The sequence below is a fragment of the Pseudomonas sp. LBUM1663 genome (assembly GCF_059695905.1).
In genome coordinates, this window is the sequence record NZ_CP166792.1 from 1 (window position 1) to 57,057 (window position 57,057).

Annotated in this window: 54 protein-coding genes and 1 pseudogene (1 of these 55 only partly in view); 31 read left to right on the forward strand and 24 right to left on the reverse strand. The window is 59.1% G+C overall.

Translation table 11 applies throughout. The features are described from left to right. Genes dnaA through ACA075_RS00025 form a run of 5 tightly spaced genes read left to right on the forward strand, consistent with a single transcriptional unit; the run spans position 1 to position 6,395 of the window. The gene (gene dnaA, locus ACA075_RS00005; RefSeq protein ID WP_497296771.1) at positions 1–1,521 is read left to right on the forward strand and encodes a chromosomal replication initiator protein DnaA; all 1,521 of its coding nucleotides are present in this window, start codon (positions 1–3) and stop codon (positions 1,519–1,521) included. Positions 1,522–1,560: 39 nt separating this feature from the next. Beyond that, a complete protein-coding gene (dnaN, locus tag ACA075_RS00010) occupies positions 1,561–2,664 on the forward strand; it encodes a DNA polymerase III subunit beta (protein ID WP_008155702.1) in 1,104 nt (367 codons plus the stop codon). Positions 2,665–2,684: 20 nt separating this feature from the next. Then, a complete protein-coding gene (gene recF / locus ACA075_RS00015) occupies positions 2,685–3,788 on the forward strand; it encodes a DNA replication/repair protein RecF (protein WP_007969883.1) in 1,104 nt (367 codons plus the stop codon). 5 nt (positions 3,789–3,793) lie between these two features. Continuing rightward, positions 3,794–6,217 (forward strand): DNA topoisomerase (ATP-hydrolyzing) subunit B, encoded by a 2,424-nt coding sequence (gene gyrB / locus ACA075_RS00020; protein ID WP_497296772.1) that lies wholly within the window; start codon positions 3,794–3,796, stop codon positions 6,215–6,217. A 19-nt stretch (positions 6,218–6,236) separates the two neighbouring features. Continuing rightward, complete coding sequence (locus ACA075_RS00025; RefSeq protein ID WP_497296773.1) at positions 6,237–6,395, forward strand: hypothetical protein; 159 nt, start codon at positions 6,237–6,239, stop codon at positions 6,393–6,395. A gap of 87 nt (positions 6,396–6,482) precedes the next feature. Here ACA075_RS00025 and ACA075_RS00030 read toward each other — a convergent pair whose 3' ends face one another. The 4 genes from ACA075_RS00030 to glyQ all read right to left on the reverse strand — a co-directional run bounded on the left by ACA075_RS00030 (position 6,483) and on the right by glyQ (position 10,893). Then, positions 6,483–7,262, reverse strand: a complete 780-nt coding sequence (locus ACA075_RS00030) for a lysophospholipid acyltransferase family protein (RefSeq protein WP_497296774.1) — start codon at positions 7,260–7,262, stop codon at positions 6,483–6,485. An 82-nt stretch (positions 7,263–7,344) separates the two neighbouring features. Continuing rightward, complete coding sequence (gene gmhB, locus ACA075_RS00035; protein WP_497299355.1) at positions 7,345–7,884, reverse strand: D-glycero-beta-D-manno-heptose 1,7-bisphosphate 7-phosphatase; 540 nt, start codon at positions 7,882–7,884, stop codon at positions 7,345–7,347. Between the two features lie 4 nt (positions 7,885–7,888). Continuing rightward, entirely contained in the window at positions 7,889–9,943 is a 2,055-nt protein-coding gene (gene glyS, locus ACA075_RS00040; RefSeq protein WP_497296775.1) for a glycine--tRNA ligase subunit beta, read from the reverse strand. Next, positions 9,940–10,893, reverse strand: coding sequence for a glycine--tRNA ligase subunit alpha (gene glyQ, locus ACA075_RS00045; RefSeq protein ID WP_497296776.1), 954 nt, complete (start codon positions 10,891–10,893; stop codon positions 9,940–9,942). Before glyQ ends, glyS begins: the two co-directional genes overlap by 4 nt. A gap of 81 nt (positions 10,894–10,974) precedes the next feature. On the opposite strand from glyQ, the gene tag reads away from it, so the two are divergent. From tag to ACA075_RS00060, 3 genes are all read left to right on the forward strand, one after another. Further along, positions 10,975–11,532, forward strand: a complete 558-nt coding sequence (gene tag, locus ACA075_RS00050) for a DNA-3-methyladenine glycosylase I (protein ID WP_497296777.1) — start codon at positions 10,975–10,977, stop codon at positions 11,530–11,532. 40 nt (positions 11,533–11,572) lie between these two features. Further along, positions 11,573–12,460 (forward strand): lysophospholipid acyltransferase, encoded by an 888-nt coding sequence (locus ACA075_RS00055; protein WP_010465508.1) that lies wholly within the window; start codon positions 11,573–11,575, stop codon positions 12,458–12,460. A gap of 168 nt (positions 12,461–12,628) precedes the next feature. After that, positions 12,629–12,868: a PilZ domain-containing protein gene (locus tag ACA075_RS00060; RefSeq protein WP_497296778.1), complete on the forward strand. Its 240-nt coding sequence runs from the start codon at positions 12,629–12,631 to the stop codon at positions 12,866–12,868. Here the strand turns inward: ACA075_RS00060 and ACA075_RS00065 are convergent, their stop codons facing one another. The 5 genes from ACA075_RS00065 to def form a co-directional block, all read right to left on the reverse strand. Next, positions 12,869–13,183, reverse strand: a complete 315-nt coding sequence (locus ACA075_RS00065; protein ID WP_497296779.1) for a tetratricopeptide repeat protein — start codon at positions 13,181–13,183, stop codon at positions 12,869–12,871. It abuts the gene before it with no gap. 178 nt (positions 13,184–13,361) lie between these two features. Continuing rightward, on the reverse strand, positions 13,362–14,735 hold the full coding sequence (gene trkA, locus ACA075_RS00070; RefSeq protein WP_150582220.1) for a Trk system potassium transporter TrkA: 1,374 nt from the start codon (positions 14,733–14,735) through the stop codon (positions 13,362–13,364). A 22-nt stretch (positions 14,736–14,757) separates the two neighbouring features. Then, positions 14,758–16,068: a 16S rRNA (cytosine(967)-C(5))-methyltransferase RsmB gene (rsmB, locus tag ACA075_RS00075; RefSeq protein ID WP_497296780.1), complete on the reverse strand. Its 1,311-nt coding sequence runs from the start codon at positions 16,066–16,068 to the stop codon at positions 14,758–14,760. Next, a complete protein-coding gene (fmt, locus tag ACA075_RS00080; protein WP_497296781.1) occupies positions 16,065–17,024 on the reverse strand; it encodes a methionyl-tRNA formyltransferase in 960 nt (319 codons plus the stop codon). The genes rsmB and fmt overlap by 4 nt, the downstream gene beginning before the upstream one ends. Before the next feature lie 57 nt (positions 17,025–17,081). Next, positions 17,082–17,588, reverse strand: a complete 507-nt coding sequence (gene def, locus ACA075_RS00085) for a peptide deformylase (RefSeq protein WP_109627010.1) — start codon at positions 17,586–17,588, stop codon at positions 17,082–17,084. Between the two features lie 170 nt (positions 17,589–17,758). Here def and ACA075_RS00090 point away from each other — a divergent pair, with 170 nt between their 5' ends. From ACA075_RS00090 to tsaC, 3 genes are all read left to right on the forward strand, one after another. Further along, complete coding sequence (locus ACA075_RS00090; RefSeq protein ID WP_497296782.1) at positions 17,759–18,784, forward strand: LysM peptidoglycan-binding domain-containing protein; 1,026 nt, start codon at positions 17,759–17,761, stop codon at positions 18,782–18,784. An 80-nt stretch (positions 18,785–18,864) separates the two neighbouring features. Further along, positions 18,865–19,968, forward strand: a complete 1,104-nt coding sequence (dprA, locus tag ACA075_RS00095) for a DNA-processing protein DprA (RefSeq protein WP_497296783.1) — start codon at positions 18,865–18,867, stop codon at positions 19,966–19,968. Positions 19,969–20,022: 54 nt separating this feature from the next. Next, positions 20,023–20,580, forward strand: a complete 558-nt coding sequence (gene tsaC / locus ACA075_RS00100; protein ID WP_497296784.1) for an L-threonylcarbamoyladenylate synthase type 1 TsaC — start codon at positions 20,023–20,025, stop codon at positions 20,578–20,580. A gap of 127 nt (positions 20,581–20,707) precedes the next feature. Here the strand turns inward: tsaC and ACA075_RS00105 are convergent, their stop codons facing one another. Then, positions 20,708–21,685, reverse strand: coding sequence for an NADPH:quinone reductase (locus tag ACA075_RS00105; protein ID WP_497296785.1), 978 nt, complete (start codon positions 21,683–21,685; stop codon positions 20,708–20,710). Positions 21,686–21,848: 163 nt separating this feature from the next. Here ACA075_RS00105 and hemF point away from each other — a divergent pair, with 163 nt between their 5' ends. Both hemF and aroE read left to right on the forward strand, forming a co-directional pair. Beyond that, positions 21,849–22,763 (forward strand): oxygen-dependent coproporphyrinogen oxidase, encoded by a 915-nt coding sequence (gene hemF, locus ACA075_RS00110; protein ID WP_497296786.1) that lies wholly within the window; start codon positions 21,849–21,851, stop codon positions 22,761–22,763. Between the two features lie 13 nt (positions 22,764–22,776). Beyond that, complete coding sequence (gene aroE / locus ACA075_RS00115; protein ID WP_497296788.1) at positions 22,777–23,598, forward strand: shikimate dehydrogenase; 822 nt, start codon at positions 22,777–22,779, stop codon at positions 23,596–23,598. 144 nt (positions 23,599–23,742) lie between these two features. Here aroE and ACA075_RS00120 read toward each other — a convergent pair whose 3' ends face one another. From ACA075_RS00120 to betC, 3 genes are all read right to left on the reverse strand, one after another. Beyond that, on the reverse strand, positions 23,743–25,311 hold the full coding sequence (locus ACA075_RS00120; RefSeq protein ID WP_497296789.1) for a SulP family inorganic anion transporter: 1,569 nt from the start codon (positions 25,309–25,311) through the stop codon (positions 23,743–23,745). 148 nt (positions 25,312–25,459) lie between these two features. Next, positions 25,460–26,380: a choline ABC transporter substrate-binding protein gene (gene choX / locus ACA075_RS00125; RefSeq protein ID WP_497296790.1), complete on the reverse strand. Its 921-nt coding sequence runs from the start codon at positions 26,378–26,380 to the stop codon at positions 25,460–25,462. Between the two features lie 16 nt (positions 26,381–26,396). After that, positions 26,397–27,911, reverse strand: coding sequence for a choline-sulfatase (betC, locus tag ACA075_RS00130; protein ID WP_497296791.1), 1,515 nt, complete (start codon positions 27,909–27,911; stop codon positions 26,397–26,399). A 114-nt stretch (positions 27,912–28,025) separates the two neighbouring features. Here betC and ACA075_RS00135 point away from each other — a divergent pair, with 114 nt between their 5' ends. Continuing rightward, positions 28,026–28,976: a choline sulfate utilization transcriptional regulator gene (locus ACA075_RS00135; protein ID WP_497296792.1), complete on the forward strand. Its 951-nt coding sequence runs from the start codon at positions 28,026–28,028 to the stop codon at positions 28,974–28,976. On the opposite strand, the gene ACA075_RS00140 is transcribed toward ACA075_RS00135, so the two are convergent. Further along, the gene (locus tag ACA075_RS00140; protein ID WP_497296793.1) at positions 28,963–29,640 is read right to left on the reverse strand and encodes an NAD(P)-dependent oxidoreductase; all 678 of its coding nucleotides are present in this window, start codon (positions 29,638–29,640) and stop codon (positions 28,963–28,965) included. The genes ACA075_RS00135 and ACA075_RS00140 overlap by 14 nt on opposite strands. 79 nt (positions 29,641–29,719) lie before the next feature. On the opposite strand from ACA075_RS00140, the gene ACA075_RS00145 reads away from it, so the two are divergent. Beyond that, complete coding sequence (locus tag ACA075_RS00145; protein ID WP_497296794.1) at positions 29,720–30,046, forward strand: DOPA 4,5-dioxygenase family protein; 327 nt, start codon at positions 29,720–29,722, stop codon at positions 30,044–30,046. Here ACA075_RS00145 and ACA075_RS00150 read toward each other — a convergent pair whose 3' ends face one another. Beyond that, the gene (locus ACA075_RS00150) at positions 30,047–30,448 is read right to left on the reverse strand and encodes a GFA family protein (RefSeq protein WP_497296795.1); all 402 of its coding nucleotides are present in this window, start codon (positions 30,446–30,448) and stop codon (positions 30,047–30,049) included. 419 nt (positions 30,449–30,867) lie between these two features. On the opposite strand from ACA075_RS00150, the gene ACA075_RS00155 reads away from it, so the two are divergent. Beyond that, positions 30,868–32,175 (forward strand): CitMHS family transporter, encoded by a 1,308-nt coding sequence (locus tag ACA075_RS00155; RefSeq protein ID WP_219094735.1) that lies wholly within the window; start codon positions 30,868–30,870, stop codon positions 32,173–32,175. A gap of 85 nt (positions 32,176–32,260) precedes the next feature. After that, a complete protein-coding gene (locus tag ACA075_RS00160) occupies positions 32,261–33,028 on the forward strand; it encodes a TerC family protein (protein ID WP_497296796.1) in 768 nt (255 codons plus the stop codon). Between the two features lie 149 nt (positions 33,029–33,177). On the opposite strand, the gene ACA075_RS00165 is transcribed toward ACA075_RS00160, so the two are convergent. Beyond that, on the reverse strand, positions 33,178–33,459 hold the full coding sequence (locus ACA075_RS00165) for a DUF6124 family protein (protein ID WP_497296798.1): 282 nt from the start codon (positions 33,457–33,459) through the stop codon (positions 33,178–33,180). Positions 33,460–33,925: 466 nt separating this feature from the next. Here ACA075_RS00165 and ACA075_RS00170 point away from each other — a divergent pair. From ACA075_RS00170 to ACA075_RS00225, 12 genes and pseudogenes are all read left to right on the forward strand, one after another. Further along, positions 33,926–34,428, forward strand: a pseudogene (locus tag ACA075_RS00170) (PAAR domain-containing protein). Between the two features lie 19 nt (positions 34,429–34,447). After that, positions 34,448–35,608: a DUF2515 family protein gene (locus tag ACA075_RS00175; RefSeq protein WP_497296799.1), complete on the forward strand. Its 1,161-nt coding sequence runs from the start codon at positions 34,448–34,450 to the stop codon at positions 35,606–35,608. After that, entirely contained in the window at positions 35,605–36,255 is a 651-nt protein-coding gene (locus ACA075_RS00180; protein WP_497296800.1) for a hypothetical protein, read from the forward strand. Before ACA075_RS00175 ends, ACA075_RS00180 begins: the two co-directional genes overlap by 4 nt. Positions 36,256–36,350: 95 nt before the next feature. After that, positions 36,351–36,893 carry a hypothetical protein gene (locus ACA075_RS00185; protein ID WP_497296802.1) on the forward strand — a complete coding sequence of 181 codons (543 nt, stop codon included), beginning with the start codon at positions 36,351–36,353 and terminating at the stop codon, positions 36,891–36,893. After that, positions 36,890–37,549 carry a hypothetical protein gene (locus ACA075_RS00190; protein ID WP_497296803.1) on the forward strand — a complete coding sequence of 220 codons (660 nt, stop codon included), beginning with the start codon at positions 36,890–36,892 and terminating at the stop codon, positions 37,547–37,549. Before ACA075_RS00185 ends, ACA075_RS00190 begins: the two co-directional genes overlap by 4 nt. A 283-nt stretch (positions 37,550–37,832) precedes the next feature. After that, positions 37,833–39,491 (forward strand): Na/Pi cotransporter family protein, encoded by a 1,659-nt coding sequence (locus tag ACA075_RS00195; RefSeq protein ID WP_497296804.1) that lies wholly within the window; start codon positions 37,833–37,835, stop codon positions 39,489–39,491. 194 nt (positions 39,492–39,685) lie between these two features. Further along, a complete protein-coding gene (locus tag ACA075_RS00200) occupies positions 39,686–41,062 on the forward strand; it encodes a M16 family metallopeptidase (RefSeq protein ID WP_497296805.1) in 1,377 nt (458 codons plus the stop codon). Between the two features lie 255 nt (positions 41,063–41,317). After that, on the forward strand, positions 41,318–42,346 hold the full coding sequence (locus ACA075_RS00205) for a DUF5924 family protein (RefSeq protein ID WP_497296806.1): 1,029 nt from the start codon (positions 41,318–41,320) through the stop codon (positions 42,344–42,346). 55 nt (positions 42,347–42,401) lie between these two features. After that, positions 42,402–43,550 carry an ABC transporter permease gene (locus ACA075_RS00210; RefSeq protein WP_219094741.1) on the forward strand — a complete coding sequence of 383 codons (1,149 nt, stop codon included), beginning with the start codon at positions 42,402–42,404 and terminating at the stop codon, positions 43,548–43,550. After that, on the forward strand, positions 43,547–44,350 hold the full coding sequence (locus ACA075_RS00215; RefSeq protein WP_219094742.1) for an ABC transporter ATP-binding protein: 804 nt from the start codon (positions 43,547–43,549) through the stop codon (positions 44,348–44,350). Before ACA075_RS00210 ends, ACA075_RS00215 begins: the two co-directional genes overlap by 4 nt. A gap of 1 nt (position 44,351) precedes the next feature. Then, entirely contained in the window at positions 44,352–45,290 is a 939-nt protein-coding gene (locus tag ACA075_RS00220) for an MlaD family protein (protein ID WP_497296807.1), read from the forward strand. After that, entirely contained in the window at positions 45,287–45,913 is a 627-nt protein-coding gene (locus ACA075_RS00225) for an ABC-type transport auxiliary lipoprotein family protein (protein ID WP_497296808.1), read from the forward strand. The genes ACA075_RS00220 and ACA075_RS00225 overlap by 4 nt, the downstream gene beginning before the upstream one ends. A 193-nt stretch (positions 45,914–46,106) precedes the next feature. Here ACA075_RS00225 and ACA075_RS00230 read toward each other — a convergent pair whose 3' ends face one another. The 5 genes from ACA075_RS00230 to ACA075_RS00250 form a co-directional block, all read right to left on the reverse strand. Further along, on the reverse strand, positions 46,107–47,336 hold the full coding sequence (locus ACA075_RS00230; RefSeq protein ID WP_497296810.1) for a nucleoside recognition domain-containing protein: 1,230 nt from the start codon (positions 47,334–47,336) through the stop codon (positions 46,107–46,109). Positions 47,337–47,468: 132 nt separating this feature from the next. Then, on the reverse strand, positions 47,469–48,800 hold the full coding sequence (gene gltP / locus ACA075_RS00235; RefSeq protein ID WP_497296811.1) for a glutamate/aspartate:proton symporter GltP: 1,332 nt from the start codon (positions 48,798–48,800) through the stop codon (positions 47,469–47,471). Between the two features lie 699 nt (positions 48,801–49,499). Next, positions 49,500–49,964, reverse strand: a complete 465-nt coding sequence (locus tag ACA075_RS00240; RefSeq protein WP_497296812.1) for an inhibitor of vertebrate lysozyme family protein — start codon at positions 49,962–49,964, stop codon at positions 49,500–49,502. A 2-nt stretch (positions 49,965–49,966) separates the two neighbouring features. Further along, positions 49,967–50,131: a DUF1328 domain-containing protein gene (locus ACA075_RS00245; protein WP_003177151.1), complete on the reverse strand. Its 165-nt coding sequence runs from the start codon at positions 50,129–50,131 to the stop codon at positions 49,967–49,969. An 82-nt stretch (positions 50,132–50,213) separates the two neighbouring features. Further along, positions 50,214–50,501, reverse strand: a complete 288-nt coding sequence (locus ACA075_RS00250; protein WP_497296813.1) for a hypothetical protein — start codon at positions 50,499–50,501, stop codon at positions 50,214–50,216. Positions 50,502–50,941: 440 nt separating this feature from the next. Here ACA075_RS00250 and algB point away from each other — a divergent pair, with 440 nt between their 5' ends. Continuing rightward, entirely contained in the window at positions 50,942–52,288 is a 1,347-nt protein-coding gene (gene algB, locus ACA075_RS00255) for a sigma-54-dependent response regulator transcription factor AlgB (protein WP_497296814.1), read from the forward strand. Positions 52,289–52,295: 7 nt separating this feature from the next. Continuing rightward, positions 52,296–54,083, forward strand: coding sequence for a KinB sensor domain-containing domain (locus ACA075_RS00260; protein ID WP_497296815.1), 1,788 nt, complete (start codon positions 52,296–52,298; stop codon positions 54,081–54,083). A gap of 15 nt (positions 54,084–54,098) precedes the next feature. Here the strand turns inward: ACA075_RS00260 and ACA075_RS00265 are convergent, their stop codons facing one another. From ACA075_RS00265 to ACA075_RS00275, 3 genes are all read right to left on the reverse strand, one after another. Continuing rightward, positions 54,099–55,712, reverse strand: a complete 1,614-nt coding sequence (locus ACA075_RS00265; RefSeq protein WP_497296817.1) for an EAL domain-containing protein — start codon at positions 55,710–55,712, stop codon at positions 54,099–54,101. A 75-nt stretch (positions 55,713–55,787) separates the two neighbouring features. Next, positions 55,788–56,567, reverse strand: a complete 780-nt coding sequence (locus ACA075_RS00270) for an N-acetylmuramoyl-L-alanine amidase (RefSeq protein WP_497296818.1) — start codon at positions 56,565–56,567, stop codon at positions 55,788–55,790. A 103-nt stretch (positions 56,568–56,670) separates the two neighbouring features. Next, positions 56,671–57,057: the end of a GGDEF domain-containing protein gene (locus tag ACA075_RS00275; RefSeq protein WP_497296819.1), read on the reverse strand. 1,632 nt of this gene lie beyond the right edge of the window; the window shows 387 of its 2,019 coding nt (coding positions 1,633–2,019); its start codon lies off the right edge, out of view; it ends in the stop codon at positions 56,671–56,673.

Below are 57,057 nucleotides of genomic sequence, written 5' to 3' on the forward strand. Positions count from 1 at the left end.
GTGTCAGTGGAACTTTGGCAGCAGTGCGTGGAGCTTTTGCGCGATGAGCTGCCTGCCCAACAATTCAACACTTGGATCCGTCCACTACAGGTCGAAGCCGAAGGCGACGAGTTGCGTGTCTACGCACCGAATCGTTTTGTTCTCGACTGGGTCAACGAAAAGTACCTGGGCCGCGTTCTTGAGCTGCTGGATGAGCATGGCAATGGCATGGCGCCTGCGCTTTCCTTATTAATAGGCAGTAAACGCAGTTCGGCACCGCGTGCGGCACCGAACGCACCGTTGGCCGCCGCGGCTTCCCAGGCTCAGGCCGCTCAAGCGCCTGTCAGCGCTCCGGCGCAAGCCCCGACGACCGCACCAACCAAACGTGCGACACAAAAAGTGGCCGAGGTCAGTGAAGAGCCGTCTCGCGACAGCTTCGACCCGATGGCCGGCGCCAGTTCGCAACAGGCTCCTATTCGCTCCGAGCAGCGCACGGTGCAAGTCGAAGGCGCGCTCAAGCACACCAGTTACCTGAACCGAACCTTCACCTTCGAAAACTTTGTCGAGGGTAAGTCCAACCAGCTGGCCCGGGCTGCGGCCTGGCAGGTAGCGGATAACCCCAAGCACGGTTACAACCCCCTCTTCCTTTATGGCGGCGTCGGCTTGGGTAAGACCCACTTGATGCACGCTGTGGGTAACCATCTATTAAAGAAGAACCCGAATGCCAAGGTCGTGTACCTGCACTCGGAGCGATTCGTCGCCGACATGGTCAAGGCCCTGCAGCTGAACGCGATCAACGAGTTCAAACGCTTCTACCGTTCGGTCGATGCGCTGCTGATCGATGACATTCAGTTCTTCGCCCGAAAAGAGCGGTCCCAGGAAGAGTTTTTCCACACCTTCAACGCCCTGCTTGAAGGTGGCCAGCAGGTCATTCTCACCAGTGACCGCTACCCGAAAGAAATTGAAGGCCTTGAAGAGCGCCTCAAATCCCGCTTCGGCTGGGGCCTGACGGTCGCCGTCGAGCCGCCGGAGCTGGAAACCCGTGTCGCGATCCTGATGAAAAAGGCCGATCAGGCCAAAGTCGATCTGCCACACGATGCGGCGTTCTTTATTGCCCAGCGTATCCGCTCCAACGTCCGTGAGCTGGAAGGCGCGCTTAAACGCGTGATCGCACACTCGCACTTCATGGGCCGCGACATCACCATCGAGTTGATTCGCGAATCCCTGAAAGACCTGTTGGCGCTGCAAGACAAACTGGTCTCTGTGGATAACATTCAGCGCACGGTCGCTGAGTACTACAAGATCAAGATTTCCGATCTGCTGTCCAAGCGTCGTTCACGCTCGGTTGCACGTCCGCGTCAGGTTGCAATGGCGTTGTCCAAAGAGTTGACTAACCACAGCCTGCCGGAAATCGGCGATGTGTTTGGCGGCCGCGACCACACGACCGTTTTGCACGCCTGCCGCAAGATCAACGAACTTAAGGAATCCGACGCGGACATCCGCGAGGACTACAAGAACCTGCTGCGTACACTGACCACTTGATGAACACCAGCGCAGCTTATTAAGGCAAGGGACTAGACCATGCATTTCACCATTCAACGCGAAGCCCTGTTGAAACCCCTGCAACTGGTCGCAGGCGTCGTCGAGCGCCGACAGACCTTGCCGGTGCTCTCCAACGTGCTGCTGGTTGTCGAAGGCCAGCAATTGTCGCTGACCGGTACCGACCTGGAAGTCGAGCTGGTCGGTCGTGTGCAACTCGAAGAGCCTGCGGACCCGGGTTCCATCACCGTGCCTGCGCGCAAGCTGATGGACATCTGCAAGAGCTTGCCGAATGATGCGCTGATCGACATCAAGGTCGACGAACAGAAGCTTGTGGTGAAGGCTGGCCGTAGCCGCTTCACCCTGTCGACCCTGCCGGCCAACGATTTCCCTACGGTCGAAGAAGGCCCAGGCTCGCTGACTTGCAGCCTGGAGCAGAGCAAACTGCGTCGTTTGATCGAACGCACCAGCTTCGCCATGGCCCAGCAGGACGTACGGTATTACCTGAACGGCATGCTGTTGGAAGTGTCCGAAGGCATCATCCGCGCCGTGGCCACCGACGGTCACCGTCTGGCCATGTGCTCGATGAAGGCCGATATCGGTCAGCCGGATCGTCACCAAGTCATCGTGCCGCGCAAGGGTATCCTTGAACTCGCGCGTTTGCTGACCGAGCCGGACGGCATCGTCAGCATCGTGCTGGGTCAACACCACATCCGCGCGACCACCGGCGAGTTCACGTTCACGTCGAAACTGGTCGACGGCAAATTCCCTGACTACGAGCGCGTGCTGCCGAAAGGCGGCGACAAGCTGGTACTCGGTGATCGCCAAGCCCTGCGTGAAGCGTTCAGCCGTACAGCGATCCTGTCCAACGAGAAGTACCGCGGTATCCGACTGCAATTGGCCAACGGTCAGCTGAAGATCCAGGCGAACAACCCGGAGCAGGAAGAAGCTGAAGAAGAAGTGGGCGTTGAGTACAACGGCGGCAATCTGGAAATCGGCTTCAACGTGAGCTATCTGCTCGACGTGCTGGGCGTGATGACCACTGAGCAGGTTCGCCTGATCCTGTCCGACTCGAACAGCAGTGCGCTGGTGCAAGAGTCCGACAACGACGACTCGGCCTACGTTGTCATGCCGATGCGTCTGTAATCATGCTCAGCAGAAGCTAGATGTCTTTAAGTCGCGTCTCGGTCACCGCGGTGCGCAATCTGCACCCGGTGACCTTCTCCCCCTCCCCCCGAATCAATATTCTTTACGGCGCCAACGGCAGCGGCAAAACCAGTGTTCTGGAAGCCATTCACCTGCTGGGGCTTGCCCGTTCGTTTCGTAGCACCCGATTGTTGCCCGTCATTCAGTACGAGCAACTGGCGTGCACGGTGTTTGGGCAGGTTGAGTTGGCCGAGGGCGGACACAGCGCCTTGGGGATATCTCGCGACCGACAGGGGGAGTTCCAGATTCGTATCGACGGTCAGAATGCCCGCAGTGCGGCGCAACTGGCAGAGATCCTGCCGCTTCAGTTGATTAACCCGGACAGCTTCCGCTTGCTGGAAGGCGCACCGAAGATTCGTCGGCAGTTTCTCGACTGGGGCGTGTTCCACGTGGAACCGCGATTCATGTCCACCTGGCAGCGCTTGCAGAAGGCCCTGCGCCAGAGAAACTCTTGGCTGCGGCATGGTACACTTGACGCCGTTTCGCAAGCGGTTTGGGACAGGGAACTGTGCCAGGCCAGCGCTGAAATAGATGAATACCGCCGCGCTTACATCAAAGCCTTGAAACCAGTCTTTGAACAGACCTTGAGCGAACTGGTTGAGCTCGAGGGTTTGACGCTCAGCTATTACCGCGGTTGGGACAAGGACCGGGAGTTAAGTGCAGTGCTCGCCGGGTCCCTTCAGCGGGATCAGCAAATGGGTCATACCCAAGCCGGACCACAACGTGCTGATTTGCGACTTAGATTGGGCGCACATAACGCCGCGGACATCTTGTCCCGTGGTCAGCAGAAGTTGGTGGTCTGTGCATTGCGGATTGCCCAAGGGCATCTGGTGAGCCAGGCCCGACGTGGCCAGTGTATTTATCTGGTGGATGACCTGCCGTCTGAACTGGACGAGCACCACCGTCGCGCACTTTGCCGCTTGCTGGAAGACTTACGCTGCCAGGTATTTATCACCTGTGTAGATCATGAATTATTGAGGGAAGGCTGGCAGACGGAAACGCCAGTCGCTCTGTTCCACGTGGAACAGGGCCGTATCACCCAGACCCACGACCATCGGGAGTGAAGGCATTGAGCGAAGAAAATACGAATACCTACGACTCAACGAGCATTAAAGTGCTGAAAGGCCTGGATGCCGTCCGTAAACGTCCCGGTATGTACATTGGTGACACCGACGATGGTAGCGGTCTGCACCACATGGTCTTCGAGGTAGTCGACAACTCCATCGATGAAGCGCTCGCTGGCCACTGCGACGACATCAGCATCATCATCCACCCGGATGAGTCCATCACCGTTCGCGACAACGGCCGTGGCATCCCGGTAGACGTGCACAAAGAAGAAGGCGTTTCCGCGGCCGAGGTCATCATGACCGTGCTGCACGCCGGCGGTAAGTTCGATGATAACTCCTACAAAGTATCCGGCGGTCTGCACGGTGTAGGTGTTTCGGTGGTCAACGCTCTGTCCGAAGAACTGGTCCTGACCGTTCGCCGCAGCGGCAAGATCTGGGAACAGACTTACATTCATGGTGTTCCGAAAGAACCGATGAAAATCGTCGGTGAGAGCGAAACCACCGGCACCCAGATCCACTTCAAACCATCCGATCTGACCTTCAAGAATATCCACTTCAGCTGGGACATCCTGGCCAAGCGGATCCGTGAACTGTCCTTCCTCAACTCCGGTGTCGGTATCGTCCTCAAGGATGAACGCAGCGGCAAGGAAGAGCTGTTCAAGTATGAAGGTGGCCTGCGTGCGTTCGTTGAATACCTGAACACCAACAAGACTCCGGTCAACCAGGTGTTCCACTTCAACATCCAGCGCGAAGACGGCATCGGCGTGGAAATCGCCCTGCAGTGGAATGACAGCTTCAACGAGAACCTGTTGTGCTTCACCAACAACATTCCACAGCGCGATGGCGGTACTCACTTGGTGGGTTTCCGCTCCGCACTGACGCGTAACCTGAACACCTACATCGAAGCGGAAGGCCTGGCGAAGAAGCACAAAGTCGCGACCACCGGTGACGATGCCCGTGAAGGCCTGACCGCGATCATTTCGGTGAAAGTACCAGATCCGAAGTTCAGCTCCCAGACCAAAGACAAGCTGGTTTCTTCCGAAGTGAAGACTGCGGTCGAACAGGAAATGGGCAAGTACTTCTCCGACTTCCTGCTGGAAAACCCGAACGAAGCCAAACTGGTCGTCGGCAAGATGATCGACGCGGCTCGTGCGCGTGAAGCGGCGCGTAAAGCCCGTGAGATGACCCGTCGCAAAGGCGCGCTGGATATCGCCGGCCTGCCGGGCAAACTGGCTGACTGCCAGGAAAAAGACCCTGCCCTGTCTGAACTGTACCTCGTGGAAGGTGACTCTGCTGGCGGCTCCGCCAAGCAGGGTCGCAACCGCCGGACCCAGGCCATCCTGCCGTTGAAAGGCAAGATCCTGAACGTCGAGAAGGCGCGTTTCGACAAGATGATCTCTTCGCAAGAAGTGGGCACCTTGATCACCGCCCTGGGCTGCGGCATCGGCCGCGATGAGTACAACATCGCCAAGCTGCGTTACCACAACATCATCATCATGACCGATGCTGACGTCGACGGTTCGCACATCCGTACCCTGCTGCTGACCTTCTTTTTCCGTCAGTTGCCGGAGCTGATCGAGCGCGGCTACATCTACATCGCGCAGCCGCCGCTGTACAAGGTCAAGAAAGGCAAGCAAGAGCAATACATCAAAGACGACGACGCCATGGAAGAGTACATGACGCAGTCGGCCCTGGAAGACGCGAGCCTGCACCTGAACGAGGATGCCCCGGGTATTTCCGGACCTGCCCTCGAGCGTCTGGTGAATGACTTCCGTCTGGTAATGAAGACCCTCAAGCGTCTGTCGCGCCTGTACCCACAGGAACTGACCGAGCACTTCATCTACCTGCCGGCTGTCAGCCTGGAGCAATTGTCCGATCACGCAGCGATGCAGGATTGGATGGCCAAGTATGAAGTTCGTCTGCGCACTGTCGAGAAGTCTGGCCTGGTCTATAAAGCCAGCCTGCGTGAAGACCGTGAACGTAACGTCTGGCTGCCAGAGGTCGAACTGATCTCCCACGGTCTGTCGAACTACGTCACCTTCAACCGAGACTTCTTCGGCAGCAACGATTACAAAACCGTTGTATCCCTGGGCGCTCAACTGAGCACCTTGCTGGACGACGGTGCGTACATCCAGCGTGGCGAGCGCAAGAAGCCGGTCACCGAGTTCAAGGAAGCCCTTGAATGGCTGATGGCTGAAAGCACCAAGCGTCACACCATCCAGCGATACAAAGGTCTGGGTGAGATGAACCCGGATCAGCTGTGGGAAACCACTATGGACCCAAGCCAGCGCCGGATGCTCAAAGTGACCATCGAAGACGCCATTGGCGCAGACCAGATCTTCAACACCCTGATGGGTGATGCGGTCGAACCTCGTCGTGACTTCATCGAAAGCAATGCCTTGGCGGTGTCCAACCTGGATTTCTGATCCGGCAGCGAACTGCTAAATGAAAAAGGCCAACGCTCAGCGTTGGCCTTTTTTTATACCTTTAAAAATGATCGCGCAGAGAAAAACATCGCAAATCGCAGGCATAAAAAAACCGGCTATATCAGCCGGTTTTTTTGCGCCCAAAAAAAACTTATGCACCATTTCCATAGTTTTATGAGCTTAAGAAATATGTATATAAATCATAAAGATACGATCATAAAACGTTAATTTTCGGTAAAACGGTACACAGGTTATCCACAGAATCTCAGACAGCGACTTGATCGTTGGCCGATGGGGCAGCAGGAGCGGCTGGAAGCGAACCCATTTCCCGTTGCATCTGCTCGTTCCAGCTCTGCACCCGGTCATTCAGATCGGCAATGGCGCGCGGCCCACTGCCCACGGCGTACATCGGCTCGCCGATGATGACGGTGATGACGCCTTGCTTCTTTACCCAACCGGTTTTCGGCCAGAACTTGCCCGCATTGTGCGCAATCGGCAGGACCGGAAGTGCGGCATTGACCGCCAACGCGGTGCCACCGCGTGAGAACTTGCCGATGGTGCCATACGGAACGCGAGTCCCTTCGGGGAAGATCAGCACCCAGACGCCATCCTTCAGCAATTCATTGCCTTTCTTCGCCACATGCTTGAGCGCGGCTTTCGGATTGTCGCGGTCGATGGCGATCGGCCGCAGCATGGCCATGGCCCAGCCGAAGAAGGGCACGAAAAGCAATGAGCGCTTGAGCACCTGGCTCAACGGCTCGAAGTAGGCGGAGAGGAAGAAGGTCTCCCAGGTGCTCTGGTGGTTCGACTGAATCACGCAAGGCTGGTCTGGCACGTTTTCGGCGCCCTTCACTTCGTAGCTGATGCCCAGAAACACTTTGCTCAGCCACAAGGCGCAGCGGCACCAGTACACGTTGATGAAGCGATACCGCGCCTTGAACGGCAGAAACGGCGCGATAAAAAAGCTCAGGCTGCACCAAAGAAAGGAGCTGGTGCCCAGCAGCAGGTAAAAGAGGAAGGTTCTGATGGCCTGCAGTATCGACATGGCGACATTTACCGTTGCGGGCACTGCCCGCCTATTCAAGCGCACTCCCGATCAATCCTTGGTCAGGAACAATCGAAGCACTCTAATTGTGGATAAGTTCTGCGGCAATCGCCGCCAGATCGTCAAATATCAAGGTGCCTACCGGTAGGGTCTTGCCCAAAGTCTTTTCGCCTTTCCCGGTCCTTACTAAAACTGGCTGAGAATCGACGGCTTTTGCGGCTTCCAGGTCACCAAGACTGTCGCCGACGAACCATAAATCAGTCAGCGATACGTTGTAATGAGCGGCGATGGTTTTCAACATACCGGGTTTCGGCTTGCGGCAATCGCAGCCGTCGTCCGGCCCGTGCGGGCAGTAGACGATCAGCCCGACCTCGCCTCCCTGTTCCGCCACCAACGAGCGCAAGCGCTCGTGCATGGCGTCCAGGGTCGCGATGTCGTAAAAGCCACGAGCGATGCCCGACTGGTTGGTAGCCACCGCCACCGTCCAGCCGGCCTTGCTCAACTGCGCGATGGCATCGATCGATCCGGGGAGCGGAATCCACTCCTCCACCGACTTGATGTAAGCGTCGGAGTCGTAATTGATCACCCCGTCCCGATCGAGAATCAGCAGTTTCAACAGCAGTCCCTCAGCCCAGCATCGAAATGTCGGCAACGCCGAGGAACAGCCCACGCAGTCGCGCCAGCAATGCGTAACGGTTGGCGCGGACCTTGGCGTCTTCAGCGTTGACCATCACGGCCTCGAAGAACGCATCAACCGGCTCGCGCAAGGCAGCCAGACGGGCCAGCGATTCGCTGTACTGACGCGCAGCGGCCATTGGCTGCACAGCCTGGTCAGCCTGCTGGATCGCCGAGTACAGGGAGAACTCGTTGGCGTTGTCGAAGTACTTGGCTTCCACGACCGAAGGAATAGAGCCTTCCACCTTGCTCAGCAAGTTCGAAACGCGTTTGTTCACTGCGGCCAGGGCTGCAGCTTCCGGCAATTTGCGGAACGCTTCCACGGCTTGTACGCGCTGATCGAAGTCCAGGGCAGAACCCGGCTTCAGGGCACGGACCGACAGGTAAGTCCCGACGTCCACGCCTTCGTCTTCGTAACGGGCACGCAGACGGTCGAAGATGAACTCCAGTACCGAATCGTTGAGGCCGGCAGCCTTAACCTTGGCGCCGAACGCATTCACGGCGAATGCCACGGCGTCGTTCAGGTCGAGGTCGAGCTTCTTGTCGATCAGGATGCGCAACACGCCGAGTGCAGCACGACGCAGGGCATACGGGTCTTTGCTGCCGGTAGGCAACATGCCAATACCGAAGATACCGACAAGGGTATCGAGTTTGTCGGCGATGGCCACGGCCGCACCGGTCAGGGTGGTCGGCAGTTCAGCACCGGCGCCGCGCGGCATGTACTGCTCGTTCAGGGCCAGTGCGACTTCTTCCGGCTCGCCGTCGTTGAGGGCGTAGTAGTAACCGGCGACGCCTTGCATCTCCGGGAACTCACCGACCATCTCGGTCGCCAAGTCGCATTTGGACAGCAGGCCGGCACGGGAAGCCCAGGCTGCGTTGCCGCCAATGCGTTGCGCGATGAACGCTGCGAGTTTGGAAACGCGCTCGGCCTTGTCGTAGACGCTGCCCAGTTTTTCCTGGAACACGACGTTTTGCAGGCGCAGGTTGAAGTCTTCGAGTTTCTGCTTCTTGTCTTGCTTGAAGAAGAACTCGGCGTCGGTCAGGCGTGGGCGAACCACTTTCTCGTTACCGGCGATGATCTGCTGCGGGTCTTTGCTTTCGATGTTGGCTACGGTGATGAAACGTGGCAGCAACTTGCCGTCGGCATCCAGCAGGCAGAAGTACTTCTGGTTGTCCTGCATGGTGGTGATCAGGGCTTCTTGCGGCACGTCGAGGAAACGTTCCTCGAACGAGCACACCAGCGGCACCGGCCATTCAACCAGCGCGGTCACTTCGTCGAGCAAGGCAGGAGGAACGATGGCAGTACCTTCCTGCATCGTCGCCAGCTCTTCGGTGCGCTTGCTGATCAGTTCGCGACGCTCGTTGGCGTCGGCAAGCACATACGCGGCACGCAGGTCGGTCAGGTAATTGGCCGGCGAGGTGATGCGCACGCTTTCCGGGTGATGGAAGCGGTGACCACGGGAATCACGACCGGACTTCTGGGCGAGGATCGTGCAATCGATGACCTGGTCACCGAACAGCATTACCAGCCACTGGGTCGGGCGAACGAACTCTTCCTTGCGAGCGCCCCAGCGCATGCGCTTCGGGATTGGCAGGTCGTTCAGCGAATCTTCAACGATGGTCGGCAACAGGCTCGCGGTCGGTTTGCCGGCGATGCTTTGGCTGTAGCGCAGTTTCGGGCCGCTCTGATCGATTTCGCTCAGGTCGACGCCGCACTTCTTGGCGAAGCCCAGGGCCGCTTGAGTCGGGTTGCCTTCGGCATCGAACGCGGCCTGACGTGGAGGGCCGTCGAGGTTGACGCTGCGATCCGGTTGTTGGGTGGCCAGCGAGGTGATCAGCACAGCCAGACGACGTGGTGCGGCGTAGACGGTTTTGGTCTCGTAGTTCAGGCCAGCGGCTTGCAGGCCCTTGTCGATACCGGCCAGGAACGCGTCGGCCAGGGTGTTCAGGGCTTTGGGTGGCAGTTCTTCGGTGCCCAGTTCAACCAGAAAATCTTGAGCACTCATTGTGCAGCCTCCAGCTTGGCCAGTACTTCGTCACGCAGATCCTGGGTCGCCATCGGGAAGCCCAGCTTGGCGCGAGCTAGTAGGTAGGCTTGTGCAACGGAACGCGCCAGGGTGCGCACACGCAGGATGTATTGCTGACGCGCGGTCACCGAGATCGCCCGGCGCGCATCGAGCAGGTTGAAGGTATGGGAGGCCTTCAACACCATTTCGTAGCTCGGCAACGGCAGCGGCTGGTCGAGTTCGATCAGGCGCTTGGCTTCGCTTTCGTAGAAGTCGAATAGTTCGAACAGCTTCTCGACGTTCGCGTGTTCGAAGTTGTAGGTCGACTGCTCCACTTCGTTCTGGTGGAACACGTCGCCGTAGGTCACTTTGCCCATTGGGCCGTCAGCCCAGACCAGGTCGTAGACCGAGTCCACGCCTTGCAGGTACATGGCCAGACGCTCGAGACCGTAAGTGATCTCGCCGGTTACCGGGTAGCACTCGATGCCGCCCGCTTGCTGGAAGTAAGTGAATTGCGTCACTTCCATGCCATTGAGCCAGACTTCCCAGCCCAGACCCCAGGCGCCCAGTGTCGGCGATTCCCAGTTGTCTTCGACGAAGCGGATGTCGTGGACCAAAGGGTCCAGGCCAACGTGCTTGAGGGAGCCCAGATACAGTTCCTGGAAGTTGTCCGGGTTCGGCTTCAGGACTACCTGGAACTGGTAGTAGTGCTGCAGACGGTTCGGGTTTTCGCCGTAGCGGCCGTCAGTCGGGCGACGACTGGGCTGCACATAAGCGGCGTTCCAGGTTTCCGGGCCAATGGCGCGCAGGAATGTAGCGGTGTGGAAAGTGCCGGCGCCTACTTCCATATCGTAGGGCTGAAGTACCACACAACCTTGCTCGGCCCAGTATTGCTGGAGGGCGAGGATCAAGTCTTGGAAGGTACGCACGGCTGGCGTAGGCTGGCTCACGAAATTCACCTGTTTCTTGGGCTGCGATTTAAAGAGCGGGAGTATACCCGATTCGGTCCTGCGCACGCCCCCTGGAGCCTTATGCCACGCTGCTTTTGGTGTTCCGAAGATCCGCTGTACATGGCTTATCACGATCAGGAGTGGGGCACGCCGCTACGCGATGCGCAGGGTTTGTTCGAGTTGCTTTTGCTCGAAGGGTTCCAGGCCGGCCTTTCCTGGATCACCGTGCTGCGTAAACGTGAGCGATATCGCGAGGTATTGTTCGGCTTCGACGTACAACGGGTGGCGCAGATGAGCGACGCGGAAATCGATGAATTGATGCTCGATCCGGGCATCATTCGCAATCGCCTCAAACTCAATGCGGCCCGTCGCAACGCCCAAGCCTGGCTGGCGCTGGAGGACCCGGTAGCATTTCTCTGGTCCTTCGTCGGCGGAACGCCCGTGATCAATCATTTCAAGGATCGCACCGAGGTGCCGGCGGTCACGCCGACTGCGGTGGAGATGAGCAAAGGCCTGAAAAAGGCCGGCTTCACGTTCGTCGGTCCGACCATTTGCTACGCGCTGATGCAGGCCTCGGGCATGGTCATGGACCATACGCAAGACTGCGACCGCTACGCTCAGCTCGCCAACGGCGGTTAGAATGGCCGCCTCGCGCACAGCACAAGATCAGGAGTGACCTGTGGATAAGTTTAAAGGCGCCTTGCTGGTAGGCGCTCTGCGGCTGTTTGCCCTGCTCCCGTGGCGGGCTGTGCAAGCCGTGGGCTCGGCCATTGGCTGGGTCATGTGGAAAACCCCCAACCGTTCCCGCGATGTGGTGCGGATCAACCTCGCCAAGTGCTTCCCCGAAATGGACCCGGCTGAACGCGAGCGTCTGGTCGGCCAGAGCCTGAAAGACATCGGCAAGTCCCTGACCGAAAGCGCATGCGCCTGGATCTGGCCGGCCCAGCGTTCCATCGACCTGGTGCGTGAAGTCGAAGGTCTCGACGTGTTGAAGGACGCCCTCGCTTCCGGCAAAGGCGTGGTTGGCATCACCAGCCACCTGGGCAACTGGGAAGTGTTGAACCACTTCTATTGCAACCAGTGCAAACCGATCATTTTCTATCGCCCGCCAAAATTGAAGGCTGTGGATGATTTGCTGCGCAAACAGCGCGTGCAATTGGGCAACCGCGTGGCCGCGTCCACCAAGGAAGGCATCCTCAGCGTCATCAAGGAAGTGCGCAAAGGTGGTGCAGTGGGCATTCCCGCTGACCCGGAACCGGCCGAATCCGCCGGAATCTTCGTGCCGTTCTTCGCCACCCAGGCGCTGACCAGCAAGTTCGTCCCGAACATGCTCGCCGGCGGTAAAGCGGTTGGCGTCTTCCTGCACGCCCTGCGGCTGCCGGACGGTTCAGGTTACAAAGTGATCCTGGAAGCCGCGCCCGAAGCCATGTACAGCACCGATACCGAAACGTCGTGCGCAGCCATGAGCCAGGTGGTCGAGCGGTATGTGCGGGCCTATCCGAGCCAGTACATGTGGAGCATGAAGCGCTTCAAGAAGCGGCCACCGGGTGAAGAACGTTGGTATTGACATAAATGGCACGATCTGTGGATAACCTGACCTTGTAGGAGCGAGGCTTGCCCGCGAAGAGGTCATCACCTTCAGCATTGATGTTGGATGGGATATCGCCTTCGCAGGCAAGCCTCGCTCCTACAGGTTCGCGTTATCCACAACCCACGTTCAGCAAGGGCGCAAAAGATGTCCGAACACCGCAAATCGTTTCGCATCAAGATCACGCACGAAAGCTTCGGCGAATGCCTCGGCCAGACGCGTAACCTCTCGGCCACGGGTGTCTACGTCAAGCATCCGGGCTTGTCGTCGTTGCCTAAAGGCGCGGTCGTGTACGGGCAGGTACAAGACTTACCCACAGGTGCGCCGCGAGTGCGCATGGAAGTGGTGCTGGTGGACGCCGATGGTATCGGCCTGCGCTACCTCTGATCAGTGTGCCTGGCGCTCAAGCTTCTTCAGAAACACCGTCATCTCCTTCTCTGCCTGCTTGTCGCCATGGGTGCGGGCGGCTTCCAGGCCCTGCTCCCACGCCTGACGCGCAGCCGCAAAGTCTGCCAGCGCCAGATGGGCCTTGCCTAAGAGCTTCCAGGCGGCCGAATACTTCGGATCGAATTCGACGCAGCGCTGGAAATGCTCGGCGGCCTTGGCGTTTTCCCCAAGATCCATATAACCCTTCCCCAAGCCGAAGCGCAGCAAAGAGTTATCCACACCCTTGGCGAGCATTTTTTCCAGGGATTCGAGCATGAGTGGATTCCTTGTTGAGGTGTGTCAGGGGATGGATCCGTTTCAGTTAGATCGCCATCGCGAGCAGGCTCGCTCCCACAGTAGATCTTCAGTGGACACAAAATTGTGTACGCCCGAGAACCCCTGTGGGAGCGAGCCTGCTCGCGATGAGGCCAGACCATCTACCGCATTTTCTGGATCAGAAAAAGCTCAAACCCACATGGAACAGCTTTTCCACATCCCGAATATGCTTCTTATCCACAAGGAACAAAATCACATGGTCGCCCGCCGCGATCACCGTGTCGTCATGCGCAATGATCACTTCTTCATCACGAATGATCGCGCCAATCGTCGTCCCTGGCGGCAAACCAATGTTCTCAATCGCCTTGCCGATGACCTTGCTCGACTTCTCATCACCATGGGCAATCGCCTCGATGGCCTCCGCCGCGCCGCGCCGCAATGAGTGCACGCTGACGATGTCGCCGCGCCGCACGTGGGCCAGCAGCGTGCCGATCGTTGCCAGTTGCGGGCTGATGGCGATGTCGATATCGCCGCCCTGGATCAAATCCACGTAAGCGGGGTTGTTGATGATGGTCATCACCTTCTTCGCGCCCAGGCGCTTGGCCAGCAGCGAGGACATGATGTTGGCTTCGTCATCGTTGGTCAGGGCCAGGAAGATATCCGCGTCGGCAATGTTCTCTTCCATCAGCAAGTCGCGGTCGGAGGCACTGCCCTGCAACACCACGGTGCTGTCGAGGGTGTCCGAGAGATGACGGCAGCGGGCCGGGTTCATCTCGATGATCTTCACCTGATAACGGCTTTCGATCGCTTCCGCCAGACGCTCACCGATCTGCCCGCCACCGGCGATGACGATGCGTTTGTAGGTTTCATCCAGGCGGCGCATTTCGCTCATCACCGCACGAATATTCGCCTTGGCGGCGATGAAAAACACCTCGTCGTCCGCCTCGATCACCGTATCGCCCTGGGGCAGGATCGGCCGATCGCGGCGGAAAATTGCGGCGACGCGGGTTTCAACGTTCGGCATATGTTCACGCAACTGGCGCAGTTGCTGGCCCACCAACGGTCCGCCGTAGTAGGCCTTCACCGCCACCAGTTGCGCTTTGCCTTCGGCGAAGTCGATCACCTGCAACGCGCCCGGATGCTGGATCAGGCGCTTGATGTAATTGGTGACCACTTGTTCCGGGCTGATCAGCACGTCCACCGGAATCGCTTCGTTATCGAACAGCTCGGACCGCGTCAAGTACGCCGCTTCGCGGACCCGGGCAATTTTGGTCGGCGTGTGAAACAGGGTGTGGGCAACTTGGCAGGCGACCATGTTGGTTTCGTCGCTGTTGGTCACGGCCACCAGCATGTCGGCGTCGTCCGCGCCGGCCTGGCGCAGCACCGTCGGTAGCGAGCCGCGCCCCTGCACGGTGCGGATGTCCAGTCGATCTCCGAGGTCGCGCAGGCGTTCGCCGTCGGTGTCGACCACGGTAATGTCGTTGGCTTCGCTGGCCAGATGTTCTGCCAGCGAACCGCCGACCTGCCCTGCGCCGAGGATGATGATTTTCATCCAGTCACTCCCTTAAAACCCATTAACCGCGCGCGGCGGCGATCTTGATCAGCTTGGCGTAGTAGAACCCGTCGTGGCCGCCTTCCTGTGCCAGCAATTGGCGACCGTGAGGCTGTTTGATGCCGGCCGCCGTGGCGAGGTCCAGTTCACGCGCACCCGGTGTGCGAGCGAGGAAGGCTTCGATGACTTCGGTGTTCTCGGTCGGCAGCGTGGAGCAGGTGGCGTAAAGCAGAATCCCGCCGACCTCCAGCGTTCTCCACATGGCATCGAGCAATTCGCCCTGCAGAACCGCCAGTGCGGCGATGTCGTCGGGTTGGCGAGTCAGCTTGATGTCCGGGTGACGACGGATCACGCCGGTGGCCGAACAGGGCGCGTCGAGCAGGATGCGTTGAAACGGTTTGCCGTCCCACCAGGTCGCGGTGTCGCGGCCGTCGGCGGCGATCAGTTCGGCGCTCAGGCCCAAGCGTGCGAGGTTCTCGCGCACGCGCACCAGGCGCTTGGCCTCCAGATCCACCGCCACGACGCCCGCCAGTTTTGGCTCGGCTTCGAGGATGTGGCAGGTCTTGCCGCCCGGTGCGCAGCAGGCATCCAGTACCCGTTGTCCTGGTGCGAGGTCGAGCAGATCGGCGGCCAGTTGCGCCGCTTCGTCCTGCACGCTGATCCAGCCTTCGGCGAAACCCGGCAGGCTGCGCACGTCGGCGGCGGCTTCGAGGATGATGCCGTCCTGACTGTAAACGCACGGCGTGGCGGCGATGCCGGCTTCAGTCAGCAACCCGAGATAAGCATCGCGAGTGTGATGGCGGCGGTTGACCCGCAGAATCATCGGAGGATGCGCGTTGTTCGCTGTGCAAATGGCTTCCCACTGCTCAGGCCAGAACGCCTTGAGGGATTTTTGCAGCCAGCGCGGATGCGCGGTGCGCACCACCGGGTCGTGTTCCAGCTCGGCCAGCAGCGCTTCGCTTTCCCGCTGGGCGCGGCGCAGCACGGCGTTGAGCAAGGCCTTGGCCCACGGCTTTTTCAACTTGTCGGCACAACCGACGGTTTCGCCGATGGCGGCGTGGGCCGGGACGCGGGTGTAGAGCAATTGATAAAGGCCGACCAGCAGCAGCGCCTCGACATCGGCGTCGGCAGCCTTGAACGGTTTCTGCAGCAACTTGGCCGCCAGTGCCGACAGACGCGGTTGCCAGCGAGCCGTGCCGAAGGCCAGGTCCTGGGTGAAGCCGCGATCACGGTCTTCAACCTTGTCCATTTGTGTCGGCAGTGAACTGTTGAGTGAGGCTTTTCCGTTAAGAACAGCGGCAAGTGCCTTGGCGGCGGCCAGACGTGGATTCATTGAGCGTGCGCCGCTTGACCGAGCAGGGTGCCGACGGCGAACTTCTCACGACGGCTGTTGAACAAGTCGCTGAAGTTCAGCGCCTTGCCGCCGGGCAATTGCAGACGAGTCAGACACAGCGCTCGCTCACCGCAGGCGACGATCAAGCCGTCCTTGCTGGCGCTAAGGATTTGCCCCGGTGCGCCCTGCCCTTCGGCGAGGCTCGCGGCCAGCACTTTCAGTGCTTCGCCGTTCAGCGTGCTGTGGGTGATCGGCCACGGGTTGAAGGCGCGGACCAGGCGTTCCAGCTCAACCGCCGGACGGCTCCAGTCGATGCGTGCTTCGTCTTTGTTCAATTTGTGAGCGTAGGTGGCAAGACTGTCATCCTGCGCTTCGCCTTCCAGCGTTCCGGCGGCGAGGCCGGCAATCGCCTGGATCACGGCCGGTGGGCCCATTTCGGCGAGACGGTCGTGGAGGCTGCCGCCGGTGTCTTCGGCGGTGATCGGCGTGGTGACTTTCAGCAGCATCGGTCCAGTGTCGAGGCCCAGTTCCATGCGCATCACCGTCACGCCGCTTTCGCTGTCGCCCGCTTCGACCGCACGCTGGATCGGTGCCGCCCCGCGCCAGCGCGGCAGCAACGACGCGTGGCTGTTGATGCAACCCAGGCGCGGAATGTCCAGCACCGCTTGCGGCAGGATCAAGCCATAGGCGACCACCACCAGCAAGTCCGGCTTGAGTGCGGCCAGTTCAGCCTGGGCGTCTTCGTTGCGCAGCGTCGGCGGCTGCAACACCTGAATGTTGTTTTCCAGCGCGAGTTGCTTGACCGGGCTCGGCATCAGCTTTTGCCCACGGCCCGCCGGACGGTCCGGCTGGGTGTAGACCGCAACGATCTCGTAAGGGCTGGCGAGCAGGGCCTTGAGGTGTTCGGCGGCGAATTCCGGGGTGCCGGCAAAGACGATGCGCAGTGGCTCAGTCATGGGAGCAATCTCTGAAAAGAAAAAGGCTTGCCGCAGCAAGCCTTTGAAAGAAGGGCATCAAGCGTTCTGGCGATGGAGCTTTTCCAGTTTCTTCTTGATTCGATCGCGTTTGAGGTTCGACAGGTAATCGACGAACAATTTGCCATTGAGGTGGTCGCATTCGTGCTGGATGCACACGGCGAGCAGGCCTTCGGCGATCAGTTCGTAAGGCTTGCCGTCACGGTCCAGGGCCTTGACCTTGACCTTCTGCGGGCGATCGACATTTTCGTAGAAGCCCGGCACCGAGAGGCAGCCTTCCTGGTATTGCTCCATCTCGTCGGTCAACGACTCGAACTCGGGGTTGATGAACACCCGCGGTTCGCTGCGGTCTTCGGAGAGGTCCATCACGACGATACGTTTGTGCACGTTGACCTGGGTCGCGGCGAGGCCGATGCCTGGCGCTTCATACATTGTTTCAAACATGTCATCGACCAACTGACGCACTTCGTCGTCCACTACGGCCACAGGTTTGGCGATAGTACGCAGGCGCGAGTCGGGGAATTCGAGGATGTCTAAAATGGCCATAAGCTTAATTGCTGCACGTGTGAGGTAAAGTCGGGTCGATGGCCTGGCAGGTCCGAAGATGCAGGCTACCGTTGTGAAGCGTAGCTCCTTTTCTTTTATCAAAGAGACAGGAGCGAGCCACGAGGGCTCTGGCGTTTCACGCGAACGCACATAATAAAGGGATTCACCGCATGAGGAAATCACTACTCGCCTTGCTCCTTCTGGCCTCGGCCGGTTTGGCGCACGGGCAAGTGCAACTCAAGGAAGGTTTTCCACAGCAATACACAGTGGTGAGGGGTGACACACTCTGGGACATTTCCGGAAAATTCCTCCGAGAGCCGTGGAAGTGGCCAGAGCTGTGGCAGGCCAATCCACAGATCGAAAACCCCAATCTCATCTATCCCGGCGACTCGCTGTCGTTGGTCTATGTCAACGGCCAGCCGCGCCTGACCCTCAATCGCGGAGCTTCGCGCGGCACCATCAAGCTCTCGCCTCGGGTGCGCAGCTCGCCGGTTGCCGATGCGATCCCGAGCATTCCGCTGCAATCGATCAACAGCTTTTTGCTGAGCAACCGCATCGTCGACAAGGTCGAGGATTTTGACAAGGCGCCCTACATCGTCGCTGGCGATGCCGAACGCGTGCTCAGCGGCACCGGTGACCGCATTTTCGCCCGTGGCCATTTCGACCCGAACCAGCCGGTCTATGGCATCTTCCGCCAGGGCAAGGTCTACACCGATCCCGATAGCAAAGAGTTTTTGGGGATCAATGCTGATGACATCGGCGGTGGCGAGATTGTGGCCACCGAGGGCGACGTCGCCACCCTGGCACTGCAACGCACGACTCAGGAAGTGCGTCTTGGCGACCGGCTGTTCAGTGGCGAGGAACGCTCGATCAACTCGACCTTCATGCCCAGCGCGCCAAAAACCGAAATTAATGGCTTGATCATCGATGTGCCGCGCGGGGTTACCCAGATTGGCGCGCTGGATGTGGTCACGCTGAACAAGGGTCAGCGCGATGGCCTGGCCGAGGGCAATGTGCTGGTGGTGATGAAAACCGGTGAAACCGTGCGCGACCGGATCACTGGCCAGCCGCTGAAAATCCCCGATGAGCGTGCCGGTTTGCTGATGGTGTTCCGCACCTACGACAAGCTCAGTTACGGGCTGGTGCTCAACGCATCGCGCTCGCTGGCGGTCATGGACAAGGTGCGAAATCCTTAAGCCTGCTCCACAAGTTACCAACAGAGTTATCCACAGCTTATTCCCGTTTGAACGGGGCTCATAACGATCAAGGATGATCCATGTCGCTGTCTACCGTTACACCGGTTTCCCCTGCGGAACTGGAAGCTCGTTTACGTCTGCATCGTTTGCCGGAACTAGGCCCGGCACGTTTCAAGAAATTGCTTGAAGCCTTCGGCTCGGCGTCCAAAGCCATCAGCGCGCCCGCCAGCGCATGGCGTTCGCTGGGCTTGCCGCTGGCGTGCGCCGAAGCACGGCGCGCCAATGAAGTGCGCGATGGCGCGGCCCACGCATTGGCCTGGCTAGAGCGTTCGGGCCAGCATTTGCTGATGTGGGACCAGCCGGAGTACCCCGCGCTGCTGGCGGAAATCAGCGATGCACCACCACTGTTGTTCGTGGCAGGCGATCCCGGCATTCTGGAAAAACCGCAATTGGCGATGGTCGGCAGTCGTCGCGCTTCGCGACCGGGCATGGACACCGCATCGGCGTTTTCGCGCAGCCTGGCCGGCGCCGGTTTCGTCATTACCAGCGGCCTGGCGCTTGGCATCGATGCCGCCGCGCATCAAGCCGCGCTGGACGTGGGCGGGCGAACGGTCGGGGTACTTGGCACGGGACTTGAAAAGTTTTATCCACAACGCAATCGGCGGCTGGCCGACGCCATGATTGCGTCGGGCAGCGCAGTGCTTTCCGAGTTCCCGCTGGACGCCGGCCCCAGTGCCGGAAACTTCCCTCGGCGTAACCGGATCATCAGCGGTTTATCCCTCGGCGTGCTGGTGGTTGAAGCGAGTGTCGCCAGCGGTTCATTGATCACGGCGAGGCTGGCGGCGGAACAAGGACGCGAGGTGTACGCGATTCCAGGGTCGATCCACCACCCTGGCGCCAAGGGTTGTCATCAATTGATCCGCGACGGTGCGGTGCTGGTGGAAACCACTGAGCATATCCTCGAAGCCTTGCGCGGCTGGCAACGGCTGCCGTTAGCCACAGAGACGCTGCAAACACCTACTCATCCACTGCTCCTTTTGCTTCACGCCGCGCCCCACACCAGCGAAGCGTTGTCGGTCAGCAGTGGCTGGGCTTTGTCCAAAGTGCTGGCAGCGCTGACGGAGCTGGAAATGGACGGCCGGGCGGTGTGCGAAAGCGGGCGCTGGTTTGCGCGGGTGAGCTAGGTTTTATAAGGAAGATCGGTAAACTGCGCAGAGCCTTATTCCGGAGAGTTTTTCATGGTCAACAATTGGCGCGTGCAACAAGCCGCACAAGCCGTTCGCGCAGGGGCAGTGATTGCCTATCCAACCGAAGCGGTCTGGGGCCTGGGTTGCGATCCGTGGGACGAAGAAGCGGTCTATCGTCTGTTGATGATCAAGGGCCGGTCTGTGGAAAAGGGCCTGATCCTGGTGGCCGACAATATTCGTCAGTTCGACTTCCTGTTCGAAGACTTCCCGGAACTGTGGATGGATCGTATGGCCAGCACGTGGCCGGGGCCAAATACCTGGCTGGTGCCGCATCAGAATCTGTTGCCGCAGTGGATTACCGGCGTGCATGAAACGGTGGCGCTGCGCGTTAGCGACCACCCGCTGGTGCGGGATTTGTGCGCGGTGGTCGGGCCGCTGGTGTCGACCTCGGCGAATCCTCAGGGCCGGCCGGCGGCGCGGACGCGTCTTCGCGTCGATCAGTATTTCCGTGGGCAAGTGGAATACGTGTTGGGCGGGAATCTGGGGGGGCGCAAGAATCCGAGCGTGATTCGCGATCTGGCGACCGGGAACGTCATTCGCCCGGATTAATCCCGCAGTAACCTGTGGCGAGGGAGCTTGCTCCCGCTGGGCCGCGAAGCGGCCCCGCATATCCTTAAAAAAGAACGGGACTGCTGCGCAGTCCAACGGGGGCAAGCCCCCTCGCCACAGTTCGCTGTTACGGCAACAAAACAGTCGAGCCAGTGGTACGCCGCGCCGACAACTCGGTCTGCGCCTTCGCCGCCTCGGACAATGGATATTTCTGGCTGATGTCCACCCTCAGCTTGCCGCTGATGATCATCTCAAACAGTTCGTCCGCCATGCGTTGCAGGTTTTGCGCGTTATTGGCGTAGGTCGCCAGCGTCGGCCGGGTTACGTACAACGAGCCTTTTGCCGACAAAATCCCCAGGTTCACCCCATCCACTGCGCCAGACGCATTGCCGAAACTCACCACCAGACCCCGTGGCGCAACGCTATCGAGCGACGTCAGCCAGGTGTCCTTGCCGACGCCGTCGTACACCACCGGGACTTTTTTGCCGTCAGTCAATTCCAGCACCCGTTGTGCGACGTTTTCATGGCTGTAATCGATGGTCGCCCACGCGCCATTGGCCTTGGCCAGCGCGGCTTTCTCCGGCGAGCTGACCGTGCCGATCAACTTCACCCCCAAGGCCTTCGCCCACTGGCAGGCCAGGGACCCGACACCGCCCGCAGCGGCATGGAACAGGATGGTTTCGCCACCCTTGAGTTCATACGTCTGACGCAGCAGGTACTGCACGGTCAGGCCCTTGAGCATCGCACCGGCGGCCTGTTCGAAACTGATGGCGTCCGGCAAGAGCACCAGGTTGGCCTCAGGCAAAACGTGAACCTCGCTATAGGCGCCCAACGGGCCGCTGCCGTAAGCAACACGATCACCGACCTTGAACCGGGTCACTTCGCTGCCGACTGCCTCAACCACGCCCGCACCTTCCGAGCCCAGGCCCGATGGCAGGGCGGGCAGCGGATAGAGACCACTGCGGTAGTAAGTGTCGATGAAGTTCAGGCCGATGGCCTTGTTGGCCACGCGAACCTGCTGCGGGCCGGGCTCGGCGGGTTGATAGTCGACATACTCGAGCACTTCGGGGCCGCCATGGGCGCGGAACTGGATACGCTTTGCCATCAGAACTCTCCTTAGGTCATTTGCGAAGCTCCCTATCGGACTCCTAAGCTTGACCTTCGTCAACTGCGGCAGGCCCATCTGCGATGTTATGCTACGCGCCCATTTGCGCCGGCCCCCGCTCCGATGGAGCGCCGCGTAGTTTTGCCCGATTCAAGGTGATGACATGACGACCCGCACCGAGGCCGTAAAAGCCTACCTGCTCGACCTGCAAGACCGGATTTGCGCAGCCCTTGAAGCCGAAGACGGCGGCACGGCATTCGTCGAAGACGCCTGGACCCGGCCTGCCGGCGGTGGCGGTCGCACGCGCGTGATCGAAAACGGCGCGGTCATCGAAAAGGGCGGCGTCAACTTTTCCCACGTCTTTGGCAGGGGGCTCCCACCGTCCGCCAGCGCCCATCGCCCGGAGCTGGCCGGCCGTGGCTTCGAAGCCCTGGGCGTGTCGCTGGTGATTCACCCGCACAACCCGCAGGTGCCGACGTCCCATGCCAACGTGCGCTTTTTCATCGCTGAAAAAGAAGGCGAAGAACCGGTCTGGTGGTTCGGCGGCGGTTTCGACCTGACCCCTTACTACGGCAATGAAGAAGACTGCGTGCACTGGCACCGCGTTGCCGAGCAGGCCTGCGCGCCGTTTGGCCCGGACGTTTACTCGCGCTACAAGGCCTGGTGCGACAGCTACTTCCACATCAAGCATCGCCACGAGCCGCGCGGAATCGGCGGCCTGTTTTTCGATGACTTGAACGAGTGGGACTTCGACACCAGCTTCGCCTTCATGCGCGCCATCGGTGACGCCTACATCGACGCGTACCTGCCGATCGTACAGCGCCGCAAAAATGATGCGTTCACCGCCAAACAGCGTGAGTTCCAGGAATTCCGCCGTGGCCGCTACGTCGAATTCAACCTGGTTTACGACCGTGGCACGCTGTTCGGTTTGCAATCGGGCGGGCGCACCGAGTCGATCCTCATGTCCCTGCCCCCGCAAGTCCGCTGGGGCTACGACTGGAAAGCCGAGCCGGGCAGCGAAGAAGCGCGCCTGACCGAATATTTCCTGCAAGACCGCGATTGGTTGGCCAAGGCCTGAACGAGGAGTTCTGATGGACCGTTACGTCGTATTCGGTAACCCTATTGGCCACAGCAAATCGCCGCTGATCCACCGCTTGTTCGCCGAACAGACCGCTCAGCAACTGGACTACAGCACCTCGCTGGCGCCACTCGACGACTTTTCTGATTTCGCCCGGGCGTTTTTCCTCGAAGGTCGCGGGGCGAATGTGACGGTACCGTTCAAGGAAGAGGCTTATCGCCTGGCCGACAGTCTGACGGCGCGGGCGCAGCGGGCCGGCGCGGTCAACACCCTGAGCAAACTCGCCGACGGCAGCCTGCTGGGCGACAACACCGACGGCGCCGGGCTGGTGCGGGACCTGACGGTCAACGCTGCTTTCAGCCTCAAGGGCAAGCGCATCCTGCTGCTCGGTGCCGGCGGCGCGGTGCGCGGTGCACTGGAGCCGTTGCTGGCCGAGCAACCCGCTTCGGTCATTATCGCCAACCGCACCGTTGAGAAAGCCGAGTTGCTGGCGGAATTGTTCTCGGACCTGGGACCGGTGTCGGCCAGCGGTTTTGACTGGCTGCAGGAGTCGGTGGACCTGATCATCAACGCGACGTCGGCGAGTCTGTCAGGCGATGTACCACCGATTGCCAGCAGCCTGATCGATCCGGGCAAGACCGTGTGCTACGACATGATGTACGGCAAGGAGCCGACCTCGTTCTGCCGCTGGGCCAGTGAGCACGGTGCGGCGGTGTCGATGGACGGCTTGGGAATGCTCGCTGAACAAGCGGCGGAAGCGTTTTTCCTGTGGCGCGGTGTGCGGCCGGATACGGCGCCGGTGCTGGCCGAACTCCGCCGCCAACTGTCGCTCTAGGCTTTTGTGGCGAGGGAGCTTGCTCCCGCTGGGGTGCGAAGCAGCCCTAAAAATCTGCGGGCGCTACGCACTGGTGCGCGAGCCCGGCCGGGCGGGAGCAAGTCCCCTCGCCACAGGTTATGCGTTCGTCATAGCAGTGGGGTTTTAGTCTTCAAACCGGATCGGGCATTTCTCCGCGCCTTCAAGCTTGCGCAACTCCTCCACCACCTGCGGCCGCGCACGCCGCAGGGTCAGGCTGCGATCCTGCTTGAGCAGCCGTCGCGCTTCCTGATGCAGCATTTCCACCCCTGAATAGTCGATGAAGTTGATCTGCTGCGCCTCGATCACCACCCGTGCGCCGTGCATCCGTTGCAGGCGCACTTGCAGGTAATGGCTGGCGCCGAAAAATATCGACCCGCCGACGCGCAGAATGTCTTCATCGCCTTCGCGCCAATGCTGCACCCGAGGTTGCGAAGTCCGCTTAAGGTAAAAGAACAGCGAAGCCAGGACCCCAGCATAGATCGCGGTCTGCAACTCCAGCAGCAGCGTGGCGACACAGGTCAGCGCCATGACCAGGAACTCGGCGCGGCTGACCCGCAACAGCGCGCGAATGCCGCGATGGTCCACCAATCCCCAGGCGATCAACAGAATGCTGCCCGCCATGGCCGGGATCGGAATGTGCGAGATCAACGCCGCGCCGAAGATGGCGAACAGCGCCACCCACAGCGCTGAAAAAACCCCGGCCAACGGTGAGCAGGCGCCCGCCTCGTAGCTCAGGCCTGAACGGGTGAAGGAACCGGCTGACAGCGAGCCGGAAAAAAACGCACCGACCATGTTCGAAAAGCCCTGGGCGCGCACTTCCTGGTTGGCGTCGAGCAGTTGCTGTGACCGAGCCGACAAAGAGCGGGCAATCGACAGGCTCGTCACCAATCCGAGCATTCCCACCGCCACGGCGCTGGGCAGCAGGCGCAGGATCAGGTCCAGGTCCAGCGGCAGCGGACTGAAAGGCGGCAAACGCCCGACGAAAGCGCTGACCAACTTCACATGGCCCAACATCGACGGCCAGAACCACACCAGCAGTCCGCTCAGCGCCAAGGTGATCAAGAGCGTCGGCCAGCGTGGCAGCAGTAATTTCAGGATCACGCCTACTCCGACGGTGGCTAGCCCCAACACCAGCGAAGGTTTATCCACTACGCCGAGGTGTTTGAACACCATCAGGAAACTGTCCAGCGCGGTGGACTGATTGGGCAGGTCCAGCCCCAGCAGGTTCGGCAACTGGCCGATGGCAATCACCACCGCCGCGCCGAGGGTGAAGCCCAGCACTACCGAGTGAGAAACGAAATTCACCAGGGCGCCAAAGCGCAACAAACCAAGCAGCCACTGGAAAATGCCGGCGAGCAGTGTCAGAAGCAGGATCAAGGTGACGTAGTCCTCTGACGCGGGGACGGCCAGAGGACTGACGCTGGCATATAGGACGATGGAAATCGCCGCCGTAGGGCCACAGATCAGATGCCACGACGAACCCCAGAGGCAAGCGATCAGCACCGGAATGATCGCGGCGTACAGGCCGTATTCCGGCGGGAGACCGGCTATCAGTGCGTAGGCAATGGATTGCGGCAGCGCAAGAATGGCGCCGCTGAGGCCAACGATCAGGTCACGCCCGACGCTGGCGCGGGTTTGCCGGGGCAACCAGGAAAGGAAGGGAAAGAGTGAATGGCGGCTGGGGAAGGCCATGGGTCCTCTCGGGTGGGGTTTTGCGCAAGGGTATCAGGGCGAAGCATTCATTGTGGCGAGGGAGCTTGCTCCCGTCCGGCGGCGAAGCTGCCGATTGAGGAGCGCTGCGCACTCCAGCGGGAGCAAGCTCCCTCGCCACAAAGGGCAGTCAGAGCTTGGCTTTCACCGCCGACAACGCATCTTTGCCGTCCACGGTCTTCACGCCATCCAGCCATTTATCCAGCACGGCAGGATTGGCCTTGATCCACGCCTTGGCCGCATCGTCATTGCTGACTTTCTTGTTCACTACCTCGGCCATGATGCTGTTCTCCATCTCCTGGGTGAAACTCAGGTTGGTGAGCAGCTTGCCGACGTTCGGACAGGCCTGTGCATAACCTTTGCGAGTGAGTGTATAAACGCTGCCGGTGTCGCCGAAATACTTCTCACCGCCTTTCAGGTAATGCATTTTCAACTGCACGTTCATCGGGTGCGGTGTCCAGCCGAGAAAGGTCACGAACTTCTGTTTCTTCACTGCGCGGGACACTTCGGCCAGCATCGCCTGCTCGCTGGATTCGACCAGTTTCCACTGGCCCATGTCGAAGTCGTTCTTCTTGATGATCTCTTGCAGCGAGATGTTCGCCGGGGCGCCCGAACCGATGCCATATATCTTCTTGTCGAACTTGTCGGCGTATTTATTCAGGTCGGCAAAGTTATGCACACCCGCGTCCCAAACGTAATCCGGGACTGCCAGCGTGAATTCGGTGCCGTCGAGGTTCTTCGCCAGTTGTGTGACATCACCCGTGGCGACGAATTTATCGTAGAAGCCCTGCTGCGCCGGCATCCAGTTCCCCAGGAACACGTCGACCTGGCCATCCTTCAACCCGCCAAAGGTGATCGGCACCGCGAGGGTGTCGACCTTGGACTTGTAGCCCATGCCGTCCAGCAGAAACCCGGTAATGGCGTTGGTCGCAGCGATGTCGCTCCAGCCCGGATCGGCCATTTTTACCGTGTCGCAGCTCTGATCGGCAAAGGCCGATGCACTGCCCAGAGCCAGTAGCCCGACCGTCAGTACTGTGGATAACTTTTGCATGGACTTCCCCTTAACATTATTGGTTTTGGCAGGGTTGTGGATAACGTGCTTTACGTTCCAGATCGTCGAGGTCGATGTGGTTGCGCATGTACTGCTGACTGGCGTCTACCAGGGGCTGGTGATCCCAGCTCTTCAGCTTGCCGATGGTCAGCGCCTCGGCGACAAACCGCCGCCGACGCTGGCTCGCGAGCACCTGTTGGTGGATCGCCGGAATGTCCCATTTGGCCCGTGCTTCAGCCAGAAATTCCTCAAACAGTGGCCGATGTTGCGGCGATTGGCTGAGTTCTTCCTGTTCCTGCGGGTCGTTGTGTACGTCGAAGAGTAGGCAAGGGTCGTCTTCGCTGTAGATGAATTTGTAGGGGCCACGGCGGATCATCATCAAAGGACTGATAGTGCCTTCGGCCATGTATTCGCCGAAGACTTCGTCGTGGCCGCCCTGCCCTTGCAGGTGCGAGACCAGCGAACGACCGTCCAGTGGCAGGCCCGGTTCCAGCGAACCACCGGCCAGTTCAACGAAGGTTGGCAGCAAATCAGCGGTGGAGACCGCTGCGCTGACTCGGCCAGCCCCGAATTGTCCCGGCGCGCTGATCAACAGCGGTACGCGGGCGGCCATCTCGAACCAGTGCATTTTGTACCAGAGGCCGCGCTCGCCGAGCATGTCGCCGTGGTCGCCGGAGAAGACGATGATGGTGTCGTCGATCAGCCCGGTATCTTCGAGTGTTTGCAGGAGTTTGCCGACGTTGCTGTCGATATAGCTGCACGCACCGAAATAGGCGCGGCGCGCATCGCGGATCTTATCCACAGGCAGCGGCTTGTCCCACAGGTCATACACCTTGAGCAAACGCTGGGAGTGCGGGTCGAGATCGGTTTGCGCCGGGGTTTCCGGCAGCGGGATGTCGGCATGGTCGTACATGTCCCAAAAAGCCTTGGGAATGGTGTACGGATCATGTGGGTGCGTCATCGACACGGTCAGGCAAAACGGCTGATCGCCCTCCTCGCGGATGTGATCGAACAGATATTGCTGGGCCTTGAACACCACCTCTTCGTCGAAATCCAGCTGATTGGTGCGCACGCACGGCCCGGCCTGCAGCACCGAAGACATGTTGTGGAACCAGGTCGGACGCACGTCCGGCTCATCCCAGTTCACCGACCAGCCGTAATCGGCCGGGTAGATGTCGCTGGTCAGGCGTTCTTCATAGCCGTGGAGTTGATCCGGGCCACAGAAATGCATCTTGCCCGACAGCGCGGTGCGGTAGCCGAGGCGACGCAGGTAGTGGGCATAAGTCGGTACATCGGCGGGGAAATCGGCCGCGTTGTCGTAGGCGCCAATCTTGCTCGGCAACTGACCGCTGACCAGGGTGAAACGCGACGGCGCGCACAATGGGCTGTTGCAATAAGCGGCGTCGAACACCACGCCTTCGGCGGCGAGGCGGCTGAGATTAGGTAATTTGATGGGCGAGGGACCGTAGAACGGCAACATTGGCGCGGCCATCTGATCGGCCATGATGAAAAGAATATTCTTGCGCTTCATGTGATCGCGGCATTCCATAGTGAATATTTATGCGAGAGTGCTGCGATCGAGCATGGAGTCCATGCACTTTGTGGTAAAGCCCATGCGCGGCAATGACTAGGATAAGCACCGCTTATGTATGACGCCCTTGGAAACTTGTCGCTGGACCTTCTGCGAGCGTTTGAAGCGGCGGCGCGTCATCGCAGCTTTACAGCGGCGGCGGTAGAACTCGGTACCACGCAGCCCGCCGTCAGCCAGCAGATCAAACGACTGGAAGAACAGCTCGCGGCGCGGCTGTTTGATCGCATCTACCGTGGCATCGAACTGACGGAGGCCGGGACTATACTTTTCGAGCAGGTTCAGCTCGGTTTACAGAATATCGATGCAGGATTGAGCGCAATCAGTGCACAGCATCAACATGAAGTCTTGCAGGTGGCCACAGATTTCGCCTTCGCCGCGTATTGGCTGATGCCACGATTGCACCGCTTTCATAAAGCCAATCCCCAAGTCGACGTCAGCCTGGTCACCAGCGAGCGCAATCACAATATGTTGCGCACCGATATTGATGTGGCGGTGTTGTTTGGGGATGGCCGCTTTAAGCAGGGCGAAAGCCATTGGCTGTTCAGCGAAGAAGTGTTCCCGGTGTGCAGCCCGCTGCTGTTGAAAGACCGTCCCCTGCCCTTGCCGGCCCAGTCATTGCTGGAATTCCCGCTGCTGCACCTGCGGGGTGAAAACAGCAGTAACTGGTTCGACTGGAGCGGTGTATTTCGCGAGCTTGGGATCACGTCGACCCCGGCACCCGGGCAATTGCGGTTCGACAATTACACGTTGCTGATTCAAGCGGCAATTGGCGGCCAGGGCGTGGCAATTGGTTGGCGACACCTTGTGGATAACTTGCTGGCGCAGGGTTTGTTGTGTCGACCGATCGCGGACACGGTGATTTCCAGGCTCGGCTATTACGTGGTGCTGCCCCAGCGAAAACGGCGTGGGGTATTGATTCAACAGTTTGTGGACTGGCTGATGGCTGAGCAGGCCAGCAGCGCCCAATCGCTGAATGGTTTACCGCTGCCGTCTATCGCGGTGTAGGGTCGGTCGAAACGAAGGTCACATGCTCACCAATGTGAAGATTCAGCTGCAGCTCATCGGCAATCCCCACAGCCACTCGGTTCAACCGTTCAAGCGGTTCGGCCAGACCCGGTTCAAGGCTACTGCTCACATGGCTGAAATGTTCGATCGTCAGCCCAGGCACGCCGCGAGGCGCATTCACCAGGGTCCAGTGCAAGGCACTGCTTTGCAGCGCATCAAGGATTTCCTCGGCGGCATGTCGTTGGAGGAGATTCAGCGCGTCCGCCTCCGTTTCGTCGAGTTCGGCGAAATCCCCCACTAGGAACAACCGGGCTATGCCCGCCGCCTGCATGCCCGCGATCAGCGCATCCACGGCCAACACTTGCTCGACCGGGCCTGGCACGATGGTTTTTTCCACCGTCTCGCTGTTGTATGGCAGCCCCGGTGCGTCCAGTAGACAAATAACCGCCGAACTGCCCGCTACGCTTTGCTTGACGCGCTCAGACTCGAACAAATCGCCGGTCTTGGTGCGCAACCCCGGGCGCGGTGGGAGCGCCGTCAGGTCATCCAGAATTGCGATCACTTCATGTTGGCGCCTTAGCATTTCAGCCATCAGCGCACTGCCGAGGCTACTCATGGCACCATAAAGCACCACTTTCACCACCGGGGTTTCGGCATTTTTCATGGTTGGGATTCCTTGTTCTATATGGCGTGTGACCTGTAGGAATCGGTGAGGGTTCGACTGGGTTTTTTGAGGGTTTCAGATGCAACAGATCAAGGGTTACCACGCCCATGTCTATTTCGATGCCAGGAGCATTGATCAGGCGCGAGCGCTGTGTGAGCACGCCGCGCAGGTGTTCCCGCTGAAAATGGGGCGCGTGCATGAACGCCCCGTGGGTCCGCACCCGGACTGGAGTTGCCAATTGGCGTTCGGGCCGGAGCTGATCGGCGAAGTGCTGCCGTGGCTGGCGCTCAACCGCAAGGGTTTGGTGGTGTTCCTGCACCCGGACACCGGCGACGATTTGCTTGACCACACCGAGCATGCCATCTGGATGGGCGCGATCCGGCCGCTGGATCTGTCTATTTTTTGATCAGAGGTTTTCTTCGGCCTCTCTCGGCAAATGCTCGTCCAGGTGCAGCCAGGGCAATTGGCTGTCGGTCCAGATGTGCCGCTCGGCCGGCGCTTGCTCCGGGTGATCGAGGGTGGCGATGGTCACGTCGATGCTCTCGGGACTGAGGTGTGTGGTCAGCGCCATTTGCGCCCCACAGGTCGGGCAGAAATAACGCACGCAGGTTGTTGAAGATTCGTACTGCGCTGGTGTTCCTTTCAGCCATTCAAAGGCCGGCGCGGGCACGGTGATCCAGGTCGTCACGATTCCGCCGCTGACTCGCCGGCAGATTGAGCAGTGGCAGTGGGCGATGTCGTGTAAGGGTCCGCTGAATTGATAGCGCAGATGTCCGCAGTGGCAGCCGCCGGTATGAATATCGGTCATGACCTTTCCTCCTGGTGCGTATGTAGCGACGCCATCGCGAGCAGGCTCGCTCCTACATTGGTTTTGTGTACGACACATATCCAGTGTGGGAGCGAGCCTGCTCGCGATGGCCTCAACCCGGTTTAACTCCCTGCCCCGGTCCGACGACCGGTAGCCCATCCGGTCAATGCTTTCATCAGCGAAAGCTGGCTGAAAGCTTCCCCGATTAGGATCGCCCCCACTGCCGGCAAAAGACCGGTCGGCCAATGCCAGTGTTTTATCGCTCGCACAGCCCATTTAACAACAACAATGGTGATTCTGATGTCCTCTGCTACCCGCCGCTTCGCTGCAACTCCGCCCGTACGTCTCGTGCTTCCCGTTCTGCGCTGACCCCACCCGGTTCGCCCATTCCCTAGCCGCGCTACGCCTGGAGTATTCCCATGCTGACTTTCCTTGGCTTCGCCATGGTCATCACGTTCATGTTCCTGATCATGACCAAGCGCCTGTCCGCGCTGATCGCCCTGATCATCATTCCTATCGTCTTCGCCCTGTTCGGTGGTTTCGCGCCGAAGATTGGCCCGATGATGCTCGAAGGCATCACCAAGCTGGCGCCGACCGGCGTGATGCTGATGTTTGCCATTCTGTATTTCGCCCTGATGATCGACTCCGGCCTGTTCGACCCGGCCGTGCGCAAGATCCTCAAACTGGTCAAGGGCGACCCGCTGAAAGTGTCGGTCGGCACCGCCGTACTGGCGCTCGTCGTTTCCCTCGATGGTGACGGCGCGACCACTTACATGATCTGCGTGGCCGCCATGCTGCCGCTCTACAGCCGCATCGGCATGAGCCCGCGGATCATGGCCGGCCTGATCATCCTCGCCGGTGGCGTGATGAACATGACCCCGTGGGGCGGCCCGACTGCCCGTGCGGCGAGTGCGCTGCACGTGGACCCGTCCGACATTTTCGTACCGATGATTCCGGCGATGGCGTTCGGCGTGGTGGCAATCCTGGCGATTGCCTACTTCTACGGCAAACGCGAGCGTGCGCGTCTGGGTGAACTGCACCTGGTGGGCGATGAAATCGACCACAGTGAAATCAGCGTTTCGCAATTCCCGGATGCCCGTCGTCCGAAGTTGATCTGGTTCAACGGTGCCCTGACATTCGTCCTGATGTGCACCCTCATTGCCGGCCTGTTGCCGCTGCCCGTGTTGTTCATGGTGGCGTTCAGTATTGCCATGATCGTCAACTATCCTTGCCTGCAACAACAGAAGGATCGCGTCGCGGCTCACGCCGGTAGCGTGCTGGCGGTGGTCGGTTTGATCTTCGCGGCGGGCATCTTCACCGGTATCCTGTCGGGCACCGGCATGGTCGATGCGATGTCGAAAAGCCTGCTGGCGGTGATTCCTGATTTCCTCGGTCCGTACCTGGCCGTCATCACCGCGCTGGTGAGCATGCCGTTCACGTTCTTCATGTCGAACGACGCATTTTATTACGGCGTGTTACCAGTACTTGCCGAAGCAGCCAGTCATTACGGTATAACCGCGGTTGAAATGGCACGTGCCTCGATCGTCGGTCAGCCCGTCCACTTGCTGAGCCCGCTGGTACCATCGACCTACTTGTTGGTGGCCCTGGCCGGTATTGATTTTGGTGACCATCAGCGCTTTACCCTGAAATGGGCAGTGCTGGTGTGCATGTGCATACTGGTAGCCGCATTGCTGATGGGGATTTTTCCGCTGTTCAGCACTCTATAAGCCCAAGACTCACCACAAAGGGTCCAGGCTTCGCTGTTTGAAGCCCGGGCCTTTTGTGGTTTAACACATCCTCAAAGGAATACACATGGAATGGCTGACCAACCCTGAAATCTGGGTTGCCTTCTTTACCCTGACCGCCCTCGAAATCGTCCTGGGTATCGATAACATCATCATGATTTCGATCCTGGTCAGCCGCATGCCCAAACACATGCAGCAGCGGACCCGGATTTTCGGCCTGGCGCTGGCCATGGTCACGCGGATCCTGTTGCTACTGTCGATCACTTGGGTCATGCGCCTTACCGCCGACTTGTTCGAAGTGTTCGGCCAAGGCATTTCCGGGCGAGACCTGATCCTGTTCTTCGGTGGTCTGTTCCTGCTGTGGAAGAGCTCGCAAGAGATGTACCACGCGCTGGAAGGTGAAGATGAGTCCAATGAGGAGCCGGGTGGCAAGGGCGGCAACTTCCTCTACACCATCATCCAGATCGCAATCATCGACATCGTGTTCTCGCTGGACTCGGTGATTACCGCTGTCGGCATGGTCTCCCACGTACCGGTCATGGTCGCGGCGATCATCGTTGCGGTACTGGTGATGATGCTGGCTTCCGGCACCATCAGCGCGTTCATCGACAAGCACCCGTCTTTGAAAATGCTGGCGCTGTCGTTCCTGCTGATCGTCGGTACAGTGCTGATTGCTGAATCCTTCGACGTTCACGTGCCAAAAGGCTACGTCTACTTCGCCATGGCGTTCTCGCTGGCGGTGGAAGCGATCAACATCAAGATGCGCACCGCGATTGCGAAAAAACGTAAACAGCAAGAACCGGTGAAACTGCGCAAGGACATTCCGGGGCAATAACACGAACCTGTGCACTGGCTGGTATCAGTCAGTGCACAAAACCTGTGGGAGCGAGCTTGCTCGCGATGAGGCCGTTACATTCAACATTGATGTTGACTGAGCGGCCGCTATCGCGAGCAGGCTCGCTCCCACATTTTTTTGCTCAGTATTTAGCCAGGCGGATCGAGGTTATCCAGCACTCGATTCACCGCCAACTCCCCCAACATGATGTTTTGCTGAATCCCCAGCAGGGTATTGCGATGCGTGCCTTCCATTCGTGCGGCGAAATCACTGGCCATGACACTGGCCGACGCCAACGACTCGCAGGCGTGAGCGAGCAGGGTTTCGTTATCGACCTTTGGGTCTATGAAGAAGATCGTGCTGGGTTTGCGTGGTGGGAAGTCGTGGGGGACCGGCTCGGTGTCCGGTGGGTTGGGCGTTGCCTTGAACATAGATAGAACTCCAGTACTGGTTACATGGAGCCTTCACTCTCGCTACCAAACGAAGGTGGCGGCCATACACAGGTTGGTAGACCGGAGTACTGGAACCGGCGCCCCCGAAGGGACCCTGCGCATGGCCACCATAAGCTACGACCTGAAAAAGCGTCCGCAAAAAGTGGCTATGCGCCAGACTCCGGGCTACCAAACCCGATCGCTGTTTTTAGCGATGGATAAACGATAGAGAGCAGGGTCTAGGCGCACAAGCCGGCGGATTCTGGCGTAGCCGTAGGCAACGACGCAAGACGTTGTAGCCTCCGAGAAGTAACTCCGGATGTCTTTAAACACGCACTGCAAAAACGCGTGAATCACACCAAAACAACCGAATGCTTACCGACGGCGTTTTTCCAAAGGTTGACGCACAGAGCTCTGGTGGTTAGCGTCCCTCGCTCGCTTCAAACGACAAAGCCAAGGAATGCATATGTCAGGAAAACCGGCTGCACGCCTCACGGACCCCACCACCTGTCCCCTCCCCGGTCACGGCACCAATCCGATTGCCAGCGGCTCACCCGATGTCTTTTTCAACGGTCTTGCGGCCGCTCGGGTCAGCGACAAATGCAGCTGCGGCCAAGCCCTGAACGGTGGATTCTCTTCAACCGTGTTCATCAACGGCCTCAACGCCATGACGCTCGATAGCACCGCACCACCAGCCATGGCGGTGTGGTAATTGGCGGCTCCGGCAACGTCATCATCGGCAGCTCTCATACCCCCACACCCTTCATCCCGCCCTTGCCGATCATTGGTCAGCCCTTGGTTGAATTCAAAGCCGTCAGCGCCGGCAATGGCGAGCCGATTGCCCAACAGGACTACGAAATCGAAACAGCCGAAGGCCGCATCGTCAAAGGCCAGACCAACGATGAGGGCATGACCCAAAGCGTCGCTACCCTACAGCCCGACCTCGCCGTAGTCCGCTGGACTGTCTGACGCCTCAAGGAAGAATGAAATGACTGGACAATGCATGGCCCCAGACGACCTGGACATGAAGAAACTCTGGGACAGCACCTGCGAACTCCCCGTTTGCAAACGCGAAACCACTAAGGGCGGCCCTAACCCGAAAACCCGCGTTGAAGTGCCATTACTGACCTGTAATTGCCTGTGGCGCAGGTTTCAAAAAGAAGCCGAAGAGTGGGTCGCACCGGGCGGCGTGTTGATTGCCGACCCGCAAGCCCGCAACCGCAAGATCAACGCGGCCTATGCACAATTGTGGCTGGCGGATAACCGGTTTCAATGGGCGGGGTTGGCGGCGTTTGCTTCGAAGCAGGTGGGGTGTGGGTTGATCCATGCCACCAAGTTACAAAAAGGTATCGCTGCAGAAAAAGAAGCTCACCGTAAATTACGAGAAGCCCCATCGGAAACCTTGTTTGAGGGGTTAGGGTTCAAGCTCAGTCTGACCGATCCCAAAATCCAAGAGGAAGTAGACAAAGCTAGGTCAGAAAATCCGGTTCCCACCACGGACATCACGCTTGGCGACAATTCCCGTTCGCTGGTCCAACAACAACTGGACTATGTGTACGAGATGTTGGCATTGGGAAACACCTCTCTATTTTTGGATGTTTATCCTCTGCACCGTTTTTTTATGGTGCGTGGCTACAAGGAAATGGAGAAGTGTCTGAAAAGTCGCGCAGAAATAGTCAAGGATGTGATGTGGCCGATAGGAAACACCGTTGCGTTCGGTGTCGCTCATAAAGAGATCGTTGATACGTTTGAGGCAATCGATGCGGGAAAAATTGCCGACAGCGTCAACTCAATGGCCGCTCATGAGCAGATTAATATCCTGCAACCCGCGATGTACGAGGATGTGAGGTTCGCTTCGCTCATTCGTGGCACACATGCTTCAGATATTGTTTCTGTCGTGACGGGGCTGCTTTCCGGCGTTCCAGAGGGAATACAACTCACCTTGGCCAGTCAGTGCAAAGCACCCGACAACCGAAGTGTCTCCTTCAGCAACAATCCGTTAGCAAATCTTGCGGATAAAAACCAAAGGATGGAGTTCGTGCTCCGTGCCGCAGCGCAATTCAACAGCCTGCTAAAGAATCCAGCCACTAAAAGCCAGCTACAAAGCTCCATCACAGATATCGCAAATGGAAATGGAGTACGCCAGTGACCAGATCTCAGCGCTGGTTGATTTTGATTTTTTTGATTCTTCTAGTGGTGGGTAGCCTGGTGTATTCCCGCTCGGGTACCAAGACGTTATCCGTCCATATAGGAAAACCCTACGAGCAGGTTGTCCAAGATTCGACATTCCCTGTCGAGGACAACACGGCAATCTATCCAGGTGATCCCACCGACGCAGAAGACCCTCCTAGGCCTGGCTCTACGTGGATCAGCAGCCCGACCGTCATTGAGTTTGATGATCCTGCTTACGGATTCAAACTCCCTCCCACGGTATTTGGAGCAGTTACGTATGCAGGCCAGAAAGTCACGACACTGACTACGTCGCCCATGTCGAAAACAATTCCATTTGGAGAGGCAGTGATTCGATTGGTGGAGATACAAAACACCCTCAAATCCCGAGGGTGGCAGCTAGCGCCTTTAGAGAATAATAATTGGTTCAGCGCCGTGTCTGTCGCAGAGCGTGATCAATTACAGGCCAAGCTCTTCGATCAGGCCGTGGGCATAGACTTTTATGTGCCGGGAAAGTACAACCTGCTGCTTTTGATTAAGTGCTATGCATACTGCGATAAGCGGGATTCGACGACAGCAAAGTACCTGATCGATATCAGCATTGGGCGGGATCGCATCGAGAAATGAGGAGTTACTTCCCGAGGCAGGGCGATTGTCTGCTCAAAGTAACGTTTTTTTTCCTTTTCGTTTGCCTAACCTCTTTTCACTTCCCGATTGAAAGGTTGATCCTTCATATCGGTAAGCCGTACGTAGAACTCGTTAAAGACTCCACATTCCCAGTTAAACGAAACACGGCCGTTTATCCAAGTGAACCACCTCATCCGAGTTCAACTTGGATCAGCAATCCAGTTGTAGTCCAATTTGATGATCCTGAACATGGCTTTACACTGCCCACTACCAAGTTTGGTGCAATTGGATTTGATGAAGGAAAAGTCTCAACCATGACGACTTCTCCGATGCTTGAAACGGTGCCGTTCGACCAATTGATTGTGGTGCTCGATCAGTTACAGAACCAACTAAAAAATGCTGGTTGGGTACTGTGGAATGCCGAAAGAAATCCTTGGGTTGAAACCGCTACCGAGGATGATAAAAGAACGCTTCAGGCTGAACTGTTTGACCACGTGGTGGTGGCCGTGCTGTTGATACCCCACAAATACAGTCTTGCGCTCAACGTCAAATGCTACGCACGCTGTGACGAGCGCAACCCGAAAACGGCGAAGTATTTGATTGATGTCAGTGTCGGTTCGGATTACTACAGCGAATGAAAAGTAGCGCCAGAAGGCAGCGTCGGTGTTTGCAAAGAGCCGCATTTTTTATGCTATTCATTTGTCTGACTTCTTTTCACCACCCAGTTGATTTTTTGAACATTCATATCGGGAAGTCATACAGAGAAGTCGCACAAGACTCGACATTCCCTGTTTATGGCAATACGGCAATTTATCCTGGGGATCCTAACCACGCTAAAGATCCACCTCATCCGAGCTCTACCTGGATCAGCCATCCAGTCGTCATCAGATTTGATGATCCCGACTATGGTTTTACGCTGCCCGCTACCACGTTCGGTGCGATCAGTTGGTCCAAATTCAAAGCGATCACCCTGACTACGTCGCCGATGCTGGAAACCTTGCCGTTCGAGCAAGCGGTAGCACTCCTTGAAAAGTTACAACAAAAGTTCAATCAACTCGGGTGGACTCCAGAACCTGTGGAGGGTAACGACTGGCTAAAAATAGAAACCAAGGGGGATAAGGCGCGGCTTCAGGCGAAACTCTTTGATCAAGTTGACGGCGTCATATTGTTGATTCCGCACAAATACAGTTTGATCCTTCACATCAAATGTTATGCCCGCTGCGCTGAACGAAACCCCGAGACAGCCAAATATTTGATCGACGTAGGGCTAGGCGACGATATCTTTAGCGATTGAACTCCCACCGATTTTAGGGCTGCTGCGCAGCCCAGCGGGAGCAAGCTCCCTCGCCACAGGGGTTGTGTCGCGCACCTTTTCAACTGTCCGGCTGAGACCTTCGGGTCCCTTTTTCATGTCTGCATGAACCTGTTTTCATGACAGTTTTGTTTCAATCACTTCTTTAGCTATGCGATGCTGGCGCCCAGACCGTTAGCCAACTACAGCTTAAGTACAGAACGTAGAACGTCGCGCGGCACCGTCAATTTGCTCCTTTGGGGCGATACCACCACAGGGGGCCTGCATGCTCACCCTGCTCAATTTGTTATCTGCCGTGGCCTTGTTGATCTGGGGCACGCACATCGTCCGAACCGGCATCTTGCGGGTCTACGGCTCCAATCTGCGCCATGTGATTGGCCAGAACATGTCCAAACGCTGGCTCGCGTTCATCTCGGGGATCGTCGTCACGGCGATGGTCCAGAGCAGCAACGCCACGGCCATGCTCGTCACTTCCTTTGTCGGTCAGGGCCTGATGGCGCTGACTCCCGCTCTCGCGACCATGCTCGGCGCGGATGTCGGTACGGCGCTGATGGCGCGGGTGCTGACGTTCGATTTGTCGTGGCTGTCGCCGCTGCTGATCTTTCTCGGGGTGATTTTCTTTCTGTCCCGCAAGCAAACCCGACTGGGCCAGATGGGCCGCGTCAGCATCGGTCTCGGGCTGATCATCCTGGCGCTGCAACTGATCGTCGAGTCCGCCGCGCCGATTACCCAGGCGCAGGGCGTGAAGGTGATTTTCGCCTCGTTGACCGGTGACATCCTGCTCGATGCCCTGGTGGGCGCGTTGTTCGCGATGGTTTCCTACTCCAGCCTGGCCGCCGTGCTGCTGACCGCGACCCTGGCTGGCGCTGGTGTGATCAGCCTGCCGGTGGCCATCGGCCTGGTGATCGGCGCAAACATCGGCAGCGGCATCCTCGCGTTCCTCAGCACCAGCATGCAAAACGCCGCCGGGCGTCAGGTGGCGCTCGGCAGCCTGTTGTACAAACTGATCGGCCTGCTGCTGATCATTCCGGTGCTGGACCCGCTGGTGCACTGGATCGACAGCCTCGACTTCAGCCCTCAGGAAATGGTCATCGGCTTCCACCTGCTCTACAACACCGCGCGCTGCCTGATCCTGTTGCCCAGCGTCGGCCCGATGGCCAGGCTTTGCGCGTGGCTGCTGCCGGAGCGACCGGAGCTCAACGGCATGGCGAAACCCCGGCACCTCGACCAGACCGCGCTGGTCACGCCCAGCCTGGCGCTGGCCAACGCCGCCCGGGAAACCCTGCGCATGGGAGATCTGATCGACAACATGCTCGAAGCGATGCTCGACGTGCTGCGCGGCGACCAATCCGCCATCACCCAGGAAATGCGCAAACTGACAGATGATGTCGAAGCGCTCTACAGCGCAATCAAGCTCTATCTGGCGCAAATGCCCCGCGAAGACCTGAGTGATCAAGACAGCCGGCGCTGGGCGGAAATCATCGAACTGGCAATCAACCTCAAGCTGGCCAGCGATTTGATCGAACGCATGCTGCGCAAGGTGCAGCAGCAGAAAACTTCGCAGCGCCGGTCTTTTTCCGAGGTTGGGCTGGAAGAATTGGCCGGGTTGCACAGCCAGTTGATCTCCAACCTGCGCCTGGGATTGTCGGTATTTCTCAGTGCCGACAAGGAAAGTGCCCGCCAGCTGCTGCGTGAGAAACGTCGCTTTCGCGCACAGGAACGCCGCCTGGCCCATGCTCATGTCAGCCGCTTGCAACGTAAGATCGTGCAGAGTATCGAGACCAGCTCGCTGCACCTGGAGCTGATCGCCGACATGAAGCGCTTGAATTCGCTGTTCTGCAGCAGCGCATATGTGGTGCTGGAAACATCGGACACCGGTGCACTGGCGGTCGACGATATGGCTGACATCACGCATTCGCCTTGAACGTCTGGCGGTGGGGTCAGTCAGTTACATTGGTTCAGCCTCAAGACCGCCATCGCGGGCAAGCCCGCTCCCACAGGTGATTTGGTCGGACAGAGGTTCCGAGTACACCAAAGATCCACTGTGGGAGCGGGCTTGCCCGCGATAGCGGCCTGAAGGACGGCATGGATCTCCGATTGGTTGCCTGGAAGCTTGCTATGCGTTGTCTGCTGTTCGCCTGTCTGTTGCTCGGCTCATCCCCTTCGTTTGCCCTGGATCGCTTCCAGGTCGAGGGCTATACGCTGCCCAACGGTCTGCAATTGCTGCTCAAACCCGGCACCGAGCGCGGGCATGTGGCGATTCGTCTGGTGGTCGGTGTGGGCCTGGATGATTTCAGCTGCGCCGACAAGGAGCTGCCGCATTTGCTTGAGCACTTGTTGTTCAGCGGCATCGATGCCACCGGCGAAGGCGGCCTGGAAGAGCGCATGCAGGCGTTGGGCGGTGAGTGGAACGCTTTCACCAGCAACGCTGACACGACGTTCGTCATCGAAGCCCCGGCGAAAAACCAGCGCAAGGTGCTCGACCTGCTGCTGGCGCTGCTGACCCAGACCCGAATCGACGACAACGCCATCAACGCCGCCAAACAAGTGGTCGAGCGTGAGGACGGCGGCCATTATTCGCACTTGCAGCGCTGGCTGGATCGTCAGGACCTGGGCCACACCGCGAGCAATCAGCTGGCGATAGAGCTGGGCCTTAAATGCCCCGAGCGGGCCGAGGTCGATCACCTGACCCGCGAGCAACTGGAGACGGTGCGCAAGGCCTGGTACGCGCCCAACAACATGACGCTGATCGTGGTCGGCGAGCTCGACAAGTTGTTGCCGGCGTATCTGGAACGCGCCTATGGCGCACTTGAAGCGGTCGACCCTACCGATCACCTGCCCCTGCCGGAAATCCAGGCCAGTGCCGCCCATCAACGGACGCTGAGCGATGGTTTCGTCGGTGGCGGCGCCAAGTTGCATTGGCTGGTGCCGGAACCGGTGCTGCAGGATCAGCACGACGAAACCTTCGACCTGCTCAAGGACTATCTGGACTGGGCGCTCTATCGCCAGCTGCGCTTGGCTCACGGTTTGTCCTACGGCCCCTCGGCCGAGCGCGAGGTGTTTGGCGGGGTGGGCTTCATGAGCCTGAACGCCGACCTTGATCGCGACGACGTGACACAGGCCGAACAGGTGCTGGAGGATTTGAAGGCCGACTTGCTCAAGAATGGTCTCGACGCAGACACCTTCAACCGCCTCAAACAGGCCGCCATCGCCCGCCAGGCCTGGGCCGTGCAAGGCAACAGCGCGCTGGCCGATTACTACTGGAGCGCGCTGGGCGACTATCAGGACGGGCGTTTCGCCGACCCGGCCAAGGAACTGCAAGGCGTGACCCTGGCGGAAGCGAACAAGGCCATGCGCGAGTTGCTCGTGCAACCGGGGTATGTGCGGATCGAGAAGCCGCTGATGAGCTATGACCAGTTGATGTGGGCGATGGCCGGGGTGTTTGGATTGCTTGTCCTCGGGATATTGGCTTGGCGAGTCCATCGCCGCCGTTAACTGGCCGCCCTGGCAGCCGGGCTTTTGTGGCGAGGGAGCTTGCTCCCGCTCGGCTGCGCAGCAGTCGTAAAACCGGTGCTTGCGTTCTACCTGATGACACGCAGTGTGCGGGTTTGGGGGCGCTTCGCACCCCAGCGGGAGCAAGCTCCCTCGCCACAATGTTGAATAGGGCAAACGGACGTATCCCCCTCGCCACGCCTGCGCCCGGGCGGTACTCTGTCGAGGATTTTTCCCACGACTATTGTGAACCGCCGAATGCCTACTCTGACCCTGTACGTCCAGCGCATCCTGGAACTGATGAAGCGCTATCCAGGGGTCATTGCGCTCGGTGGTTTTATCTCCGGGGTCGGCAGTTTCATCCTGGTGGATCGGCAACAGGGCCTGGCGACCTGGATCACCACCATCATGGTGCTCAGCTGGATCTGGCTGATGCTGGAAAACAGCCTGACCAAGCTGTTCACCAAGCTTTTCAAACGCGAAATCCCCCAGCCTTTGCTGCGTTACGCCACGCAGATGATCCACCAGGAAAGCCTGTTCTTCGTCCTGCCGTTCTTTTTCATCACCACGACGTGGAACAGCGGCCAGTTGTTTTTCACCGGGTTGCTGAGCATGGCGGCGCTGATTTCCATCATCGACCCGCTCTACTACAAATGGCTGGCGCCCCGGCGCTGGGCGTTCCTGGCGTTGCACACGCTGACGCTGTTTGCCGCGCTGTTGACCGCCCTGCCCGTCATCCTGCACCTGACCACGTCCCAGAGCTTCAAACTGGCCCTGGGCACCGCTGTGGTGTTGTCGTTCCCGAGCCTGGCATCGATCTTCCCGATCCGGACCCTGCGCAATGCGCTGGCGATCTTGAGCATCACCGTGGGTATCGGGGGGGTCGGCTGGGTCCTGCGTTCGTGGGTTCCGCCGGCGACGCTGTGGATGACCGACGTGGCGATCAGTACGCAAATGCAGGACCGCACGCCGGGCAAGAGTCTTGAAGAAGTCAGCGCCGAGCAGATCCGTGGAGACGGCCTGTACGCCTACACCGCGATCAATGCTCCACGCGGTCTGGACGAACGGATTTATCACGTTTGGACGTTCAACGGCAAAGAGGTTGATCGCATCGCTCTGGACATCCATGGCGGGCGCAAGGAAGGCTATCGCGCCTGGACACACAAGCAGAACTTCCCCGGCAACCCTGCGGGTAAGTGGCAGGTTCGGGTGCTGACCGAAGACGGGCAACTGATCGGTGTGCTTCGCTTCAAAATCTCGGACAGCACACCGATCAAAGAAAAGTAATCCGGTTCGTGCTATTACGTAGCTCTGCGTAAATAGCCGAACAAGCACGGAGCTTATGACCAGCAGCACAATGGCCGGCAATGCCCAGCTAGACGCCTCTCACTCCCCGGCACAACTGCGGGTCACGGGTGACTGGACGCTCGCCCACTACGCCGATCTCAAGCACCTGAGCGAAAAGCTCCGCGGCCAATACGACGACAGCACGCACATCGACCTCAATGGCCTCGGTGCGCTCGATACCGCCGGCGCGTCGCTGTTGGTGGAATTGCTCGGGTCCGAGCGTCTGGGCCGGTCTGCCGAGCATCCCGATTGCACGTTGTCCCCTGCCGACCGCGCCTTGTTGCAGACGGTTTACTGCTCGCTCAGCGACTTCTGCGTGCCGATCAAGGAACCGGAGATCAGCGTCGGCATTCAACTGCTGACCCGCATCGGTCGTGCAGTTGACGCCGTCTGGCAGGACACCCTGCAACTGCTGGGCTTCGTCGGCCTGATCCTCGAAACCATCGCGCGCGGGCTGTTTCGCCCCAAGCGCTGGCGCATCACGCCCATGGTCGCGCACATCGAACAGACTGGCCTCGACGCCGCACCCATCGTCGCGCTGCTGACCTTTTTGGTCGGTGCCGTGGTGGCGTTTCTCGGGGCGACGGTGTTGGCGAGTTTCGGCGCGAGTATTTTCACCGTGGACCTGGTGGCGTTCTCCTTCCTGCGTGAATTCGGCGTGTTGCTGACCGCGATCCTGATGGCCGGTCGAACCGCCAGTGCGTTCACAGCGCAGATCGGCTCGATGAAGGCCAACGAAGAAATCGACGCCATCCGCACATTGGGCCTCGACCCGATGGAGTTGCTGGTGGTGCCACGGGTATTGGCGTTGCTGGTGGCGCTGCCGATGCTGACCTTCCTGGCGATGATCTCGGGGATCATCGGCGGTGGCGTGGTCTGTGCCGTGTCGCTGGGGATCTCGCCGGCGATGTTCCTGTCGCTGCTGCAAACCGATATCGGCGTTCAGCACTTTCTGGTGGGGATCGTCAAAGCGCCGATCTTCGCGTTCCTGATCGCCGCGATCGGTTGCCTCGAAGGCTTCAAGGTCAGTGGCAGCGCCGAGTCCGTGGGCGCTCACACCACGTCGAGCGTGGTGCAGTCGATTTTCGTGGTGATTGTGCTCGACGCCGTGGCCGCGCTGTTTTTCATGGAGATGGGCTGGTGAGTCGTTTACCCCGAGCGCCCTCCGAGGCGGTGATCGAAGTTCGTGGGCTGTGCAATCGCTTCGGCAGCCAAAGCGTGCACGAGAACCTCGACCTGGATTTGTATAAGGGCGAAATCCTTGCCGTGGTCGGCGGTTCCGGCAGCGGGAAATCGGTGCTGCTGCGCAGCATCGTCGGCTTGCGCCAGCCCAGCGAAGGCGTGGTGAAGGTCTTTGGCAAGAACCTGCCGACCCTGTCCGAACACGAGCGCTCGATGGTCGAACGGCGCTTCGGCGTGCTGTTCCAGAAAGGCGCGCTGTTCTCTTCGCTGACCGTGACCGAGAACGTGGCCCTGCCCCTGATCGAACACGCCGGCCTGAGCCGTGAAGACGCCGAGCATCTGGCGGCGGTGAAACTGGCGCTGGCCGGGCTGCCGCTGTCGGCGGCGGACAAATACCCTGCCTCGCTGTCCGGTGGCATGATCAAGCGCGCGGCGCTGGCCCGGGCGTTGGCGCTGGACCCGGACATCCTGTTCCTCGACGAACCCACCGCCGGCCTCGACCCGATTGGCGCCGCAGCCTTTGATCAATTGATCCTGACGCTGCGCGATGCCTTGGGCCTGAGTGTGTTTCTGGTCACCCATGACCTCGACACGCTCTACACCATCACCGACCGGGTGGCGGTATTGGCGCAGAAAAAGGTGCTGGTGGCGGACGCCATCGACAAGGTCTCGGAAACCGACGACCCGTGGATTCACGAATACTTCCATGGCCCTCGCGGCCGCGCGGCGCTGACCGCCGCTCAACAGTTGAATGAGGTCTGACATGGAAACCCGAGCCCATCATGTATTGATCGGCCTGTTCACCGTGATTGTGGTGGCGGGCGCCCTGCTCTTCGGTCTGTGGCTGGCCAAGTCCAGCGTCGACACCGAGTTCAAGGATTACGAAGTCGTCTTCAACGAGGCGGTCAGCGGCTTGTCCAAGGGCAGCGCCGTGCAGTACAGCGGGATCAAGGTCGGCGACGTGGTGACGTTGCGCCTGGACCCGAAAGACCCGCGTCGGGTGCTGGCGCGGATTCGCCTGGGCGGCGATACGCCGATCAAGGAAGACACCCGGGCCATCCTGGCGCTGACCGGGATCACCGGCACCTCGATCATTCAACTCAGCGGCGGTACGCCGCAAAGTCCGACGCTCAAGGGCAAGGACGGCTATCTGCCGGTGATTGTCGCGTCGCCCTCGCCTATCGCTCGCTTGCTCAATGACAGCGGTGACCTGATGGCCGGTGTGAACACGCTGATGCATAACGCCAACCTGATGTTTTCCACGGAGAACGTCGAGCGCATCAGCAAGACGCTGGAACATCTGGAACAAACCACCGGCACCATCGCCGACCAGCGTGGCGATATTCGTCAGGCGATGCAGCAACTGGCGTCCGTCGGCAAGCAGGCTGGCGCCATGCTGGAGCAGACGTCGGCGCTGATGCGTAATGCCAACGGGCTGCTCAACGATCAGGGCAAGCAGATGTTCGGCAGTGCCGAGCAGGCGATGAAATCGCTGGAGCAAAGCAGTGCCACCATCAATAAATTGCTCACGACCAATCAGGACTCTCTGAACAGCGGCATGCAAGGCCTCAACGGCCTGGCGCCTGCGGTGCGTGAATTGCGCGACACCCTGACGTCGTTGCGGACCATCTCCCAACGCCTGGAAGCCAACCCCAGCGGTTATTTGCTCGGCAATGACAAGAACAAGGAGTTCACGCCATGAAGTTTGCGACCTTCGCCCTCCTTGCCGGCTTCACGTTGGTCAGCGCCTGCTCGATCTTGCCCAAGTCCGAGCCGTCCGATGTCTATCGCTTGCCGTCGGCCCAGAGCAGCGTTTCGGCCAGCCACGGCACGCCGCAACGCTGGTCGCTGCGCCTGACCAAGCCGCAGGCCAGCGAAGCGTTGAACAGCCCGAAAATCGCCGTGATCCCGCAAGGTGATTTGATCAGCAGCTACGCCGCCTCGCGCTGGAGCGATCCGGCGCCGGTGTTGCTGCGTAATCGGTTGCTTGATGGTTTCCAGCAGGACGGTCGAGTGCCGCTACTGAGCACGGATGACAGCAATTTCCAGGCAGACCTGGAATTGGGCGGGAGCTTGCAGGCGTTTCAGACCGAATACCAAGGCACCGCTGCCAGCGTGGTCGTGCGGCTGGATGCGTTGCTGGTGCGCGGGTATGACCAGCGCATCCTCGCCAGCCGCCGCTTTGAAGTGCGTCAGCCATTGAGCGATGTGAAGGTGCCGGCGGTGGTGGCCGGGTTTGGCCAGGCGAGCGATCAGTTGACGGCGCAGGTGGTGAGTTGGGCGGTTGAGCAAGGCCAGAAAGCCGCCCCGCCGCCTCGCCCTTAAAACCAACACAAACCCAATGTAGGCGTGAGCCTTTGTGGCGAGGGGACTTGTCCCCGTTGGGTCGCGAAGCGGCCCCAATTTCTGAATTCAAGTTGTATCTGATACACCGAGAATTCAGGTTTTGGGACTGCTGCGCAGTCCAACGGGGACAAGTCCCCTCGCCACAAAGGCTCACTCCTACAGGGTTTTGTAGTTAACCGAAGAACCAGTAGCAAACGCCGATCGCGCCCAGTACGCCGGCAAGCTCCGCCAGCAACGCACACCCCACCGCATGCCGCGCCCGCTGGATGCCCACCGCGCCGAAGTACACCGCCAGCACGTAGAACGTGGTTTCCGTACTGCCCTGAATCGTCGCCGCCACCAGCGCCGGGAAGCTGTCCACCCCGGATGTCTTCATGGTTTCAATCAGCATCGCCCGCGCAGCGCTGCCGGAGAACGGTTTGACCATCGCCGTCGGCAGAGCGTCGACGAAGCGTGTGTCCCAACCGGCCCACTCCACCAGGTGCCGAATCCCGTCCAGACCAAAATCCAGTGCCCCGGACGCCCGCAGTACGCCGACGGCGCAAAGCATCGCCACCAGATATGGCAGCAGGTTCTTGGCTACGTCGAAGCCTTCCTTGGCGCCTTCGACGAACGCTTCGTAGACTTTCACTTTGCGTAAGGCACCGATCACCAGAAACAGCATGATCAACCCGAACAGCGTCAGGTTGCCGAGGATCGAGGACAGGCCGGCCAGAGCGGTCGCCGAGAGCGTCGCCAGCAGCGCCATGAAGCCACCGAGGGCCAAGGCACCGGGAATCAGATACGCGAGCACCACGGGGTCCCACAACCGCAGACGTTGCATGAACGCTACCGACAGCAAGCCCACTACTGTCGAGCAGCTTGTTGCTAGGAGGATGGGCAGAAACACCAGCGTCGGATCAGGTGCACCTTGCTGGGCGCGGTACATGAAGATCGTCACCGGCAGCAGGGTCAGGGAGGAGGCGTTGAGGACCAGGAACAGGATTTGCGCGTTGCTGGCGATGGTGGCGCTGGGGTTGAGCTCTTGCAGCGCCTTCATGGCTTTGAGGCCGATCGGCGTGGCGGCGTTGTCCAGGCCCAGGCCGTTGGCGGCGAAGTTGAGCGTGATCAGGCCGATGGCCGGGTGACCTGCCGGTACTTCGGGCATCAGCCGCAGAAACAGCGGGCCCAGCGCCTTGGCCAGCCACTCGACGATCCCGGCTTTCTCGGCAATTCGCAGAAAGCCCAACCAGAGGGTCAGGGTGCCGAACAGCAGGACCATGACTTCGACCGATAACTTGGCCATGGCGAAAATGCTCTCCACCATCGCCGCGAAGATCCCGGCGTTACCGCCGATCAGCCATTGCGCCAGCGCCGAAACGGCAGCCACGATGAAAAAGCCAAGCCACAGGCCATTGAGCATCAGTTAAATCCCCCGAAGAATGCCGCGAATGATAGCGGGGTGTGCAGAAACGACAAACCCCGGATTTCTCCGGGGTTTGTTTGTGTGGCTGCTCGGGTCACTGTGGGAGCCAGACTCCACAGGGTTCAGCTATCAGTTGCTGGAGACTTCGCCTACCGGCAGTTTTTCCTTGCTGCGCCAGTGCGGCAGCGAGTTCCAGTAGCGCTGGCCCTTGGCGTCGTCGTACATGCCTTCCCAACGGGAGATGACCAGGACGGCCAAGGCATTGCCGATCACGTTCAAGGCAGTACGCGCCATGTCCATGATGCGGTCGACACCGGCGATGAACGCCAGGCCTTCCAGCGGAATACCCACGCTGCCCAAGGTGGCCAACAACACCACGAAGGACACGCCCGGTACGCCGGCGATGCCTTTGGACGTCACCATCAGGGTCAGCACCAGCAGCAATTGCTGGCTGATCGACAGGTCGATGCCGTACAGCTGGGCAATAAAGATCGCCGCGATGCTCTGGTACAGGGTCGAGCCGTCGAGGTTGAACGAGTAACCGGTCGGCACCACAAAGCTGCAAATGGCTTTCGGCGCGCCGTAGGCTTCCATCTTCTCGATCACGCGCGGCAGCACGGTTTCGGAACTGGCGGTGGAGTAGGCCAGGACCAGCTCATCCTTGAAGATGCGCATCAGCTTGATCACCGAGAAGCCGAACAGGCGAGCAATCAGGCCCAGCACCACAAAGGCGAAGAAGGCGATGGCGACGTAAACCAGGATCACCAGTTTGGCCAGTGGCACCAGAGAGGCGAAGCCGAAGTTGGCCACGGTCACCGCGATCAGTGCGAAAACGCCGATCGGGGCGTAGTTCATGATCATGTGGGTGACTTTGAACATGCTTTCCGACACGCCCTGGAACATCTTCACCAGCGGCTCGCGCAGGTCCGATTGCAGGCTCGACAGACCGAGGCCGAACAATACGGAGAAGAAGATGATCGGCAGCATTTCGCCGCGGGCCATGGCCGCGAAGATGTTCGACGGGATCAGGTTGAGGATGGTTTCGATGAACGCATGTTCATGCTGAACCTCGGCCGCCGTCGCCTGGTACTTGGAAATATCCACCGTACCCAGGGTGCTCATGTCGATGCCGGTGCCCGGATGGAACACGTTGGCCAGCACCAGACCGACCACGATGGCGATGGTGGTAACGATCTCGAAGTAAATGATGGTCTTGAGGCCGATACGCCCGAGTTTCTTCGCGTCGCCTACACCAGCGATGCCGACGATCAACGAGGAGATGACGATCGGGATCACGATCATCTTGATCAGACGGATAAAGATATCGCCTGCCGGTTGCAGGACGTTGCTGATCCACCAGGCTTTTTCGGCACTGAAATGGTTGAGCAGCGCACCGATTGCTATCCCCAGAACCAGACCGATGAGGATCTGCCAGGCGAGGCTGAGCTTTGCCTTCTTCATATCTTTACCCTTACTTGCGTTTGACTCAGGCGGATGCAAGAACTGGAACGCTCGTGGCGAAAAATTCTGTGCATCTGCCCCCGTATAAGGTGCCCCGGAGCGCTTTATTACGGCTCTCTGGCAGGCGAAAAAAGGCGCAACTATTCCGATGCAAGGAAGCGACGTCTAATGCCGTAAACGCCTACCCTATGCCGAATCGGCATGAGCTTTTTGAATTGAAACTCGCGTCCCAACCGGTTCGAATACGACATTTCGGCAGGCATAAGTGCCGTGAACCGGCCATTTCAGAGGAGGTTGGTTGTTTTTTAAACAGTTGAATTCATGACGAAATTTCGGAAAAAGCCTACGTTTGGCAGCTAATACTCTTCTACCGAAAGTCGGAGGTTTCTCGATATACGGTCGTGAAGAAACACCGAGAAACGGTTTTGCGGGGAATATGCAGCAGAGGGGAATGAGCGCAGTGCTCTAGATCAACGCTTTGCACGTTGAAGCTCTTCGCAAGTCCGTCGAGCCACTTTGGGCTGGCGAACTTGCGTCGCAGCTTTATTACCTGACCCGGCCCTTGCGCAGACACTCCATGTGCCCGTAGGTCACTCCGACCCTGAAACAGTCAGAACGTCCCGACCCCTTGGTCATGCGCCTGCCTTCCTCGGGTAGCGCACTGGAAAGAAGCGATGCTGCTCCTTTCGTGTTTCAAACTCAGTACCAGTTCGGATCTTTCTTGAGCTGTTCCATCAACAGGTCCTGCATGCCTTGATCCGGTTTCCCGAGGAAGCGGTAGTCGGCATGTCGCGTTGGCGACTTGTCGGCCGGCAATCCTGCAGGCACTTCGACCAGCATGGCGTAGGCGTCCTTTTTGTCGAAGCTGAAAGCCACGATCAGGCGCTTGTTCAGGCACGTCGGTTGCGTTTCGCAAAGCGGCCCGACCAAGTACTTGTCGCCGTCTTCTTCAACAGCATTCATTTGCTCGGCATCACCAGACAGGTTCATCACCCATTCCGGCAGTCGCTCTTCCTTTTTAACGACTTTAGTCCACGTTTCACGGTACTGCGGGTCCGAATTCAACAATTCGCTAGCCCGCGTCTGGCCGTCATTGGCCGCCATCGCCATGGCACCACCGCCCAGAAGCAGGGCGGCTGCCAGAGTCTTTAACAAAACGCTCATATTCAGCCTCGACCACGACGGCCAAAGAAGAAGGAAGCAATGAACATCACCAGGAACACGACAAAGAGAATCTTGGCGATACCCGTGGCGGTGCCCGCGATACCACCGAAGCCCAGTACTGCGGCGATGATGGCAATGATCAAGAATGTGATTGCCCAGCTCAACATGGTGATTCTCCTTACGCTTCTATATTAGAGATGTAGCTTGTGGTGCTTATCCCGGCGCATCGAGCGCGCCAAGTTCTTTAGCTCAGAACACCCAACGTTCCTGACGAGGCATCTCATCCGCAGGCTGAGCCTGGTCGACGTCCATCATTCGCATCGGGGCGAGGTCAGCCTGGCTGCTGCTGACGGCGCTGAAATGGGTCTGGGTTGCATGTTGAATCGACACGTGCGGAACCTCTGGTTGCTGGCTCTGTTCCCAAAGCAGGAACTGCTGGCCTGCGATCAGCGTGATCAGCAGCGCCAGAACGCCAAACAGGCCTTGTTGAAGATGCAAAGGCGAGATGCGCAATGGGGCGACACGTTGGCGATTCATCCTGAAACTCCTCCCACTCTGGTGGTGATCTTGTCAGTGGGCGTCGATACAAAATGGCCCTGATTACTCAGACTATTGCAGCCTGCATGCCAGCTTTTTCATATAAAAAAATCGTTTTAAATCAATCGGTTAGCTTGATCGTGAAAATCAGGGTGGACGCATCCTGCACGATGAGCCGCGCAGGGTCGTGCGTATTGCACGATCGATTCCCGGCAACTTTGATTATTTTTGAATTGAGAGGAGGGCGCGGATGTCAGAAAGGGACGTGGGTAATTGCCACATCGGCGGTTTTTTTGTAAAAAACCAGAGAAATCAGCCCATTAGCTAATGGATGAGTAGAGAGCTACCCTGTCATGGCTGGAATGGATCAGAATCAACCATGCAACTTGCCCGATTTTTCCGGGACTAATCAAGATCATTCGTTAAAGGAGCGCAGGAACATGGAATCAGCCACTGAGCATCAAGGCCGCATTCTGCTGGTGGATGACGAATCCGCCATTCTGCGAACCTTCCGCTATTGCCTCGAAGATGAAGGCTATAGCGTCGCCACCGCGAACAGCGCAGCGCAGGCTGATGCGTTGCTGCAACGTCAGGTGTTTGATCTGTGCTTCCTCGATCTGCGCCTGGGTGAAGACAATGGCCTGGATGTGCTGGCCCAGATGCGCATTCAGGCACCCTGGATGCGGGTGGTGATCGTCACCGCTCACTCCGCTGTCGACACCGCCGTGGATGCGATCCAGGCCGGCGCCGCCGACTACCTCGTCAAACCTTGCAGCCCCGACCAGTTGCGTCTGGCTACCGCCAAGCAGCTGGAAGTCCGGCAGCTCTCGGCGCGGCTGGAAGCCCTTGAAGGCGAAGTGCGTAAACCCAAGGACGGTCTGGATTCCCATAGCCCGGCCATGAAAGTGGTACTCGAAACCGCACGCCAGGTCGCCAGCACTGACGCCAACATTCTGATTCTCGGTGAGTCAGGTACCGGTAAAGGTGAACTGTCCCAAGCCATTCACGGCTGGAGCAAACGCCAGAAGAAATCGTGCGTCACCATCAACTGCCCGTCGTTGACGGCGGAATTGATGGAAAGTGAGCTCTTCGGCCACAGCCGCGGCGCATTCACCGGTGCAAGTGAAAGCACCTTGGGGCGCGTCAATCAGGCGGACGGCGGTACCTTGTTTCTCGACGAGATCGGCGATTTTCCCTTGACGTTGCAACCCAAGTTGCTGCGTTTCATCCAGGATAAGGAATACGAGCGCGTGGGGGATCCAGTGACCCGCCGCGCCGATGTGCGCATCCTCGCCGCGACCAACCTGAACCTCGAAGACATGGTGCGCGACGGTCGTTTCCGTGAAGACCTGCTCTATCGCCTGAACGTCATCACTTTGCACTTGCCGCCACTGCGCGAGCGCCGGGAAGACATTCTGAACCTTGCCGACCGTTTCCTGGCTCGCTTCGTCAAGGAGTACGCACGTCCGGCACGGGGCTTCAGCGACGAGGCTCGCGAAGCGTTGCTGAGTTACCGCTGGCCCGGCAACATCCGCGAACTGCGTAACGTCGTGGAGCGGGCGAGCATTATCTGCCCTCAGGAACGGGTCGAGATCAGCCACTTGGGCATGGCCGAGACCTCGACCAACAGTGCGCCGCGTATTGGCGCAGCGTTGAGCCTGGATGAATTGGAGAAAGCGCACATCGGTGCCGTCCTCGCCACCGCTGATACGCTGGATCAGGCGGCCAAGACACTCGGCATTGATGCCTCGACCCTGTACCGCAAACGCAAGCAGTACAACCTGTGAGCCTGCAATGAAACTGGCGATGAAGCTGCGTACTCGGCTGTTTCTGAGTATTTCGGCGCTGATCACGGTGGCGCTGCTCGGGCTCTTGCTCGGGCTGGTCAGCGTGATGCAGATGGCCGGTACCCAGGAAGTGCTGGTTCGAAACAACTTTGTCACGCTGGACCTGGGGTTGAAATTGCGTCAGACCCTGGGCGATCAGCTCATGATCATGATCGACGAAAAGCCCGATCCCGCAGCGTTCGAGACCGCCAGGAAAAACTACCTCGAGTTGCTTGAAGAAGGCATCGCCCTTCAGAAGTCCGGCAACGGCGGCTACGGTTTCAAACAGGCCAAGGCTGACTACCTCGACTTTCTTCAAGCCTACGATCAGACAAAAGTGCCGAAGCCTGTATTGGGCGGTAACGAGGCGTTGACGGAAAAATTCAATACCCTTCGCAGCGGTCTGCTTACTGAACAAAAGCGCGCACTGGATAACATTAACAACACCGAGCGCCAGGCCCGGGAACGCGCGTTGCTGATTGCCGGGCTGCTCGGGTTGGTGGGGCTGGCGGTACTGATCATCGGGTTCGTGACCGCCCATGGAATCGCCCGCCGGTTTGGCGCTCCGATCGAAGCGTTGGTTCAGGCTGCTGACAACATCGGCCAAGGTAATTTCGAAGTGACCCTGCCGGTTTCCTCCGCCGAGGAAATGAACCAGTTGACCAAGCGCTTCGGCATCATGGCGCAGGCGCTGCGTGAGCATCAGGCGATGAACATCGACGAGCTGCTCGCCGGTCAGCAGCGTCTGCAAGCAGTACTCGACAGCATCGACGATGGGTTGTTGATGATCGACCGCGAAGGCCATCTGGAACACCTCAACCCCGTGGCCCAGCGTCAGTTGGGGTGGGACACCGATCGACTCGGTCAAGGGCTGGGCACTGCGCTCGATCGTCCCGAACTGGATGAGCAGCTACAACTGGTGTTGCGCGGCGGGACCCTGGAGCGAGCGCCGGAAGACCTGAGCGTTGAGGTCGACGGTGAGTCGAGGTTGCTGACCTACAGCCTGACCCCGGTCAGCCATACGCAGGGCCACATTCTTGGCGCCGTGATGGTGCTGCATGACGTCACAGAACAGCGTGCATTCGAACGGGTGCGCAGCGAGTTCGTCTTGCGCGCATCCCATGAGTTGCGCACCCCGGTGACCGGGATGCACATGGCCTTCGGGCTGTTCCGCGAACGGGCGAAATTTCCTGAGGACTCTCGCGAAGCCGACTTGCTGGACACCGTGAATGAAGAAATGCAGCGCTTGATGCAGCTGATCAACGACCTGCTGAATTTCTCGCGCTACCAAAACGGGTTGCAGAAACTCACGCTGGCACCTTGTTCCATTGAAGAGTTACTGGAGCAGGCTCAGGCACGCTTTGCCGGGTCTGCGGCGCAGAAGGGCATCGAGTTGCTGGTGGAAGTGCAGGGGCCGTTACCCAGATTGCAGGCCGACCAGGCGCAATTGGACCGTGTGCTCGATAACCTGATCGATAACGCTTTGCGTCATACCCCCCAGGATGGACTGATACGTTTGCAGGCGCGGCGCCATGGTGAGCGAGTGATTATCAGCGTGGAAGACAACGGTGAGGGCATTGCCTACGGTCAGCAGGGGCGGATCTTCGAGCCCTTCGTCCAGGTCGGCCGCAAGAAGGGCGGTGCCGGGCTTGGTTTGGCGTTGTGCAAGGAAATCGTGCAGTTGCATGGCGGGCGGATGGGCGTTTATTCGCGGCCCGGGCAGGGCACGCAGTTCTACATGGCGCTGGCGGTGTAAACCGCTGCAGTCTTTTCAGGCTTCATCATCCAGGCGTCGATTGTTCCGCCGGCGACCACGGGTAATCAGTTCGATGAACTGCACGGCGCTCAGGGCATGGGCGAACAGCCAGCCCTGACCATACTTGACCCCTTCGCTGCTTAGAAACGCTGCTTGGGCTTCATATTCTATGCCCTCGGCAATCACCCTGAGTTGCAGGGCCTGTGCCATGTGAATGATGTGCGGTGCCACGCCGCTGCTGGCGGCATCATGGCCCAGCGCATCAATGAACGCCTTGTCGATTTTCAGGCAGTCCACCGGCAGGGTTTGCAGGTAGGCGAGGCTGCAATAGCCCGTGCCGAAATCATCGATCAGCACCTGATGCCCGACATCGCGCAAGGCTTGCAGGTTTTCCCTGGCCACCACCACATCGATCAAGCCCCGCTCAGTCACCTCAAAGGCAATCTGCTTTGCCGCGACCCGGTGCAAGGTCAGCAGGCGTGCCATCACCTGGCCGATACGCGGCACCATGACGTCGCAAGCTGCAAGGTTGACGGAGATGTACAACTGCGGATTGGCGCGTAGCAGTTGCCCCAGTTGTTCGAGAAGTCGCTGCAATACGAAGTCGGTCATCTGACGGATCTGGCCGGTGTTTTCCGCCATCGGGATAAACAGGTCGGGACTGGTCAGCGTGCCGTCCGGCCTTCGCCAGCGCAGCAAGGCTTCGGCTCCGACACAGTTGCGGCTGTCGAGATCGAAGATCGGCTGATACAACACCTGTAGTTCGCCGCGTCGAATGGCGCCGTTCAGTTCCGCGTCCAGTGACTGACGCTGGCGCACCAGCAGAAACACCATGAAACCGACCAAAACACCCAGCGCCAGACTGGCCGGCAGCAGCCACCACCACACGGCCGGCACATGCATGTTCGTGCGTGGGGTGATCAGCACTAATTGGTATTCGGGATTGTTGGTGGGCATGCGGTAAATCAAGCGGGTTTGTGTCACCTGCAGCGCATCTCGGCTTTCCAGGGGCCAGAACTCCGTGGGTGGCCAGACCTGTGCGGCACCGAGGACAGGAATCGCACGAGTGCCATGGGAGAGCACCACCAGCAGGCTACTGCCCGGGGACAGATCGACCATGTCGGTCAAATGGCCGCGAGAGGTTGCGACCCGAAAGTTGCCGCGTCCCAGCATCAGCGCAGCACGGTTTTCATCGGGTTCGGTGGTGGTGTTCAGCCAGTAGCTGTAGGTGGGGCCCTTGATGTCCGGTGGTCGACTCAGCGACAGCCCCTCCTGGCGAGGGCGGTTCGAGCAAATCCGCGACGCATCCATGTAGGCAGCTTCGTAAACGAATCGGTAATTGAAGCTGACCTGTTGCAAGGTTGCGATCATTTCATCATCGCAGCCACGCAGCGGTTGGGCTTCCAGATCGTCGAGGCTTTCGCGTAGCTGACCGAATAGCTGTTCAAGCCGGGCGAGGAAACGCTCGCCCTGGGCATTCATTTCCTGGCTTTCCCGCTGCTCCACTTGATGCATCGCCAGAAACAGGCTGGCGGCCATCAATAGCGTGGCGCTCAAGGCAGCAGCCAGCATCGCCAAAAACCAAGGGCGATAGAACCAGCTACGGAGCGTCTCTCGAGCTACAGCCATTATGGATATCCGAAGAATTACCAATGAGTTATAGCTGCTGATTGAGAAAAAGCCCTTACCGTCGGGCGGCCGTCATTATTTTGTCTGGTTCAAAACTTGTAGAAGCGCCGCCGTCTGAGCGTCAGGGGTGCCATCGAATCGGGTGGGGCGGAAATGCATTTGAAAGGCCGCCAGTACATGGCGCGTGGCGACGTCAAGCTCGCCCGTTTGTGGCGTGGCATAACCCAGTCGGGCCAGCTGTCCCTGATACCAACCGATGCTCGGCAGTTCTGCTGCGAACTGGGCTTGCTGGCGCGCGACGGCCTGCTCGTCTGGCCAAACGCCGATGCCTTCGCCGGCCAGACGCTTCCAGGGGAACAGCGGGCCGGGATCGAGCTTGCGCAGCGGCGCGATGTCGCTGTGGCCGATGATGGAGCGCGGGTTGATGTTGTAACGTTTGCTGATGTCCTTGAGCAGAAAGATCAGCGACTGAACCTGATCTTCGCTGTAGGGGTACCAGAGACGGCCCGTCGGCGTGTCTTTGAAGCCAGGATTGACGATCTCGATGCCGATGGAGCTGGAGTTCAGCCAGGTCCGGCCTTGCCATTCGCTTTCGCCTGCGTGCCACGATCGAAGATTTTCATCCATCAGCTTATAGATGGTGGCGCCTTTGTCGTCGCCGATCAGGTAGTGACTGCTGACCTCGCCGTGGGTCAGCAACTGCAACGAGCGCTCGAGGGAGGCGGAGGTGTAATGCACCACCACGAACTGAATACGACTGTCGTGATTGGCTGAAGGGTGGCTGGTGTCGATCCGCGGGCCGCTGGCACAACCGGCCAACAGAAGTAGCGACACAATAAGAGCAAGACATTTCATGGCAGGAGGCAATATACGCAAGTCAGTAATGCAACAGTGTAACGTACTGACTCGCGCGCAGAGGGCAAAAGCGCTGTTTTAAATAAAATGGAACAATTGGCTGTCAGCCTGCTTCAACAAGGTTGCGACCTGCATTTTTCGCACGGTATAGCGCTTGATCGGCTCTTTTCAGCACCAGATCGCTATGTTCGCCGGCTTTGAATGCCGTCACACCCATGGAAATGGTGATGGTCACTCGCTCACCCTTGAAGTGAAAAGGGCAGGCTTCGATGGAGGCACGCAAGGATTCCAGCAATTTGGCACCGCTTGCCAAGGGTGTGGAGGGCATCAACAGGACAAATTCCTCACCGCCGAACCGCGCAATGAAATCCGTCCCGCGCAGGCGTTTGCGCAGCACGCTGGCGATGATTTTCAGCACTTTGTCACCTGCCAGGTGACCGTAGTTATCGTTGATGCGTTTGAAGTGGTCGAGGTCGAGCATCGCCAGCAA

Bases quoted from the DNA above. Each gene is read 5' to 3' on its own strand.
- aroE (WP_497296788.1), top strand. From the start codon at position 22,777: ATGGACCGTTACGTCGTATTCGGTAACCCTATTGGCCACAGCAAATCG.
- ACA075_RS00260 (WP_497296815.1), top strand. From the start codon at position 52,296: ATGAAACTGGCGATGAAGCTGCGTACTCGGCTGTTTCTGAGTATTTCG.
- rsmB (WP_497296780.1), bottom strand. From the start codon at position 16,068: ATGAATCCACGTCTGGCCGCCGCCAAGGCACTTGCCGCTGTTCTTAAC.
- ACA075_RS00060 (WP_497296778.1), top strand. From the start codon at position 12,629: ATGTCCGAACACCGCAAATCGTTTCGCATCAAGATCACGCACGAAAGC.
- hemF (WP_497296786.1), top strand. From the start codon at position 21,849: ATGACGACCCGCACCGAGGCCGTAAAAGCCTACCTGCTCGACCTGCAA.
- ACA075_RS00150 (WP_497296795.1), bottom strand. From the start codon at position 30,448: ATGACCGATATTCATACCGGCGGCTGCCACTGCGGACATCTGCGCTAT.
- ACA075_RS00025 (WP_497296773.1), top strand. From the start codon at position 6,237: ATGAAAAAGGCCAACGCTCAGCGTTGGCCTTTTTTTATACCTTTAAAA.
- ACA075_RS00220 (WP_497296807.1), top strand. From the start codon at position 44,352: ATGGAAACCCGAGCCCATCATGTATTGATCGGCCTGTTCACCGTGATT.
- ACA075_RS00205 (WP_497296806.1), top strand. From the start codon at position 41,318: ATGCCTACTCTGACCCTGTACGTCCAGCGCATCCTGGAACTGATGAAG.
- tsaC (WP_497296784.1), top strand. From the start codon at position 20,023: ATGGTCAACAATTGGCGCGTGCAACAAGCCGCACAAGCCGTTCGCGCA.
- algB (WP_497296814.1), top strand. From the start codon at position 50,942: ATGGAATCAGCCACTGAGCATCAAGGCCGCATTCTGCTGGTGGATGAC.
- tag (WP_497296777.1), top strand. From the start codon at position 10,975: ATGCCACGCTGCTTTTGGTGTTCCGAAGATCCGCTGTACATGGCTTAT.
- ACA075_RS00270 (WP_497296818.1), bottom strand. From the start codon at position 56,567: ATGAAATGTCTTGCTCTTATTGTGTCGCTACTTCTGTTGGCCGGTTGT.
- recF (WP_007969883.1), top strand. From the start codon at position 2,685: ATGTCTTTAAGTCGCGTCTCGGTCACCGCGGTGCGCAATCTGCACCCG.
- ACA075_RS00210 (WP_219094741.1), top strand. From the start codon at position 42,402: ATGACCAGCAGCACAATGGCCGGCAATGCCCAGCTAGACGCCTCTCAC.
- ACA075_RS00225 (WP_497296808.1), top strand. From the start codon at position 45,287: ATGAAGTTTGCGACCTTCGCCCTCCTTGCCGGCTTCACGTTGGTCAGC.
- ACA075_RS00175 (WP_497296799.1), top strand. From the start codon at position 34,448: ATGACTGGACAATGCATGGCCCCAGACGACCTGGACATGAAGAAACTC.
- ACA075_RS00030 (WP_497296774.1), bottom strand. From the start codon at position 7,262: ATGTCGATACTGCAGGCCATCAGAACCTTCCTCTTTTACCTGCTGCTG.
- ACA075_RS00265 (WP_497296817.1), bottom strand. From the start codon at position 55,712: ATGGCTGTAGCTCGAGAGACGCTCCGTAGCTGGTTCTATCGCCCTTGG.
- ACA075_RS00200 (WP_497296805.1), top strand. From the start codon at position 39,686: ATGCGTTGTCTGCTGTTCGCCTGTCTGTTGCTCGGCTCATCCCCTTCG.
- ACA075_RS00160 (WP_497296796.1), top strand. From the start codon at position 32,261: ATGGAATGGCTGACCAACCCTGAAATCTGGGTTGCCTTCTTTACCCTG.
- ACA075_RS00140 (WP_497296793.1), bottom strand. From the start codon at position 29,640: ATGAAAAATGCCGAAACCCCGGTGGTGAAAGTGGTGCTTTATGGTGCC.
- ACA075_RS00230 (WP_497296810.1), bottom strand. From the start codon at position 47,336: ATGCTCAATGGCCTGTGGCTTGGCTTTTTCATCGTGGCTGCCGTTTCG.
- ACA075_RS00195 (WP_497296804.1), top strand. From the start codon at position 37,833: ATGCTCACCCTGCTCAATTTGTTATCTGCCGTGGCCTTGTTGATCTGG.
- ACA075_RS00145 (WP_497296794.1), top strand. From the start codon at position 29,720: ATGCAACAGATCAAGGGTTACCACGCCCATGTCTATTTCGATGCCAGG.
- choX (WP_497296790.1), bottom strand. From the start codon at position 26,380: ATGCAAAAGTTATCCACAGTACTGACGGTCGGGCTACTGGCTCTGGGC.
- trkA (WP_150582220.1), bottom strand. From the start codon at position 14,735: ATGAAAATCATCATCCTCGGCGCAGGGCAGGTCGGCGGTTCGCTGGCA.
- ACA075_RS00065 (WP_497296779.1), bottom strand. From the start codon at position 13,183: ATGCTCGAATCCCTGGAAAAAATGCTCGCCAAGGGTGTGGATAACTCT.
- ACA075_RS00245 (WP_003177151.1), bottom strand. From the start codon at position 50,131: ATGTTGAGCTGGGCAATCACATTCTTGATCATTGCCATCATCGCCGCA.
- gltP (WP_497296811.1), bottom strand. From the start codon at position 48,800: ATGAAGAAGGCAAAGCTCAGCCTCGCCTGGCAGATCCTCATCGGTCTG.
- betC (WP_497296791.1), bottom strand. From the start codon at position 27,911: ATGAAGCGCAAGAATATTCTTTTCATCATGGCCGATCAGATGGCCGCG.
- ACA075_RS00135 (WP_497296792.1), top strand. From the start codon at position 28,026: ATGTATGACGCCCTTGGAAACTTGTCGCTGGACCTTCTGCGAGCGTTT.
- glyS (WP_497296775.1), bottom strand. From the start codon at position 9,943: ATGAGTGCTCAAGATTTTCTGGTTGAACTGGGCACCGAAGAACTGCCA.
- ACA075_RS00155 (WP_219094735.1), top strand. From the start codon at position 30,868: ATGCTGACTTTCCTTGGCTTCGCCATGGTCATCACGTTCATGTTCCTG.
- dnaN (WP_008155702.1), top strand. From the start codon at position 1,561: ATGCATTTCACCATTCAACGCGAAGCCCTGTTGAAACCCCTGCAACTG.
- ACA075_RS00250 (WP_497296813.1), bottom strand. From the start codon at position 50,501: ATGAATCGCCAACGTGTCGCCCCATTGCGCATCTCGCCTTTGCATCTT.
- fmt (WP_497296781.1), bottom strand. From the start codon at position 17,024: ATGACTGAGCCACTGCGCATCGTCTTTGCCGGCACCCCGGAATTCGCC.
- ACA075_RS00090 (WP_497296782.1), top strand. From the start codon at position 17,759: ATGAGGAAATCACTACTCGCCTTGCTCCTTCTGGCCTCGGCCGGTTTG.
- ACA075_RS00190 (WP_497296803.1), top strand. From the start codon at position 36,890: ATGAAAAGTAGCGCCAGAAGGCAGCGTCGGTGTTTGCAAAGAGCCGCA.
- ACA075_RS00105 (WP_497296785.1), bottom strand. From the start codon at position 21,685: ATGGCAAAGCGTATCCAGTTCCGCGCCCATGGCGGCCCCGAAGTGCTC.
- ACA075_RS00240 (WP_497296812.1), bottom strand. From the start codon at position 49,964: ATGAGCGTTTTGTTAAAGACTCTGGCAGCCGCCCTGCTTCTGGGCGGT.
- dprA (WP_497296783.1), top strand. From the start codon at position 18,865: ATGTCGCTGTCTACCGTTACACCGGTTTCCCCTGCGGAACTGGAAGCT.
- ACA075_RS00120 (WP_497296789.1), bottom strand. From the start codon at position 25,311: ATGGCCTTCCCCAGCCGCCATTCACTCTTTCCCTTCCTTTCCTGGTTG.
- ACA075_RS00165 (WP_497296798.1), bottom strand. From the start codon at position 33,459: ATGTTCAAGGCAACGCCCAACCCACCGGACACCGAGCCGGTCCCCCAC.
- def (WP_109627010.1), bottom strand. From the start codon at position 17,588: ATGGCCATTTTAGACATCCTCGAATTCCCCGACTCGCGCCTGCGTACT.